We start from the raw sequence: 56,565 nt of genomic DNA on the forward strand, positions 1-56,565 counted from the left end.
GGTCAGCACGCCGCAGCCGCCGAACACCAGAAGCGTCAGGAACACGAAAACCGGAACCGACGAACCCAGGATCGTCTCCATCTCAGTGCCCCCCTTCCAGATAGGCGGACCGCACCTCCGGGTCGGCCAGCAGCTGCGCCCCGGTCCCCGTCATCGTGATCTTCCCCGTCACCATCACATAGGCCCGGTGCGCCAGCTTCAGCGCGTGGAAGGCGTTCTGCTCGACCATGAACACCGTCATCTTCTGTTCCCGGTTGATCTCCTGGATCACCTGGAAGATCTGCTTCACGATCAGCGGCGCCAGACCCAGGCTCGGCTCGTCCAGCAGCAGCAGGCGCGGCTGGCTCATCAGCGCGCGGCCGATCGCCAGCATCTGCTGCTCGCCGCCCGACATCGTGCCGGCGCGCTGGTTGATGCGCTCCTTCAGGCGCGGGAACAGGGTCAGAACCCGCTCCAGTTCGCGGTCGAAGCTGCCGGGCTGGGCGACGATCGAGCCCATCTGCAAATTCTCCAGCACCGTCATCCGCGGGAAGATGCGCCGGCCTTCGGGAGACTGGGCGATGCCGCGCCGCACGATCTCGTGCGTCGGCAGGTCGGTGATGTCCTCGCCCTCGAAGAACACCCGGCCCTGGCGCGCGCGCGGGCTGCCGCAGATCGTCATCAGCAGCGTCGACTTGCCCGCCCCGTTCGCGCCGATCAGCGAGACGATCTCGCCGGCGCCGATCTCGATGTCGATGCCCTTCAGCGCCTCGATGGCACCGTAGAACGTATGGACGCCCGATACCTTCAACATGGCTCAGGCCCCCTTCTGCGCGTTTTGCGGCATATGCAGGTCGGCGGCAACCTCCGGCGGCAGCGCTTCGTCCTCGTCCTCGCCGAGATAGGCGCGGATCACCGCCGGGTCGTTCTTCACATGCTCCGGATCGCCGTCGGAAATCTTCCGGCCATAGTCCAGCACCACCACATGGTCGGAAATGCGCATCACCACGCTCATGTCATGCTCGATCAGCAGAACGCCGGTCCGATGGCCCTGCGGGGTCTGCACATCGCGGATGAAGGTCAGGATCTCGGCCAGCTCGCCCGACTCGCGCGGGTTCAGGCCGGCCGCCGGCTCGTCCAGGCACAGCAGCACCGGCTCGGTGCACATCGCCCGCGCGATCTCCAGGCGGCGCTGGGCGCCATAGGGCAGGTTGCCGGCCTCCCAGTCGGCGAACTCGGTCAGGCGAACCCGGTCCAGCCAGTATTTCGCCAGCTCCACCGCCTCATGCTCGGCCTTGCGGAAGCCGGGAAGCCCCAGCAGCCCGGCGATGGCGAAGCCCGACGCCCGCATCAGCTTGTTGTGCTGGGCGACGATCAGATTCTCCAGAACGCTCATGCCGCTGAACAGCCGGATGTTCTGGAAGGTGCGCGCCACCCCGGCCAGCTGGGCGATGCGGTAGCCCGGCATCCGCTCCAGCAGGAACTCCTTGCCCGCCGGGTGGCGCAGCGTCAGCCGGCCCACCGTGGGGGTGTAGAAGCCGGTGACGCAGTTGAACAGCGTCGTCTTGCCGGCGCCGTTCGGGCCGATCAGCGCGGTGATCTCGCCCGCCCGCGCCTCGAAGGACACGTCGTTGTTCGCCACCAGACCGCCGAAGCGCATGGTCAGGTGTTCGACGCTGAGAAGCGGCTTTTCAGTGCTCATCGGTGCGGCGCTCATTTCGCGGCTCCCGTCGCGGCCGGGTTCTTGCCGCCATGCAGGAGGATGGTCGGGTCGCGGTGGGCCAGCAGGCCGCGCGGACGCCACAGCATGATCACCACCATGCCGGCGCCGAAGGCCAGCATGCGGTAGTCGGCCAGCTCGCGGAACGCTTCGGGCAGGCCGATCACCAGCAGGGTGGCGACCACCACGCCGATCTGGCTGCCCATGCCGCCCAGCACCACGATGGCCAGGATGATCGCCGACTCGATGAAGGTGAAGCTCTCCGGGCTGATGAAGCCCTGGCGCGTGGCGAAGAAGGAGCCGGCGAAGCCGCCGAACATCGCGGCGATGGCGAAGGCCGCCAGCTTCATATTGGTGCGGTTGATGCCGAGCGAGGCGCAGGCGATGTCGTCCTCGCGCAGCGCTTCCCAGGCCCGGCCCAGCGGCAGCTTGCGCACACGCAACGTGAACAGGTTCACCACCAGCGCCAAGGCCAGGATGAGGTAATAGAGGAAGACGATGCGGTGCAGCGGCGAGTATTCCAGCCCGAACAGCTCGTGGAAGGCGGCCATGCCGTCGGCCGGGCTGCGCGAGAACTCGGCGATGCCGAAGAAGCTCGGCCGCGGAATGCCGGAGATGCCGTTCGGGCCGCCGGTGAACTGGTACCAGTTGACCAGGATGATGCGGATGATCTCGCCAAAGCCCAGCGTCACGATGGCGAAATAGTCGCCGCGCAGACGCAGCACCGGGAAGCCCAGCAGCACGCCCGAGCAGGCGGCCAGCACGCCCGCCAGCGGCAGGCAGACCCAGAAGCTGAGCCCGAAGTAATGGGCGAGCAGCGCGTAGGAATAGGCGCCGACGGCGTAGAAGGCGACATAGCCGAGGTCGAGCAGGCCGGCGAGGCCCACCACGATGTTCAGGCCCCAGCCCAGCATGATGTAGGTCAGCAGCAGGATGCCGATGTCCAGCAGCATGCGGTCGGCCAGCGGCGTCATCGGCAGGATGGCGGCGAAGACCACGGCGACCGGGCCGATGTAGCGGCTGGCGTGCTGCACCTTGGCGGCGATGCGGTCCATCCGCTTGTCGCGGTCGGCCTGGCTCAGCTTGGAGCGGTGGGAGGTGACGGTGAACAGGGCGCGGAGGGCAATCACGCCGCCGCCCAGCACCAGCACCAGCCGCAGCACCTGGGTCGGCATCGGCAGCACCAGCCCGACGCCGGCGCAGAGCAGCGCCAGGATCAGCACCGGCACCGCCATGCCCTGGCGGATCAGCCCGAGCCCGAGGCGGCCGAGGAAGACCAGGACGATGGAGGCGATCACCTCCTCCGGCCGGGCTTCGATCTCCAGGCCGGTGGGGCGGTCGACGGTGCGCAGGCCGACCAGCGGCACGGTCAGCAGCAGGGCGACGAAGGCGGCGAGGGCGGCGTCCTTGAGGGTGGCCGGCCAGTCGACGCCGGGGCGCTTGCCGTTGATGTGGTAATGGGGGTGCGATTGCGCGTGGGAAGGGGTGGTCATGGCGCTTACACCTTCTCGATCTCGGGCCGGCCAAGCAGGCCGGTGGGCCGGAAGATCAGGACGAGGACAAGGATGGAGAAGGTGGCGACGTCCTTCCATTCGGAGCCGACATAGCCCGACCAGAAGGCCTCGATCAGGCCGATGACCACGCCGCCGAGCATGGCGCCGGGCAGCGAGCCGACCCCGCCGAGCACGGCGGCGGTGAAGCTTTTCACGCCGGCCAGGAAGCCGATGTAGAAATCGATGACGCCATAGATCAGCAGCACCATCATGCCGGCGACGGCGGCGAGCGCGGCGCCCATGACGAAGGTCAGCGAGATGACGCGGTCGACGTTGACGCCGAGCAGGCCCGCCATCTTCTTGTCCTGCTCGCAGGCGCGCTGGGCGCGGCCGAGAGAGGTGCGGTTGATCAGCGTGGTGAAGCCGATCATCAGGACCAGCGTGATGATGATGGTGGCGAGGCGGACGTAGCTGACCGAGACGGCGCCGTCCATCAGGGTGAGGTTGCCGGGCAGGATGGGCTGCAGCGGCTTGGAGCGGGCGCCCTGGAGGATCTGGATGTAGTTCTGCAGGAAGATCGACATGCCGATGGCCGAGATCAGCGGCGCCAGCCGCGGCGAGGAGCGCAGCGGCCGGTAGGCGATGCGCTCCACCGTCCAGCCATAGACGCTGGTGAACAGCATGGAGGCGAGCAGCATGATCAGCAGCGCCAACGGCACCCAGGTGATGCCGAGCGCGCCGATGGCCAGGAAGGTGATCAGCGCCACGAAGGAGCCGATCATGTAAATCTCGCCATGGGCGAAGTTGATCATCCCGATGATGCCGTACACCATCGTGTAGCCGATCGCGATCAGGCCGTAAATCGCCCCAAGCGACAAGCCGTTGATCAATTGCTGTATGAAATAATCCATCAGACAGGCTTCTCCCACTCTCCCAGGACACCGATTAGTCAGGCACGCGAGACTTGGTGCTCGAGTTTTTGAATTAAGCCGTGTGCGGCAGCGGAATTCCGATCCGGATGAACGGGGGAGAACATCCAGGACCGAGGCAGGGGACGCTTGGAACCCCGCCGCCGCACCCGGTTCCTTGCCGAAGCCCCGCCGGATGCGGGATCCGGCGGGGCTTCGGGCGAATTCGTTATCGGGGACCGCCGCGCGGCGGCATGTAGCGGGCCGGAATCGTCAGGCGGCCCCGGATCGGGCCTTCCGTCATCCGGATATGCGACGACAGCGCGGGGGTGCGGTTCTGCACCCGAGCGGCGTTCCGTCGTTCGACCATAGCCAACAGCTCCCACTTGCGCGGCACGGCCTGCGGCCGTGGCGTCCCCACCGGCATTGCTGCCGGACATCCTGTTTGTGAATCACGGCTCAGACCGGACGGAATGACCGCCCGATCCGGACCAGTCGGCGAGAGGCGCCGCGCCTTACCCTGCTCAAAACTGTTCTTTGTGTTCAGCCCCGGCACTTAGGTGCCGGTTGCGTATGCTGCCCTTTTTCTTGACACAGACAGGTAATGCAACTTGATCAGTAGGCGCAACACTCTCTTTCCGATGGGCGAAAAAAACAACAATCGTTCTGAACGCTTCGATCTGTTCCGATGAAAATTTCCCGGACCTGTGGGCGCGGGAAACTTCGTTCAGTTTCTTGTCAACAGCTGTTCACATCATCCGCCGACCAGATCGCGGGGGTCGGTGAAGGGCTGTCCCAGGGCCTCGGCCACCGCCCGATAGGTCAGCCGGCCGGCCTGGACGTTCAGCCCGGCCAGCAGGTGCGGATCCTCGGCCAGCGCCCGTTTCCAGCCCTTGCCGGCCAGCGCCTGGACGAAGGGCAGGGTGGCGTGGTTCAGCGCCTCCGTGCTGGTGCGGGCGACGGCGCCCGGCATGTTGGCGACGCAATAATGGACAACGCCGTCGACCACATAGGTCGGGTCGGAATGGGTGGTGGCGTGGCTGGTCTCGAAGCAGCCGCCCTGGTCGATGGCGACGTCCACCAGCACCGACCCGCGGCGCATGCCGGCCAACTGGTCGCGGCGAACGAGCTTCGGCGCGGCGGCCCCCGGCACCAGCACGGCGCCGACCACCAGATCGGCATCGGCGACCAGCCGGTCGAGCGCGTCGGCCGAGGCATAGACCGTTTTCAGCCGCGGCCCGAACAGGTCGTCGAGCTGGGCCAGACGCGGCATGGAGCGGTCGGCGATGGTGACGTCGGCGCCCAGCCCCATCGCCATGCGGGCGGCATTGGTGCCGACCACGCCGCCGCCGATCACCAGCACCTTGCCGGGCAGCACGCCGGGCACGCCGCCCAGCAGGATGCCGGAGCCGCCGTTGCTCTTCTGCAAGGCGACGGCGCCGACCTGGATCGCCATGCGGCCGGCGATCTCCGACATCGGCGCCAGCAGCGGCAGGCGTCCGGCGCGGTCGGTGACGGTTTCATAGGCGATGGCGGTGCAGCCGCTTTCCATCAGCAGCCGGGCCTGTTCGGGATCGGGGGCGAGGTGAAGATAGGTGAACAGCACCTGATCCGGGCGCAGCCTGCGACATTCCGCCGGCTGCGGCTCCTTGACCTTCACGATAAGCTCGGCCTTTGCGAAGACCTCCTCGGCGGAGCCGGCGATCTCGGCCCCCGCCGCGCGGTAGGCCTCGTCGGAAAAGCCGATCTCGGCACCGGCGCCGCTCTGCACCAGCAGGGAATGGCCGTCCGCCGCCAGTTCGCGGATCGAGGCCGGCGTCAAGCCGACGCGGTACTCGTGGTTCTTGATTTCCTTGGGAACGCCGATGCGCGTGACCATGCGAGAACTCCCCGATCCGAGCGACTGCTCCAGCCAATCCAACCGATCCGAACTGGTATCCCAGGAAACCATCGGTCTGGCTGATTGTCTCAGTAAAGTCACTATACGGCCGGCGGACGGAGAGAATCTCTGCAAAGCCTTGCATGAATCCCCCATAGTGTGGTGGTGCTTTCGCACGATCCGCCACGTCTTCGAATAAAATTGCATGCACGCCCTGGACGCCCTGGACCACAAGATCCTGCGCCTTCTCCGCAAGGACGGCCGGATGAGCAACGCCAAGCTGGCGGCGGAGGTCGGGCTGTCGCCATCGGCCTGCCTGCGCCGCCTGCACATGCTGGAGCATTCCGGCGTGATCCGCGGCTATACCGCCATCATCGAGACGGCGGACGAGGAGCGGTCGGTGACGGTGATCGTGCAGATCACGCTGGAACGGCAGACCGACGACTACCTCCGCCGCTTCGACGCCGCCGTCCGCCGCTGTCCGGAGGTGCGGGAATGCTATCTGCTGTCCGGCAGTTCCGACTATCTGCTGCGGGTGGTGGCGCAGGACCCGGCCGATTACGACCGCATCTACAAGGACTCGCTGTCGCGCCTGCCCGGCGTGGTGCGCATCCAGTCGAGCTTCGCCATACGCAGCGTGGTGCGGCCGGGCAGCCTGCCGGCACTGGAGGAGCAGGCGGACTGACCGTTGAGGGAACGTCTTCCTCTTACCCAAGGGGGCAGGTTCGCTCAGGAAGGGCTTGCTTCAGGGAGTGGGGGCCGCGTGCCACCGTCGTGATCGTGTAATCCTTGAATTCCGGAGCGAACCTGTCCAAGTTCGGGGAACCATGACACTGCCGCCCCGCCATATCCGTAACCTCCTGCGTGCAGGCCGCGTTCACGCAGGCTCGCCCGCCCCGGATCTGGTCGCCTGAGGCAAGGCTCCCGGACCGTCCGGGGCCAACATCATCTCCGAATCCAAGAGAGCCGCTCGAACCGCATCCATGCGGTCACGGGTTTATCACGTGCAACCGCTGCATGACCGATGAGGCGTCCACCGGGGGGCGCCGCCCGGCAGTCGGTTGTGCATGCCGAGAAAAGCGAAGGAAGACCTCGATGCGTCCCGCAGACCAGTTTCCGCCCATCGTGCTGACCGCCACCGACCATGACCGCCTCTCGGCTTTGGTGGAGGCCGTTTCCGAGAGGTTGCCCGATGTATACGCGTACCTCACGGTCGAACTGGAGCGCGCTGCGGTGATCGATGCCAGCGAACTCGTGACGACGGTGGTCACGATGGGCGCGCGCGTGGCGTTCCGGGACGAGGTAACCGGACAGGAGCGGACTGTCACCCTGGTTTATCCGGGTGATGCCGACCTCGCGGCCGGTCGGGTGTCGGTGCTGACCCCCATTGGCGCGGCCCTCATTGGCGTCGCGGAAGGACAGTCGATCACATGGTACACGCGCGATGGCGAGGCGAAGACCCTTACCGTTTTGGCCGTCGAGCCTCCCATTGCGGACAGGGGCGCCGTCGCCGCATGATCCGCGGTCGGACGAGCGACTGCATGCAAGACGCTTCACAACCGCTTCGTCGGCTGGGCGGCCATAGCCTCGCGACGTTCCTCCGGTTCGTGCCGTCCGATGGGAAACACGCCCTGCACCAAGGCCGCTGATCTTTCATGTTGCCTCTCACCCGAACAGATCCAGTTCCGGGTCCGGGGCGGTTTCCGGGTGGGTCAGGTCGGTGCAGCCGATGCCGATCAGGCGGAAGGCGCGGCCGTCCGCCTCGCGCTCCAAGAGGGCGAGGCCGGCGGCGAGGATCGCGTCGGCCGAGCGGGTCGGCTCCACCCGGCGGGAGCGGGTGAGCTGCTGGAAATCCTTGGTCTTCAGCTTCAGGACCACGCTGCGGCCAAGCAGCCCCTCGCGCTCCAGCCGGCGGGCGACCTTGTCGGCCAGCGGGCGCAGCTCCTGCGCCAGGGCGGGCAGGGTGGTGACGTCCCAGTCGAAGGTTTCCTCCGACGAGATGCTCTTGCTCGGCGACTCAGGATGCACCCGGCGGGAATCCTCGCCGCGGGCGTAGCTGTAGAGCACCCGGCCCATGGCGCCGTAGCGCTTGACCAGCCAATGCTCGTCCTTGTCCTGCAGATCGCCGACGCGGGTGATGCCGTCGGCGAACAGCTTGCGCTCCAGCGCCGGGCCGACGCCCCACAGGATGGTGACCCGCTTGGGCGCCAGGAAGGCCGCTGCCTCCGCCCGGCCCAGCGCCGAGAAGCCGCGCGGCTTGTCGAGGTCGGACGCGATCTTCGCCAGCAGCTTGTTGTAGCTGAGGCCGATGGAGGCGGTGATGCGCAGCTCGCTCTCGAACCGGCGGACGATCTCCACCAGCGCCTGGGCCGGGCTGATGCTGAGACGGTCCTCGACGCCGGCGAGGTCGAGATAGGCCTCGTCGATGCTGATCGGCTCGACCAGGGGGGTGAAGGCCTCCATGATCTCGCGGGCGCGATGGCCGACTTCCTTATACTTGGCGATGTTGGGGCGGATGATGGTGGCGTCGGGGCAGCGGTCCAGCGCCTCGCGGATCGTCATGGCGGAGCGCACGCCCGATATGCGCGCGACATAGCAGCAGGCGGCGACCACCCCGCGATGGTCGTCGCCGCCGACGATCACCGGGCGGCTCGCCAGCTCCGGCCGGTCGCGCTTCTCCACGGTGGCATAGAAGCTGTCGCAGTCGATGTGGCCGATGGACAGGCTGTGCAGCTCCGCATGGCGGAACAGCCGCCGGCTGCCGCATTTCGGGCAGCGCGTCACTTCCCCCGGCAGGGCGGCGGCGCAGTCGCGGCAGACGCTGTGCGGGGGCGCGGTCATCGTGGCGGCAGCTTAGCAAAGGGGCGCGCGAACCGCCAGCTTATGCGTACAAAGGAAGAACAGAGTGTCTTGTCAGGGGCCGATTGGAGCTGTTGAAAAGGCATGTATCTCCGGCGCAGCGATTGCTGCGGAATTATCTGGCATCCACACCAGCCCGAGCCGGGGTGGGTATTTTGGCTGGTTTGCGACACCTCGGAACCTCGAGTGACTGCTGGCGCTGGGGGACGGGCAATGTTTTGGCCGGTGCCTCCAGCGCCAGCAGTCACTTTTTGTGTACAAACTATAAGCAGTTCGCACGCAACGCGTGATAACTTGATTTTATATCGAGATTTGTGCACATTACTGAAGTCGTTCATCGCCCATGGATTCGTCATGGATTACCGTCAGCGCATGCGGGCCATCGTACTTCGCGTCATTGCAGAGGATACAAACATCGAGTTTTGGCAAAAGCTCAAGCAGAGTGCGATAGCTATATATCCGGATTCGTTCGAGACATCAGCAAATGATGTTCGGGTCATGCCTACCCGTGCCCGCTTTAGGATTCAAGATGACAGGCACACCTTCATGGATAAGGCCATGTTCGATGCTGCTACGGCATCTGGTATGCTGCCTGTCGATGAATTAAATCGCCAAAACAGGTGGAGATACACTTTTATCCGCTCTGGAAGAATAACGATGACCCAGAAGCGAATAAAAGACGAAGACGCAATGGCGACACCCTCCAGTTTCCGTCGCCTCCTTGCGCTCCCCAATGAATTAGCCCGACAAATGACACTTGGACTCCCAGGTGATGTGAATGCAATAACTCCGAGCTACCTGAACGGGGTTATCGTGCACGGCCCAATCGATCCGGCTGCTAGTAGCGAGGGATTCAAGCGACTCGGGTTCATCAAGTTCGCTGTCCCCGACAGGCACTTTACGGAGTGGGCAGCCACGTTGGGTGTTGACGAAATCATTGTCGAAATGCAGAATCAAGCAAAGCGCGCGAGCCGGGGCGGAAAATCCGACCGCCGGACGCCGACTTGGAAGCCGAACGAAAAGCGGGACGAGGACAAGAAAGAGCCATGAAGGCCGGGACGCCAGGGTTTGTCGGAAATCGCCTAACGGAGGCAAGGGAAGCGCGTGGCCTTACGGCCGCTTCCCTGGCTGAGCTTGTGGGCGTGTCGCCTCAGGCTATAGCGAACTATGAGGGCGACGTGAACTCGCCTCGCCCTGATGTCATGGCAGCCATCTCGACCCGCCTAAATTTCCCGATATCTTATTTTCTCCGCCCAGCCAATGGCTGTGAGAAGGCGCCTATCTTTTGGCGTTCTAATGCATCTGCGGTAAAGATCGGGCGACTTAAAGCCGAAAAGCGATTGATTTGGATGCGGGAAGCTGTTGAGTATCTTGGAAGGTACTTTGATTTTCCAGCCGTCGATCTTCCTGACGTTAAGGTTCCGGATGATTTCCGCGCGCTCAACTCATCGTTTATTGAGGCGGTGGCGCTGTCGTGCCGGAAGTACTTCGGACTAGGGCTAGCCCCCATTCCGGATGTTGTGGAAGAGTTGGAAGCGCATGGTGTATTCGTATCGCGCATTTCAATTGAATTTGAAGGACTGGATGCATTTTCATATTGGTCTGTTGATGAAGGACGACCTTATGTTGTTCTTGGAGCAGACAAAGCCAGTGCCGTGCGGTCTCGTTTTGATGCTGCTCATGAGTTGGCTCATTTGATTCTGCACCGTGGTGTGGACCAAAAGCGGGTGAATTCGCCCGCTGATTGGAAGCTCCTTGAGACGCAAGCTCATAGATTCGCGAGCGCCTTCCTTTTGCCTGAAGAGGCTTTTGTTCATGAATTGTGGGCGCCAAGCCTTGATGGGTTCCTTAGCATTAAGCAACGCTGGGGCGTATCCATTGCCGCGATGATAAAGCGCAGTTCCGATTTGGGTATGCTGAGCGACGAGCAAGCTCGTCGCATGTGGATAAACTACAATAGACGTGGCTGGCGCTTATCTGAACCTCTTGATGATTCCAATTCCATTCCGACTGAAATACCGCAGCTCTTGCGTCGAAGTTTTAATATGCTGATTTCTGAAAAGGTTGTTAGGCGTGAGCAGATTGCTAGCATTTTGCATCTGCCGCCCAACGACTTGGAGGAAATTCTGGCGCTGCCGAATGGTTTCTTGTCAGGCCATGATGCAGAGATTCGTGCTCTGCCGAAATTTCGGCAGAATCATGGCGGCCCTGTTCATGGCGGAGGCTCCGTTGTAGCCTTCTCTGGGCGCGGGAAGCGTTGAACCACCCGCACTATTCAAGGGCCAGCGAGAGGCTGAGCCGAGCGCCCTCCGCGACTGATGCATCGGTAGCCAAGGACATGTAAATAAGAGCGATAAGGACGGTGGATGCGAGTCGAGAAATCTTCATAGAAGAACCCCGTTAGATAAAACCAGCGTCTAACGGGATTAAACCTCCTTATTAAGCCGTTTCGAGGTTAGTCCTTTACCGCAGCACATCCCCACCCACCGCCAGCCGGCCGGCGACGACGGCGGCCTGGGTGCGGCTGACCACGTTCAGTTTGCGCAGGATGCTGGAGACGTGAACCTTCACCGTCTGCTCCGACACGTTCAACTCACCGGCGATCTGCTTGTTCAGCTTGCCGTCGACGATCATCGTCAGGATGCGCAGCTGCTGCGGCGACAGCGAGGCGAAGCGGCGGGCGGCGTCGGCCTCGTCGGCTTCCGTCGAGGCGGCGGACAGCGGCGGCGCCCAGGTCTCGCCAGACAGGATGGCGCGGATGGCGTCGGCCATCGCCGGCATCGACAGCGATTTGGGGATGTAGCCCGAAGCGCCATAGGCGAGCGCCCGGCGGATGGTGTCGGAGTCCTGCAGGGCCGACAGGATGGCGACCGGCACGGTCGGGTGGTGGGCCAGCATCAGGAACAGGCCGGCGAAGCCGTTGGTGCCGGGCATGTTGAGGTCGAGAAGCACGAGGTCGATGTCGTCCGGTTGCCGTCCCACCGCGGTCATCACCGAGTCGAGGTCCGGGCATTCGATCACCCGCACCTCCGGCATCGCCTTGCCCAGTGCGTCGCGCAAGGCGGCCTGGACCAGCGGATGGTCGTCGCCGATGACGATTGTCGTCTCTTTTACCGCCGCGCCCGCTGCGCTGTCCTCGCCCATGGCTTCCGCACTCCCCCCAATTGCGGCCGCCCGGCTTTTGTCCGGTTCCGGCCTTACCGTTCGGCCACGGCCGCCGTCTGCAGCGCCGCCCCGTTCAGGAAGCGGCGCAGCGACGCCGGCTTCACCGGTTTGTAGAGCACGCCGCAGCCGCAACGCTCCGCCTCGGCCCGCACCGCTTCGGAACGGTCGGCGGTCAGCAGCAGCCCCTTGACCGGACGGTCCCACAATTCCCGCAACCGCTCCAGAACCGCAAGCCCCGTCTGCCCACCCCCGACGTGATAATCGACGCAGACCACATCGGGAAGTGCCCCGTCGAAGGGAGCCAGCGCCGCCAGCGCCCCGCGGACGTCCGACGCCGTCGCCACCCGGCAGCCCCATTGGCCGAGCAGGGCGCGCAAGCCCGCCAGGATCGGCTCCTCGTTGTCGATGCACAGGACCAGCAGCCCGGCCGACAGGGCAGCGGGGGTGGAGACCGGGCGGTCGACCGGCGTGGCGCGGGCCTGCTCCATCGGCACCTCCACCGCGAAGCCGGTGCCGCGCCCGACGGTGGAGCGCAGGCTGACGGGGTGGCCGAGCAGCCGGGCGATGCGGTCGACGATGGCGAGGCCGAGGCCCAGACCCTTGTCGGCGGGATTGCCGCCGCCGTTCTCCCCGCCCAGCCGGCGGAACTCCTCGAACACCTCGCGGCGCTTGGCCTCGGGGATGCCGGGACCGGTGTCCCACACCTCGATGCGCAGGCGGTCGCCGTTAATGGGGTCGCGGCGGCGCCGGCAGCCGAGCAGCACCCGGCCCTTGGGGGTGTAGCGGATGGCGTTGGACAGGAAATTCTGCAAAACCCGGCGCAGAAGCTGCGGGTCGGAGCGCACCACCGCGCCGCAGCTCACCACTTTCAGAGTCAGGCCGCGCTCCTGCGCCAGGGCGGAGAACTCCACCCCCAGCCCGCCCAGCAGTTCGTCGATGGCGAAACTGCGCTTCTGCACCCGGACATTGCCGGCATCCAGCGAGGAGATGTCGAGCAGCCCGCCCAGCAGCATCTCGGTCGAGCGCAGGGAGGCGGCGGCGTTGTCGATCATGCCGCATTCGGCCGTCCGCTGGTCGGGCGTCGGCAGGGGGCCGCGCATGCTCTCCTCCAGCGCCGAGACGAACAGGCGGGCGGCGTTCAGCGGCTGCAGAAGGTCATGGCTGGCGGCGGCGAGGAAGCGGGTCTTGCTGGCGTTGGCCGCCTCGGCCTCCGCCTTGGCCTGCTGCAGGGCGTCGGTGCGCTCCCGCACGCGGTGCTCCAGGCTTTCGTTGGCCTCGCGCAGCGCCTCGGCGGCGCGGTAGCGCTCGGTCACGTCGGTGTAGGTGGAGACGTAGCCGCCTTCGGGCAGCGGGTTGGCGACGATCTCCAGCACCGTGCCGTCGGGGCGCCGCCGCTCGTAGCGGTAGGGCCATTGCTGGTTGGCGGGGTCGCGGTTGGTCAGCAGCGCCTTCATGTCGTGGGCGCTGTATTCACCGCGCCGCTCGTTGAAGCGGATCAGGTCGGCGAAGGGCACGCCCACCCGCACCATGTCGGCCGGCAGGTCGAGCAGTTCCAGATAGCGGTGGTTCCAGGCGGCGATGCGGTGGTCGGCGTCGATCACGCAGATGCCCTGACCGATGTTCTCCAGCGTCGCCTGCAGAAGCTTGCGGTTGAAGCGCAGGGCCTCCGACGCCTCGTCCAGCATCGCCATGGCGTCGCCGCGCGACAGCGAGCGGCCCTGCAGCGAGGCGGCCATCACCACCCGCGCCGACGCGGCACCGATGGCACCGGCGATCAGCGTCTCGGTAAAGCGGACGGCGTCGAGGTCGGCCGGGCCGGCCTCGCCTTTGCGGCCGGCGGAGTTGAGGAGGCCGCCTCTGGCGGCGTATGCGTCGAAGGCGGCGTTGCCGCGTTCCGCCCCGACGAAGCGGATGGCGAGCGCGCGCAGGTCGGCCAGCTTGGCGAGCGCCTGGGGGGTGTCGTCCTCGTCGCGGTCGGCGGTGGCGGTGGTGTAGAAGACGGCCTGGGTGCGCTCCACCGCGCTGGGGCGGGCCAGCAGCGATCCGGCGACGAAGGCGATCAGGTTGGCCAGCAGGCTCCACAGGCTGGCGTGGGAAATGGGGTCCAGCCCCCCGATCCCGAACAGCGCCTGCGGGCGCAGCCAGCCGATGCCCCAGGGGCCGAACTCCAGGAAATCGGCGGACACCGGGATGATGCCGCCCATCGACGGCACCAGCAGCGTGTAGACCCACAGCAGGAAGCCGGCGCTCAAGCCCGCCAGCGCCCCCACCCGGTTGGCGCGCGGCCAGTAGAGACCGCCGAAATAGGCCGGCCCGAACTGCGCCACCGCGACGAAGGACAACAGGCCGATGACGGTCAGCGGGTAATCGCGGTCGACCAGCCGGTGCATGACATAGGCCAGCAGCAGGATGCCCAGCACCGACAGCCGCCGCACCAGCAGCAGCGTGCCGACCATGTCGCGCCGGCCGACGCGGGCGGCGAAGCGCGGGCGGCTGAGCAGCAGCGGCATCACCACGTCGTTGCACAGCATGGTGCTGAGCGACACCGCCGCGACGATGACCATGCCGGTCGCCGCCGACAGGCCGCCGATGAAGGACAGCAGGCTGAAGCCGCTCGCTCCCGCCGCGATGGGCAGGGTGATCATGAAGGTGTCGGGGTTGATCCCGCCTTCCCCGAAGGTTACCAGCCCAGCCACCGCGATGGGGATCATCAGGGCGCTGAGCGCCAGCAGGTATGTGGGGTACATCCAGGCGGCGGCGCGCAGATGGCGGGGGCTGTCATTCTCCACCGTCATCACATGGTACATCTGCGGCAGGCAGAGGAAGGCGATGATCGAGATCGCCGTGTTCGACCACCATGTCGGGTCGGTGAAGTCGGGCGACAGCAGCGGGTCGGCCTGCGGCCGGGCGATCAGGTCGGTGTAACCGTCGAACATGCCCCAGACGATGAAGGCCGCCACCGCCAGGAAGACGGTCAGCTTCACCAGACTTTCGAAGGCGATGGCCAGCATCAGGCCGCGGTGATGCTCGCTGGCGTTGATGTGGCGGACGCCGAACAGGATGGTGAAGACCGCCATCGACAGCGCCACCGCGAAGGCGGTGTCGCCCCAGATCGGCGGCGGCAGGGCGGCCGGCGCCGCCAGCGAGGGCGCGGTCAGAACGTCGAAGCTGGCGGCCACCGCCTTCAGTTGCAAGGCGATGTAGGGCAGCACGCCGACAAGCGCGGTCAGCGTCACCAGCGCCGCCACCGCCTGGCTCTTTCCATAGCGGGCGCCGATGAAGTCGGCGATGGAGGTGACGTTCTGCGCCTTGGTGATGGCGATGGTCTTGGTCAGCACCGGCCGCGCCGCCAGCAGCAGGATCATCGGCGCCAGATAGATCGGCAGGAAATCGAAGCCGCTGGCCGACGCCCGCCCGACCGAGCCGTAGAAGCTCCAGCTGGTGTTGTAGATGCACAGAGTCAGCGCATAGAGGATGCCGGCCGTCCGCGGCGAGGCCGACAGCAGCCCACCCCCGGCGGTGCGGCGGTCGCCCCACCAGGCGATGGCGAACAGCACCCCCAGATAGGCCGCCGAAACGGCCAGCACCAGCCAACTCTGCACGACCGACGGACCTCTTGCCGGGGGAGAAAACCACGTGATGAGCCTATCCCAAGCCCCGGCCCGCCAACAACGGCCGGGCTCGGTGTTGCCCAAAAACTGTGCAGCGCTGAACGAAGGTAGGGGGCGCACATGGTTCGCTGTTCGAACTATTCTGCGCCCGCCGGACGCCGCCGTCCCGGTCGCCGCTGGTGCGACGGCCGGCGCTCCTGCTCCCGGCCTTGGGCAGCCGCTCAGGATCGGGGACCGCCGAAGCGGCCGTTTCCGTCTCCTCCCTCGTACGGGGACGGCCGCTTCCGCGCTTTCCATTTTTATGCTGGGGGAATGGGACAAACGGGGGTCCCTGTCGGTTTACTGCGTCGTCATCGCTGGGAAAGCGCCACGAACGGTCCAATCTATGGCAAGATGGTCCATCGTGAGGGAGACCGGCCGTCGGTGCCGGACCCGGTGCGTGGCCTGAAACGGAAGACGGACGCCCAAGAGAATGCTGATCGACGCCTATTTGGGATTCCGGGTCGGGGACGTGGTCCTGGACCGTGCGGAACTGGCGGCCGGCACCGCCACCATCAAGGAAATCCACGTCGTTCCCTGTGACTGGGCGCATGGCCTGACCGGCATCGCCGTCATGGAGAATGGCGCCGAGCGTTTCATCGTCCAGCTGAAGAAGGTGCGCCCGGCCGAGGAAGAGGTCGAGACCGAAAGCAACGTCCGGCCGCTGCGGCATCGCGCGCGCTGAACGGCTCCCGCAATCTCCGGAAACGAAAAGGCCCGCCGCCCCGGATCGGAGCGGCGGGCCTTCGTTTTTGCGGCGGCGGCCGGGAGACTGTCGATCTTGAGCTTTTATCAGCCGTCATTCCCGCGAAGGCGGGAATCCAGCCTGTTCAGCGGCTTATCCGCGGAGCTTTCTGGATCCCCGCCTTCGCGGGGATGACGGCCGATAATCGCCCACAAGGAGACAATCAGCCCCGTCAGTGGCGAAGCTGGACGCGTCCGCCGTTCCTGCGCGCGTCGTCGACGCTGGCGATAACGGGCAGGCCGCGCAGGAAGGCGGCGCCGGTGTCGGTCGCCTCGAACAGGACATGGCCCTGGCGGTCCTGGCCGCGGAAACGGGCCTCGGTCGCCATGCCGGCATTGCGGACGGCGGCCGACAGCTCGGACACGGCCCTCCAGATTCGGGCGCGGTGTTCGGCGGCGCTGGCACAGCCGGTCGCATCCGCGACGGCCAGCGTTACGGTGAAGGAATGAAGCTCGATCGCCATGGTGGCACCACGGAACTTGAAGTGCGGGATTGGAAAACCCGGATCGTTCCGGCCATCGCCGGATACGGTGCCGGCCCTAGGGATCGAGAAACTCAGTCGTAACGGGGAAGCTTCGACAGGACGATGTCGCTGATGAGGCCGCGGAGCTGGCTGACCGGGAGCTGTTCGACCGGAATGCGGACGGCGCGGGCGTAGGTCTCGCAAACGTGCCAGGCGTGGTCGGGTTCGACCAGGATGTGCCGGGCGAGATCATGTTCGTCGGCGTTCGCCCGACCGGGGAGCGCCTTTTCACAGGCCAGGACGGTTTGCACCATGTCGCTGGCCAGACTGTGCAGATTCATGGATGGCACCTTCCCATGTTCGGGAATTGTTGGGAACACGAACAGACTAGACCTTCGGACCGGTTTCCACAATGGTGCCTATGACGTTCGGCTGTGACAATTCAACGATGGTGCCACAACCGGCGTTTTCGCAATCCGCCGCGGACCGGCCGATACCGGCATCAACATAGGGCGGGGCGAATTATTCCGCCTGTGACCGTTTCGCGGGTCTGACGCGGCAAATTCCGGCCCGGACCTTCGGCAATCCCCTCTTGCGCCGGACGCGGTTTTGCCCATGGGGGGAGGAGGCGGCGATTGCCGCCGGTCAGGTCCGGATCAGGCCGTCCTGCTTCGGCGGGGCCGGGGTTGGAGCCGGTGCCGGGGGGGCGGGCGGCGAGAGCTGCCAGTTGTCGAGCGCGCGCCGCAGCGCGTCCAGCCCGGCGCCGGCGGAGGATTTCGCCTCGTCCGCCGCGCGGGTGATGGCGGCGCAGAGCGCGGCGCGGCGCTGCGGATCGTCGCGGCTTTCCTCCAGCGCGCGGCCGACATCGTCCGTGGTGTCGCCGCCCCTGGCGTCGGGCTGCGCCGTCTTCGGGTCGATGCCCAGCAGCGGCAGCAGATATTCCCGCCCCTTCTCGCGCGCCACCGCCACCGCCTTGTCGCCGAACCGCTCCGCCGCCGCCAGACCGGTGTCCCAGGCGCCGAGCGCAGCCGAGACGGTGGGGCTGCAGCGGCCGGCCGGGTCGTCCGGGGGGGAAGTCGTCTGGGCGTGCAGCGGCGCGGCGCTCAGCAGCAGGGCGGCGACAGCCGGGATGCCAAGGCGGCGGAGAGGATCGGTCGGGCGCGTCATGCGGGAGGACCTGCGGTCGGAGAGGGGGCTTCCGGAGATTTGGGGAGGCGGCCGGCGGCTTTCCATGCTGCCGCACCCGACGCGAGTCGGCGGAGGGAAAGAGCGGCATTCTGCCGCGACCTGTGGCGATTTTGCTACCGAATGACGTTTTCATGGCGTTTACATGACATCCCGCCGCTGCACCGCACCGCGAAGCGTGGTAAGAGCAGCCCGAAATCTCACCAGTCCCCTATCCAGATACAGGCGAGTCACCGTCCCATGCTGCTGCGCGCATTCCGTTCGCTGATGCCGAAGGAGGAACGCTTCGTCGACCAGTTCGTCGAGCAGGCCCGCCATATCGTGGCGGCATCCGCCGCCCTGGAAGCGGTGATGGACGCGGGACCGGACGACCGCACGCAGAAAATCGCGGCGCTGAAGCGGGTGGAGAAGGACGCCGACCGCATCGCCAAGGATGCAGGGCGCGACCTGCACCGCGCCTTCATCACGCCGTTCGACCGCTCGGACATCCTGTCGCTGATCAACGCGCTGGACGACGCCATCGACCTGATGGACGAGGTGCCGCGCCATGCCGGCCTGTACGGCGTCGAGGTGTTCGACGAGCCGATGCGCCGCTTCGTCGCCCTGATCCGCCAGCAGGCCGACGTGCTGCTGGAACTGATGCCGCTCCTGGGCGCCATCGCCCGCAACGCCGAGCGGATCGACCATCTCTGCGGCCGGCTGTCCGATCTGGAAGACGAGGCCGACGACGTGCTGCGCGACGCGCTGAAGGCGCTGATCGCGGAGAAGCCGGACATGATCGCCTTCCTCGGCCGGCGCGAGCTGTACGAGATGCTGGAGGCGGTGACCGACCGCTGCGACGACGTCGGCGACCTCGTCGCGGGCATCACGCTCGATCAGGTCTGAGGCCCGGTCTATGGAGGCCCTGCAACTCGGTCTGCCGGCGATCGTCCTCATCATTCTGGTGGCGCTCGCCTTCGACTTCATCAACGGCCTGCACGACGCGGCGAACTCCATCGCCACCGTGGTGTCGACCCGCGTGCTGTCGCCCAAGCTGGCGGTCCTGTGGGCGGCCTTCTTCAACTTCATCGCCTTCCTGTTCTTCGGCCTGCATGTCGCCACCACCATCGGCACCGGGCTGGTCGATCCGCTGGTGATGGACCCGGCGGTGATCCTGGCGGCGCTGATCGGCGCCATCGGCTGGAACCTGATCACCTGGTGGCTGGGGCTGCCGTCCTCCTCCTCGCACGCGCTGGTCGGCGGCATCGCCGGGGCCGGCATCGCCAAGGCGGGGTTCGGCGCCATCGTCGCCAGCGGCTTCACCAAGACGGCGGTCGCCATCGTGCTGTCGCCCGGCATCGGCCTGCTGCTGGCGCTGTTCCTGATGCTGGTGGCGTCCTGGGCGCTGCGCCGCGCCGCTCCCTTCACGGTCGACCGCCAGTTCCGCCATCTGCAGCTGGTGTCGGCGGCGCTCTACAGCCTGGGCCATGGCGGCAACGACGCGCAGAAGACGATGGGCATCATCGCCGTGCTGCTGTTCAGCCAGGGCATGCTGGGCGACAGCTTCCACGTTCCCTTCTGGGTCATCATCGCCTGTCAGGTGGCGATGGGGATGGGCACGATGATGGGCGGCTGGCGCATCGTCCGCACCATGGGGTCGCGCATAACCGACCTGAAGCCCTATCAGGGTTTCTGTGCCGAGACGGCGGGCGCCATCACCCTGTTCGGCGCGACGTGGCTGGGCATTCCGGTGTCGACCACCCACACCATCACCGGCGCCATCGTCGGCGTCGGCTCCGCCCGCCGCACCTCGGCGGTGCGCTGGGGGCTGGCCGGCCGAATCGTCTGGGCCTGGGTGCTGACGATTCCCGCCTCCGGCATCGTCGCCTGGCTGTCCTACCTGCTGGTCGCCGCCCTGCTGCGCCCGTAAGGGCGCCTTTTCGCGGGGAGAACGCCCGCAGAACGATGGGGTGAAAGGATAAGCCCTTCGGGATGCAGCGCGGCCTTGACCCGCAAGGGCGGGAACGGCAGGATCGGTGCGGTGGAGACAGGATACCGGTCATGCCGCATATCGAACGCACCGATCAAGGTGAGCAGTATGTGTTTCCCGGCACCGAACGCCGGACGGTCCCCGGCTTGCCCTATGCGGCGGAAGCCGACGGCCAGCTGACCCTGCATTTCTACGCCCCGCCCGAGAAGTCCGAACGCCGCCCGCGCCCGACCTCGGCGCGCGCGCTGTCGTCCACCCCCCTGCCGGTGACGGCGCTGCCGGCCAATGCGGCGATGGCCCCCGCCATGGCACAGGGCCAGACGGCGCCGGCGGCGGCCGACTCCGCGCCGCAGAGCCTGTTCGGCCGCCGGCTCGCCCATTTCCCACGGGTGTTCGACCAACCCTGAGCGGCTTCGGGCCGCTCCGACCTCAGGCGGTGCCGGTGCGGCTCCGCGTGGCGTCGAGCGTGCGGGCGACCTGACGCAGCAGGACATCGCGGTCATAGGGCTTGCCGACATGGCCGTTCATCCCGGCCTCGCGGCAGTGCCGCCGTTCCTCATCCGACGAACCGGCGGTCAGCGCCAGGATCGGCAGGTCGCCGCGCGGCGGCGGCATCGCGCGGATGGCGCGGCTCGCCTCCAGCCCATCCATGCCCGGCATCTGCACGTCCATCAGCACGAGATCGTAGTCGCCGGCCTCCACCGCCTCCACCGCCGCGGCACCGTCGGCCACAAGATCTATGGCGTAACCGCTGTCGCGGAACAGGGCGGCCAGCAGTTCGCGGTTGATCGGCAGATCCTCGGCGATCAGCAGGCGCGGCGGTCCGGGGGAGCGGTCGGCCGGAGGGGCGGCGGGCTTGGCGACGGGAGGGGCGACGGGCCGGGCGGCCGGGGGTGGGGAGGGCAGACCGGCGGCCGTCACCGGGCTTGCGGTTCCGCCTTGCCGGGCGGCGATGCGGGCGAGTTGCCGGCGCAGGTCGTCGATGGCGAAGGGCTTGGCGATCATCGCGACGTCGGGGCCGAAGGCGGACGGGGTGCCGGCGGCATGGGCGGCGAAGCCGGAGGCCAGCAGCACCGGCAGGCCGGGGCGCATGCGGGCGGCGTGCCTCGCCAGCTCCGTCCCATCCATGCCCGGCGGCATGACGACGTCGCTCAGCAGCAAGTCCAGCGGCTCATGCCCGTCCAGCACCACCAGCGCCTCGTTGGCGTTGGCCGCCGCGATCACCCGGTGCCCCCAGCCGCGCAGCAGCCCGGCCACCATGTCGCGCACCGTCGGGTCGTCGTCCACCAGCAGGACCGACAGCGGCCCGCAGGCCGGTGCCGGCGCCGGGGGCGGTGCAGGGGATAGTGCCTGCGGCGTTGCGGGGGCCACCGGCCCAGCGGCGGGAATGGCGGCCTTGGACGGCGGTATGTCGAATGGCTTGGCCGGCAGCAGGCGGCTCGCCGGCAGGCGCACCGTCACCGTGGTGCCGACGCCGAGCGTGCTGCGCAGTTCCAGGGTGCCGCCATGCAGGTCGACCAGCCGCTTGGTCAGGGGCAGGCCCAGACCGGCGCCCTCCGCCCCGCGGGTGGCGTTCCCGCCCCTGGCGAAGGGCTCCAGCACGCGGTCGATGTCCTCGGCCGGGATGCCGAGCCCGGTGTCGATGACGCGGATCACCGGCGCGCCGTCGTCCAGGGCGGCGGACAGCGTCACCGATCCGCCCGTCGGCGTGTATTTCACCCCGTTGGCGATCAGGTTCAGCAGGATCTGGCGGATGCGGCGGTCGTCGCCGCGCAGGTTGCGCACCGCCGGCGCCACCGCCGCCGACAACAGAACGCCGGCATGCTCGGCCCGCGGGGTCAGCATGCGGACGGCGAAATCGGCGGCGTCCTCCAGGTCGCAGGGGCCGTCCTCCAACGTCAGCGCCCCGGCTTCCGCCCGCGCATGGTCGAGGATCTCGTTGATCAGTTCCAGCACATGCTGGCCGGAATCGCGGACATTGGCGGCATATTGCCGGTAGGAGGGCGTGCCGACCGGTCCCTCCGCCTCGCGGGCGATCAGGTCGGAGAAACCGATCACCGCGTTCAGCGGCGTGCGCAGCTCGTGGCTCAGACCGGCCAGGAACTCGCCCTTGTCGTGGTTGGCGGCCTCGGCGGCCCGGCGTGCCGTTTCCGCAATGTCGCGGGCCTTGTCCAGCTCGGCGGCGAGCCGCGCGGTCTCGTCGCGCTCGGCGCTGGTCCGCTCCACGACGCTGCGCGCCTCGGCCAGCGCCACCTGCGCCTTGCGCTCGCGGTCGAGGTAGCGCAGGCCCCAGCCCAGCATCGCCAGGATCGCCAGCAGCCCGATGGCGGTCTCCAGCACCGTGTGCAGGGTGCGGGTGCGCCAGTCGGCCATCGCCTGGTCCCGGCCGATGCCGGTCAGCACCACCAGGCCATAGTCGCGCACCGTCCGGTAGGCGGCGATGCGTGACACCCCGTCCAGCATCGATCGCAGCAGGAACTGCCCTTCCGGCGCCTCGCGCAGCTTGGTTTGGAACAGCAGCCCGCCGGCCACCGATCTGCCGGCCGATGCCTCGGTGGCCGGGCGGCGGGCGAGGACCTCGCCGGCCGGGCCGTAGACGCCGATCAGCGGATCGAACTCGATGCCCAGCAGGGCGTAGAAATCGGTCAGCGAATCCACCCGGATGGTCGCCGACGCCGTCCCGACGAAACGCCCTTCGTCGTCATACAGGGGACGCGAGACCGGGAAGACCAGCGGCTGGCCGCCGCTGCGGATCGTCTGCGCCGCCCCGACATGCAGGCGCGTGCCGCCGCGCAAGCTCTCCAGCCCGGCCGGATCGGCGAAGTCGGCGATGCGGTTGGGAAAGCTGGCCGATTCCAGGACCGGCCGGCCGTCGGCGTCATAGATCCAGACGGCGTCGGCACCCTCGACCTGGGACGCATATTCGCGCAGCCGGGTCCAATGCTTCAGGTCGCGCACACGCTGCGGACCACCGGCCTCCGCCACCATCGCCGCGGTCTGGTCGAGCGCGATGTCGGCCGTGCGCACCGTGCGGTGGACATGGTCGTCGACCAGCCGGGCCATGTCCCGGACCATGGCGAAGCGGCGCTGCAGCGTGTCCTGGTAATCGTGGTAGATCCGGTGGCCCGCATTGCCCGCCAATGCGGCCAGCACCACGACCATCACCAGCGCGCCCCGTAGGAAGCGTCCCACGATCCCCCCTCTTGTGCCGCCGTCATATGCCGCCTTCTTGTGGCGATGCGCGATGCGGCCCGAACATTGCTTCAGGCTCAAACTATCACGAATTCGGGCGGGCCGATGCGGGATTTCACCGGGCGTGCTCTCGGGGTTTGTCCTGATGGCGGGGTGTGGCGGAAGGACCGGTCAGGCTTCCTGGACGGTTTCGATTTCCGACAGGTCGGACAGGCGGCGGGCCAGACGTTCGGTGCAGCGGACTTCGAGGATGCCGAAGCCGGCATTGGGGGCGATGGTGTGCAGGTCGCCGGCCATGCCGTTCTCGCTGGCCAGCCGCCGCACCCGCTCCACCATGGCGTCGCGTTCCGGCCGCCCCGGGCGCAGGCCCGGCAGCGGGCGGGTGAAGTGGAGCTTGTAGCGCTTGAAGATCGAAGGGGCCATCAGGTCACGGGTGCGAAGTGGGGGCGGTCAGGAGGCGCGTTGGCTCCCCGGATGCCGTCCCCCGGATCTCGCACAGGCCGGCGGTGCGATGCCAGCCCGAAAAGGCTTATTTCCTGGGTTCGACGTTCTCGGCACCGGCGCGGGTGCCGCCGAAACGGTCGGCGCCCTTGGCGTCGGGGGCCTCCGGCTTCTTGTGGTTGCCGGTGTTCTGCTCGCCCTCGGTGTGGCGGACGGTCTGTTCGGTGTGGGGCTGCTTGTTCTGCTGGCCGGTCATGCGGGAGTCTCCCTTATATAAGGTGTCATCCCTTAACCGGATCGGCCGGCATTGGTTTCGGTCGCGGTTGCGGTCGACCTCAGCTTTGCCGGGCGATCGCCCGGGCCACCGTCATCCACCGCTCCTCCTCCTCCGCCCATTCGTCCGCGTCCCGCAGTGCGCGCAAGGGGGGCCAGACGCCGAGCCGGCTGGAGCGGCGCAGCGCGAAGAAGCGGTCGAGTTCCTCCGCGGTCGGCAGCCGGTCGTCCTTGCGCTGGTTGCAGCGGCGGTGCGCCAGCACGACGTTGGCCGGATCGTCGATCCCGCCATAGGCCTGGGGGATCAGATGGTCGAAGGTGGCCTTCGCCCCGACCGGCCCGTCGCAGAAGAAGCAGCGCCCGCCCTGCTGGACGTCCATCAGCCTGGCATCGTCCGGCGTCACGGGCATGGCGCTTCCTCTTGTCAGGTCCTTACAGGTCGCGCTCGACGCTGCCCCACAGGTCGTATTCGTCGGCATGCTCGATGGTGACGTCGACCATATCGCCCGGCTTCAGGCCGGTCTCGCCGTTCAGGAAGACGTTGCCGTCGATCTCCGGCGCATCGGCGTAGGAGCGGCCGATGGCGCCGTCCTCGTCGACCTCGTCGATCAGAACGCCCAGCGTATAGCCGACCTTCTGCTGGAGCCGTTCGGCGCTGATCGCCTTCTGCGTCTCCATGAAGCGTTCCCAACGCTCCTGCTTGACCTCTTCCGGGACGGCGCCGGGCAGGTCGTTGGCGGTGGCGCCCTCCACCGGCTCGTACTTGAAGCAGCCGACGCGGTCGAGCTGGGCTTCCTTCAGCCAGTCCAGCATGAACTGGAAGTCCTCCTCCGTCTCGCCGGGGAAGCCGGTGATGAAGGTGGAGCGCAGGACCAGATGCGGGCACTCGTCGCGCCATTTGCGGATGCGGTCCAGCTGCTTTTCCTGGGCGGCCGGGCGGCGCATCGCCTTCAGCACTGTGGGCGAGGCATGCTGGAACGGGATGTCGAGATAGGGGAGGATCTTCCCCTCCGCCATCAGCGGGATGACCTCGTCCACATGCGGATAGGGGTAGACGTAATGCAGGCGGACCCACAGGTCGAAGTTCGCCAGCTCGTTGCACAGGTCGAAGAAGCGGGTGCGGACCTCGCGGTCGTACCATTTCTCCGTCTTGTACTTCACGTCGACGCCGTAGGCGCTGGTGTCCTGGGAGATGACCAGCAGTTCCTTGACGCCGGCGACCGCCAGCTTCTCCGCCTCGCGCAGGACCGAATGGATCGGCCGGCTGACCAGATCGCCGCGCAGGGACGGGATGATGCAGAAGCTGCAGCGGTTGTTGCAGCCTTCGGAAATCTTCAGGTACGCGTAGTGGCGCGGGGTCAGCCGCAGCCCTTCCGGCGGCACCAGATCGGTGAAGGGGTTGTGCGTCGGCGGCACCGCGTCATGCACCGCGCTGACGACCTGTTCATACTGGTGCGGCCCGGTGACCGCCAGCACGTCGGGGTGGATCTGCCGGATCATGTCCGATTCCACGCCCATGCAGCCGGTGACGATGACCCGCCCGTTCTCCTTGATCGCCTCGCCGATGGCGTCCAGCGACTCCTTCTTGGCGCTGTCGAGGAAGCCGCAGGTGTTGACCAGAACGACGTCCGCGCCGTCGTAGCTGGGGGAGATCTCGTACCCCTCCGCGCGCAGGCGCGTGAGGATGCGCTCAGAGTCGACGAGCGCCTTGGGGCAGCCGAGGCTGACGATGCCGACCTTCGGGGCGCCCATGGTCTGGGCGGCGGCCGGCGATGCGGACTTCGGAACGGGGGATGTGGTCATCGCGCGCGTATACCGCCGAATCGGGGATTACGCCAGTGAAACATGACGACAAAGCCCGTCGGCATGGCCGGCATGCCGATTCCGCCTGTGTTTGCCTGGGGTTCCGGCGCCACCGGTCCTTTGGTCGAAGCCAAGGCAATGCGACAATTTGCAACAAAAGGATGAAGTGTTCGATGTTCCGTTTTTTGTTCAATCACGTTAATATATGCAATGGTGTCATGATCGACGTGGCCGCCGCTTTGCAGCGATGGCCGCTGCCTTTTGATACGGCCATCGTATAGCCACTAAACTTTATAGAGTGGAAAAAATGGACTTTGCAAAAGTGCGCGGCGTTGCTGCGGGGCGGCTGGCAATGCGGAACAACGGGGCGCTGGATCGGACGTCGATCGGGGCCGGATCCATTGGAGCCGCCATGGACTTCACCGAACCGGATCATGCCGGCGGCGCCTCGCCGCAGGCCATCGCCGACGTCATGCTTCAGATCGCCCACATCGCCGACAGCCTTGGCTATACCCACGGATTGAAGCCGTCGCAGTGGACGGCGCTGCGCTATTTCGCCGGGGCCAACAACAGCCAGCGCACCGTCTCGGCCTTCGCCGACTTCCACGCCACCACCCGCGGGGCCGCCTCGCAGATGGTGGAGGTTCTGGTGGGCAAGGAGCTGCTGGTCCGCGTGCCGGTTCCGGAGGATCGCCGCGTCACCCAGCTGCATCCGACGCCGAAGGCGCTGGAACTGCTGCGCCACGACCCGCTGAACGACTTCGCCGGCGTCATCGCCGGGTTGCCGGGCGACGACCAGTACAAGCTGGCCGAGACGCTGACCAGCCTGCTGCGCGGCCTGCTGGAAAAGCGGCAGTCTGTCTGATTTCGGGCCGTCTGGTTTTGGGCCGATCTGCCTGCAGCCGTCAGGGCTTGCGGCAGGCGGCGACCGCGGCCTCCAGCCCGCGCTGATCGCGCTCGCTGAGGCGGTTGGCGACGAATCCCTCCCACACCCCGATCCGCACCAGCTCCGACTGCACGCAACGGCAATTGGCGGTGCAGGTCGCCGACGACACCCCGGCGCGCTCGCAACTCGATACGCAGGCTGCCTGGAAATCGCGTGCGGCGGGCGTTTCCACTGGCGACAGCTGTGCCGCGGCCCAGGCGATCCCGAACAGCAGCGGCTGGTGCAGCAGATAGACCGCCAGGCTGTGCCGTCCGGCAAAAGCCAGCAGCCGCCCGGCGCCGCCGGTCACCGCCACGCCCTCGCCCATCGCCGGCCACAGCCGCGCCAGCCCGATCCCGGCCAGAACGCCGCCGATCCAGGGCAGCAGCGGGACGAAATCGTTGGAGTCCGGCGCCACCGTGGTCAGCCCGATCCAGCGCAGCCACGGGCTGTCGAACAGCAGGAAGCCCTGCGTCGTTCCGATCAGCACCGCGGCAGCCGCCGCCGCCAGGGTTACGGCGGCCGGCAGGCGGACGAAGGCGAGGCCGATGACGCTCGCCACCGCGATGTGGTGCAGCACGCCGAAGAAGATCGGGCTGTCGGGGAACAGGACGTAGGACGCCGCCGATACAGCCGCCGCCCCGGCCGCCACCCGCCCCAGCCGGCGCAGGAAGCGCCCCGGATCGAGCCCGTCGCGGGTCGCCAGCACCAGCCCGATGCCGGCCAGCAGCAGGAAGCTCGACAGGATCACGGCGCGCGCCGCCAGCCACAGCGGATCGCCCAGCAGGTCGAAGCGGGCAAGCCCGAAATAGGTGGCGTCCCAACTGCCGTGATAGGCCGCCATGGCGACCAGCGCCAGCCCGCGCGCCACATCGATGGCCGGACGGCGGGAGCCCCGCGCAAGGTCCTGCTGTTCCGGCGCGATGCCGATTGCCGTCATGATGCGGTCGTCCCCACCCCGAAAATCCATCCCTCTTGCCGCCGCGCGGTGTCGTCCAGTCCGGGCGGCGTCCAGGCGGATGCCTGTGCCGCGAGCCAGCGCAGGCCGGCGGCCGACACCAGCGCGTCGCTGTCATGGTCGCTGACCATACCGGAGCGCTGCAGCGGGTGCGAGCCCAGGCGAATCAACGCCTCGTCCATTTCGGCGCCGTCGCGGATCTTGCGCTGGCCGAAGCCGGTGTGCTTCAGGAACAGGCGGGGGTAGATCTCCACCATCACGCTTTTCCCCGGCGCCGGATCCTCGAAGGGCCAGACCGCCAGTTGGCCCGGCAGGGCGGCGCGCAGGGCGCGCAGCACCCGCATGCCGGCCAGTGCGCCCTTGCCGACCTGCTTTGACCCGATCAGCTTGTAGGGGCTCTGCGGGTGACCCAGCCCGTCGGCGCGACAGGCCCATTCGGTGGCCCGATGCGGGTCCTCGTACCAGTCCGGCTGCGGCCCGCGATGCCAGAAGCCGGCGCCGTGCAGCGGGTGGCTGGCGAAGGGACCGCCGCCGAAGTCGGGCTCGTCCGCGCAGATTTCCTCCACCGCGTCCCACAGGTCGAAGACGGTTGCCTGCCGGCCGGGAAAGCCGCGCGCCGCCACCGCGAAAGGCAGGGAGAAGGCGCAGTCGATCCCGACCAGAGCCGGCTCACGAGGCAATTCGGCACGCAGCCAGTCGAACACCGCCGTCCGCGACCACCAGCCGCCGGGACCTTCGACCAGCCGGGGAGCGGCGTCGCCCGCAGCGCACTCCGCCACCGCGATGCCGGCATAGCGCTTCCCGCGGGCGCCGGACCAGTCGATGGCTATGAAGCGGCCGAAGGCGGTGGGAGAGCGGGGCATCGGGGGAGGGCAGGGGCTGGATGGCTGAAGGGCTCCACCCTTAACCGAGGCGGGCAGGGGGAACAATGCACAATCGGCCTGACGGCCGTTGTCACCGACACCGTGATGGTGTGCGGCATACACCCGTGTTAGTCTCTCCTATCTCCAGGTTTTCCACCCCTGGCGTGCTGCACCCAGATCGTATTCTTCTTATGGACGAGCACACTATGACCATCCATCAGATGATCAATCTCAGCACCACCGCCCTTCCGCACGGCAGCCCCGGACTGGACCTCTACGCCGCGGCGAAGCACCATTTCGTCTCTTTCCACGGGTTCAAGAATCTGGGCTTCGGGTATGAGTCGTGCAACGCCGCCGTCGCGGTGAAGAAGACCTCGGCCCTGCCGACATATGCCGACTTCTCCGTCTGCTTCGGCTCGTCGCGCCTGCATGCCGGCCTCGATCCGGTCTTCAACGAGATGTCCGACGACATCAACCCGAACAATCCCTTCGCATCGTCGCAGAAGGAACAGCATGCGGAACAGACCGCCATTCTGATCGGCGAGCATGAATACGCGCTGTGGACCGACGGAAACGGGCGTTGCCACGTCTACGTCGATTACAGCCCCTGCGACAATTGCGAACCCTGGCTGAGGAACCGGCCGGAAGACTGGGTCGTCTACTACCGGGTTCCCCTGAACAGTTCGAGCACGATGGTCAAGGAACGCAAGGACACGCACAAGACCCAGTTCGGGCAGTTCTTCGGCAGCAAGTTCAAATAGGCCGCCTTACAGCTCCGCCACCTCCACCACGCCCGGCACCGCCTTCAGGGCGGAGCGGCTTTGCGCAGTGATGGTGTAGCTGCCGGGCAGTTCGATCTCGATCTCCTTCAGCGGATCGACCTCCACCAGCACGTTGATGCGGCTCTTGCCGCGCGACAACCGGTCGAGCGTGGCGCGCAGATGCTCGATCGGGCCGGGATCGCGCAGCACCACGCGCAGGCCGGCGCTGACCGAGGCGACGGCCTCCTCCAGCGGCTTGATCTCCTGGCAGGTCAGCCGGACCTCCTCGCCGTTCAACTGGGCGTCCACCGTCATCAGCACCGGGCGGCCGGGCTCCAACAGGTCGCGGTTGACGGCCAGCACCTCGGAGAACAGGGTCACCTCATAGCCGCCGGTGGCGTCCGACAGCTCGACGAAGGCGAAGCGGTTGCCGGACTTGGCGGTCTTCTCCTTCTTCGAGACGACGATGCCCGCCATCTTGTAGCGGGTGGAGCCGCCCTTCGCGATTGCCGTCTGCAACTCGGCGGAGCGCACCACCTTCATGCGGCCGAGCGGGCCGGAATAGGCGTCCAGCGGGTGGGCCGACAGGTAGAAGCCGATGGCACCGAACTCGTGCTTCAGCTTTTCCAGCGGTTCCCAATCCTTCACCTTGGGAAGTTTTGGTTCCGGAAGTCCACCATCACCGCGTCCGAACAGGTTATCCATGCCTGCTGCGCGCTCAGCGGATTCAGTTTGAGCATAGCTAATTATGCTCTCAAGCGCGGCATGGACCTGGGCGCGGTTGGGGTTCAGCCCGTCGAAGGCGCCGGCGCAGGCCAGATTCTCCAGCTGGCGCTTGTTGATGGTCTTCAGATCGAGACGGCGGGCGAAGTCGAACAGGCTCTTGAACGGGCCGTTCTTGCGCCGCTCCTCCACCACTGCCCGCATGGCGGGCAGGCCGACGCCCTTGACGGCGGCGAGCGCATAGCGCACGGCCTTGGTCCCGTCGGGCAGCTGCTCCACCCCGAAGATGGAGTCGGACTTGTTGATGTCCGGTGTCAGCAGCTTGATGCGCAGCCGGGTCAGTTCCTGCCGGAAGACGTTCAGCTTGTCGGTGTTGCCGAGGTCGAGCGTCATCGACGCCGCCATGAACTCCACCGGGTGGTTCGCCTTCAGATAGGCGGTGTGATAGGCGACCAGGGCGTAGGCGGCGGCGTGGGACTTGTTGAAGCCGTAGCCGGCGAACTTCATGACCTGATCGAAGATCATGCTGGCCAGATCGGCCTTGACGCCGCGCGCCTCCGCGCCGTCGCAGAAGATCTTGCGCTGGTTGTCCATCTCCTCCTTGATCTTCTTGCCCATGGCGCGGCGCAGAAGATCGGCGCCGCCCAGCGAATAGCCGGACAGCACCTGGGCGATCTGCATGACCTGTTCCTGGTAGATCATGATCCCGAAGGTCTCCTTCAGGATGCCTTCCAGGCTGTCATGCATGTAGTCGGCTTTTTCCTCGCCGTTCTTCACCCGGATGTATTTCGGGATGTTGTCCATCGGGCCGGGACGGTAGAGCGACACCAGCGCGATGATGTCCTCCAGCCGGTTGGGCTTCAGCCGGCGCAGCACGTCGCGCATGCCCGAGCTTTCCAGCTGGAACACACCGGTCGCCTCGGCGCGGCTGAGCAGCTGGTAGCTCTTCTCGTCGTCCAGCGGAACGGTGGTCAGGTCCGGCTTCTCGGGGATCAGGTCGACCGCCGTCTTCAGCACGGTCAGCGTCTTCAATCCCAGGAAGTCGAACTTCACCAGACCGGCCTGTTCGACATATTTCATGTTGAACTGGGTGACCGGCATGTCGGAGCGCGGGTCGCGGTAGAGCGGTACCAGCTCCTGCAAGGGCCGGTCGCCGATCACCACGCCGGCGGCGTGGGTCGAGGCGTGGCGGTACAGACCCTCCAGCTTCAGCGCGATGTCGATCAGGTGGCGCACGGTGTCGTCGCCGTCGCGCGCCTGCCGCAGCATCTCCTCGCTGTCCAGCGCCTGCTGCAAGGTCACCGGGTTGGCCGGGTTGTTCGGCACCATCTTGCAGATCTTGTCGACCTGACCGTAGGGCATCTGCAGCACGCGGCCGACGTCGCGCAGCACGGCGCGCGCCTGCAGCTTACCGAAGGTGATGATCTGGGCGACGCGGTCGTAGCCGTACTTGTTCTGGACGTAGCGGATGACCTCTTCGCGGCGGTCCTGGCAGAAGTCGATGTCGAAGTCGGGCATCGACACGCGTTCTGGGTTCAGGAAGCGCTCGAACAGCAGGCCGAAGCGCAGCGGGTCGAGGTCGGTGATGGTCAGCGCCCAGGCGACGACGGAGCCGGCGCCCGACCCGCGGCCCGGCCCGACGGGGATGTCCTGGTTCTTCGCCCATTTGATGAAGTCCGACACGATCAGGAAGTAGCCGGGGAACTTCATCTTGACGATGACGTCCAGCTCGAACTCCAGCCGCTCGAAATAGGTCTTGCGGGTCTCCTCGCGCTGTTCCGGCGTCATGTCGGGGGTGAAGACGACCTTCTCCAGCCGCATCTCCAGGCCGGCGCGCGACTGGGCGCGCAGCTCGTCATCCTCGGTGCGGCCGCCTTCGCAGGCAAACGGCGGCAGGATCGGCTTGATCGGCTTCAGCAGGAAGGAGCAGCGCCGGGCGATGGCCACCGTGTTGTCCACCGCCTCCGGCAGGTCGGCGAACAGCAGCCGCATCTCCTCCGCCGACTTGAAGCGGTGGTCGGGGGTCAGGCGGCGGCGGTCCTCCTGGCTGAGATAGGCGCCCTCGGCGATGCAGAGCAGCGCGTCGTGCGCCTCGTACATGTCCTCGGTGGCGAAATAGCAGTCGTTGGTGGCGACCAGCGGCAGGCCGTGGGCATAGGCGAGGTCGATCAGCGCCGGCTCGACGGCGTTCTCCACCGTGGCGAAATGGCCGCGCCCGCCCTCGTGCCGCTGCAGCTCGACATAGAGGCGGCCGGGGAACAGGCGCTTTAGCCGTTCCAGAACGTCGAGCGCCAGATCTTTCTGCCCCTCGTGCAGCAGCCGGCCGACCGAGCCGCCGGGGCCGCCGGTCAGCGCGATCAGCCCGGCGGAGCGACCCTCCAGCGCGTCCAGCGTCACCTGCGGGCCGGCCAGCGGGTCCGACTCCAGGAAGGCCTTGGACACCAGCGCCGTCAGGTTGCGGTAGCCCTCCTCGTTCTGGCACAGCAGGACGAGCTGGTCGGGGGTGGCCGCCGCCTTGCCGGGCAGGCCGGGCTTGGTCTGGGCGGGACCGACGCGGGTGATGCCCAGCACGGTGCCGATGATCGGCTGCACGCCGGCATCCGACGCCGCCAGCGCGAATTCCAGCGCGCCGAACAGGTTGCCGCTGTCGGTGACGGCGACGGCCGGCATCTGCTGTTTCATGCAGAGCTTGACCAGCTCCTTCACCTTGATCGCACCTTCCGACAGCGAATAGGCGGAATGGACGCGCAGGTGGATGAAGTCGGCGTGGGGCATGGCAACCGGAGATTTGCTGCGAGAAGGGCCCCTGGTTCTAGCACAGGCCGGAGGCTTCCCGCGACCGTCGCGCTGGCGCATGCGAACGTGGTATGGAAGTCGCCGCATCATGACCAGGGATGGGGAGGACGCCGCGATGGACCGGCAGCACCTTGCACCCGTCGCCCGACTGCGGCCGGCCTTCAGGGACCGCCGCGCCGTCCGGGCGGCGACGCCATTCGCCCTGCTGGCCGGTTTGGCGCTGGCGCTTTCCGCCTGCGAGACCGTGCCGCCGCCGCCGTCCGCGCCTCCCCCCGTGGCCGGGCTGGAGGACGGGCCGGCCAAGCCCTTCGGATCCGGCAAGGGCTGGACCGTCACCATCCATTCGCCGCCGAGCGGCAAGCGCTTCTGCGTCGCGGAGCGCGGGATCCCGGTCGGGCAGAACGCCGCGCCGCGCCTGACCTTCCGCACCGCCTCCGTCGAATCGGGCTTCATCCTGTCGGGCTTCACCCCGTCGGACAGCGGGGCCGTGGTGAAGCCCGGCGAACGCTACGACCTGACCGTCAGCGCCGACATGGGACCGCGCCTGTCGCTGAGCGCCCGCGGCCTGCCCAACGGCAGCCTCTATGTCGCCGTGCCGACCAAGGGCTTCCTGGAGGAGATGGAGCCGCTGGCCCGCGCCCACCGCGTCAGCTTCCGCAGCAGCGGGCTGGGGGAACTCGGAACCATGCTGCTGGGGGGATCGTCCTGGGCGATCAACGCGTCGGACGAATGCCGGATCCTGCACGCGGATCCGTAAAGGTTTGCGAGTCCAGCTGAGAGGCGTTTGAAAGGTCGAACCGCTTCGCGTCGGATCTCATCATGAGCGTCTTTTTGCCGTCATTCCCGCGAAGGCGGGAATCCAGAGTCCCGAAGGCAGATTTTTCGGAACAGCCTGGATCCCCGCCTTCGCGGGGATGACGGCCGAGAGAAGCCGCTGAAAACTCAATGTCACCGAGGTTGACGCGCAGGTCAGCCACGCGGCGAGCGCGCGCGTGCGCCGATTGACCGCCGCCGCGGCGCCCGTTTAGCCTTTCCATCATGCGTGCTACCCACATCCTGCTCGCCGTGGCGGTCGCCGCCGTCTGGGGCTTCAACTTCGTCGCGATCAAGGTCGGATTGCGCGATTTCCCGCCGCTGCTGTTCTCCTGCCTGCGCTTCGCGCTGGCGGCGCTGCCGGTGGTGGTGCTGGGGTGGGGCAAGGGGCCGCCGGTGGCGTGGCGCTATGTGATCGGCATCGGCGTGATGCTGGGCGTGGTGAAGTTCCCGCTGCTGTTCCTGGGCATCGATGTCGGCATGCCGGCGGGGCTCGCCTCGCTGGTGCTGCAGGCGCAGGCCTTCTTCACCGCCATCTTCGCCGCCTTCGCGCTGGGCGACCGGCCGGGACCGCGGCAGATCGGCGGCATGCTGGTCGCCTTCGCCGGCGTCGGGCTGATCGCGCTGGAGATGCCGGCGGGCGACTCGCTGCTCGGCCTCGGCCTGACGCTGGCGGCTGCGGCGGCCTGGGGCGTGTCGAACATCGTGATGAAGCAGGCCAAGGCGCCCGACCTGTTCAGCCTGATGGTCTGGGTCAGCCTGATCCCGCCGCTGCCGCTGCTGGCGATGTCGCTGGCGCTGGAGGGGCCGGATCGCATCGTCCATGCCTTCACCACCCTGACGGTCGTCGGAGTCGGATCGCTGGTCTACATCGCGGCGGCGGCGACGCTGTTCGGCTTCGCCGCCTGGGGCTTCCTGATGCGGCATTACCCGGCCAGCCTCGTCGCCCCCTTCTCGCTGCTGGTGCCGATCTTCGGCATGAGTTCCAGCGCGCTTTTGCTGGGCGAGACCTTCACCGCGGCGAAGCTGGCCGGCGGGCTGCTGGTCTTCGCCGGGCTGGCGCTGTCGGTGCTGAAGCTTCCCTCCCCGGTGCGGGCGCGGGCCTGACGGGCTGCCCGGCCGCGAGGCGGGGGTCTGGAGACCGAAATCGTCAAGGTCCTATTAACCTTGACGAGCTTGACGCGGCGTTATGGCGTCCGGATCATTGCGGACGATCAGTGCGTCACTAAACCATAGGCTAGCTTTGATCTCTCCCGAAAGGACCGCGCAGCCGGCCAGTCGCCCGCCGGGCGGCACGCCGGTTCCGCCGTCCTACCATTGGTTGGCCCATCTGCGCGCCAGCCGGCCGTTGCGCATCCTGCTGCTGATCGGCGGGCTGTCGGTCGCCGTGCTGCTGACGGCGACGATCCACTACATCGTCAGCATGCGCGAGCGCGAACTGGCGGGGGCGGAGCGTGAGCTGTCCACCCTGAACCTGTCGCTGGCGGAACAGACGGCCAGCGCGACGCAGAGCGTCGATCTGGTGCTGACCACGATCATCGAGCAGCTGAAGGCGGACGGCATCGCCACGCCCGAGGACTATGTCCGCCGGATGGGCGGGCGCGACACCTACCAGATGCTGCGGGCGCGGATCAGCGGACTGCCGCAGTTGGACGCGGTGACGATGATCGCGGCCGACGGCCATTTGATCAACTTCTCGCGCTATTACCCGATTCCGCCGGTCAACGTGTCCGACCGGGATTATTTCGCCTATCTGCGCGACCACGACACCGACGAGCCCTTCATCAGCGAACCGGTGCGCAACCGCGGCAACGGCAGCTGGACCATCTATCTGGCCCGCCGGATCAGCGGCCCGGACGGCGGCTTCGTCGGGCTGGTGCTGGGCGCCATCGAGCTGAGCTATTTCGAACGCATCTACAAGGCGCTGCAGCCGGAGGACGACGGCAGCATCAGCCTGTGGCGGCGCGACGGCCTCCTGCTGGCCCGCCATCCGATGCTGCCGGATATCGGCCGGCCGCTGGGCCAGGGCCAGTTCCTGAAGGTGCTGGAGCATGCGAAGTCGGGCGTCTTCGTGTCCGCAAAGGGGCTGGGCGACGGCGCCCGTCTGGTGGCGACGCGGGCGCTGGCCGACTATCCGCTGGTCGTCAACGTCACCCGCAGGCTGGACGCGGTGCTGAGCGAGTGGCGCATCCAGGCATTGACCATCGGCGCTGCCGGAGCCGTCGGCATCGCCGCGCTGCTGCTGTCGCTGTGGGCGCTGGCCCGCCAGTTCAGCGCGTACGAGGCTGCGACCTGGGCGATGGACGCCGCCCGCCGCGCGGTGGAGGGGCGGGAGCAGGCCGAACACGCCCTGCGCCAAAGCCAGAAGATGGAGGCGATCGGCCAGCTGACCGGCGGCGTCGCCCATGATTTCAACAACCTTCTGCAGGCCATCGGCATCAACCTGCATGTCATCGGCAGCCGCAGCGACGACGAGCGCATCGCCGGCCCGGCGCGGCTTGCCCTGCAGGCGGTGGAGCGGGGGGCGACCCTGACCCAGCATTTGCTGGCCTTCTCGCGCCGGCAGCAGCTTCGCCCTGTCCCGGTCGACGTGGCGGCGCTGGTGGAGCGGGTCAGCCGCCTGCTCGGCCGCACGCTGGGGCAGCCGGTGCGGATCGTGACGGAGGTCGCCCCCGACCTGTGGCCGGCGATGATCGACCCGACCCAGCTGGAAATGGCTGTGCTGAACCTGGCGCTGAACGCCCGCGACGCCATGCCCGGCGGCGGCACGCTGTGGATCCTGGCCGGCAACCGGTCGGTCGGCGCTGGTCCGGTGGAGGGGATGGCGGCCGGCGACTATGTCGTGCTGCGGGTGCGCGACACCGGCACCGGCATGCCGGAACATGTGGCCGCCCGTGCCTTCGAACCCTTCTTCACCACCAAGGAGGTCGGGCGCGGCACCGGGCTGGGCCTCAGCATGGTGCATGGGCTGGCGACCCAGTCCGGCGGCGGGGTGGAACTGGACAGCCGGCAGGGGCTGGGCACCACGGTGACGCTCTATCTGCCGCGCGCCCGTCAGGAGGCGGATGCGCCCTCTGCCGGAATCGCCGCGCCCCCGGCGCCGGAGACGGCAAGGGCGGACGCGGCCGGCATCGGCGAGGGCTGCGCCGTCCTGCTGGTGGATGACGAGGAGCTGGTGCGCAGCGCCACCGCCGGCTATCTGGAACAGGCGGGCTTCGCGGTGCGCGAGGCGGCCGACGCGGCGGCGGCCCTGTCGCTGCTCGACCACGGCTTCCGGCCGGACGTGATCGTCACCGACCACATGATGCCGGGGATGACCGGGCTCGACATGGCCCGCACCCTGCGCGCCCGTCGCGACGCGACGCCGATCCTGATGGTCACCGGCTATGCCGAGGATTTGACCTCCACCGCCGCGGCGCAGGAGGTGGACCTGACCGTGCTGTCCAAGCCGATCGAACCGTCCCGGCTGGTCCGCTCCATCCGCGACATGGCGGCGGTGGAGGGCTGAGCGGATCCCCGAGGAAACAGGGTCCAAGGGAACAGGTAGGGGCGTTGCGGCGTTGGAAAGGCGATTTCCGTCCATTTCAGCCCCGGAGCAGCCATGAACGCCCAATCCACGATCCGCGACGCCTACGACAGCGTGTTCGAAGGCCACACCAACCTGGGTATGGGCGAGCGCATCGTCTCGACCGGTCTCGGCCTTGCCGTCGCGGCGGGCGGCCTGCGCAAGGGCGCCAGCATCCCCGGCGCCATCATGGGGCTGGTCGGCGCCGCCCTGGTCGCCCGCGGCATGAGCGGCCATTGCCCGGTCAAGGAACGCCTGTCCGGCCACCAGCAAGACCGGCTGGGTCATAGCGGCTCCCAGGGCGGTTCCTACGGCGAGTCGCGGGGCGTCGATCACTCGCGCATGGCGGAGACCTACTGACCGGCACCGCGCCGGATCGGATCCGTTCACCGTCTGTCGCATTCCATTCACGGGAATGCGTGACGCCATTAACCCTGATGGTGAATTGTTGGGCAGACCAGCGACGGGGTGAAGACCGGGGAAGGCGGGTGTGACATCCTGCCCTACCCGGGCTGAGGCCCCCGACCTGACGTCCCGCTCAGGAGATTCACCGCATGTGGTTCCCCGCTATCCGATCCCGTTCCGCCATCGCGGCGGTGGCCGCGCTCTGCGTCGGCTCGGCGCTCGTGCTGCCGGTGCCGGCGCTCGCCCAGAAGGCCACCTCCGCACCGGCTTCGGTCCGCTACGACATCGGCTACGACATCTTCTATCCCGTCCGCGGACAGAACGGGATGGTCGCCTCCGAACACCGGCTGGCGACCGAGATCGGCGTCGACATCCTCAAGCGCGGCGGCAATGCGGTCGATGCGGCGGTGGCCGTCGGCTTCGCCCTGGCGGTGGTGCTGCCGAACGCCGGCAATGTCGGCGGTGGCGGCTTCATGGTCGTCCATGACGCCAAGAGCGGCAAGGACGTCGCCATCGACTTCCGCGAGATGGCCCCGGCCAAGGCCTTCCGCGACATGTATCTCGACCAGCAGGGCAAGGTTGTCCCCGACCGCTCGCTCTACACCCATCTGGCGGTCGGCATCCCCGGCACCGTCGCCGGGTTGGCCCATGCGCTGGAAAAATACGGCACGATGAAGCTGGCCGACGTGATGGCCCCGGCGATCAAGCTGGCGCGCGAGGGCTACACCGTCACGCCGCAGCTGGCCGGCCTGCTGGAGGTCGAGCGCGACCATCTGGCGGCGTGGGACGCCACCAAAGCCATCTTCTTCAAGGACGGCCGCCCGCTGACCGCCGGCGAGACGCTGGCCAACCCCGACCTCGCCAACTCGCTGGAGATGATCGCCCAGCAGGGGGCGAAGGCCTTCTATGAAGGCGCCATCGCCGACAGGATCGCGGCGGAAATGGCGAAACACGGCGGCTACATCACCAAGGAGGACCTGAAGGCCTACAGGGTGGTGGAGCGCGAGCCGGTCAGCGGCACCTACCGCGGCTATACGGTCAAGTCGATGCCGCCGCCCAGCTCCGGCGGGACGCACATCATCCAGATGCTGAACATCCTGGAGCGCTGGCCGCTGAAGGACTACGGCCCCGACAGCGCCAAGGCGATCCACCTGATGGCGGAGGCGATGAAGCTCGCCTATGCCGACCGCTCCGAATATCTGGGCGATCCCGACTTCACCAAGGTGCCGGTGAAGGGCCTGACCTCGCGCAAATACGCCGACGAGCTGGCGGCGAAGATCGATCCGGAGAAGGCGACCCCGGCCAGCAGCATCAAGCCCGGCAAGCCGGCGCCCTACGAGAGCGACCAGACCACCCATTTCTCGGTGGCGGACAGCCAGGGCAACGTGGTCAGCACCACCTACACGCTGAACCTCAATTTCGGCAGCGGCATCGTCGCCGCGGGCACCGGCATCCTGCTGAACAACGAGATGGACGATTTCTCGGCCAAGCCGGGCGTGCCCAACGCCTTCGGCCTGATCGGCGGCGACGCCAACGCCATCCAGGCCTACAAGCGGCCGCTCAGCTCGATGTCGCCGACCATCGTGCTGAAGGACGGCAAGCCCTGGCTGGTCACCGGAAGCCCCGGCGGCAGCCGCATCATCACCACCACCATGGAGACGGTGATCGACCACATCGATTTCGCCATGAATCCGGCAGAGGCCGCCGCCCTGCCGCGCGTCCATCACCAGTGGACCCCCGACGAGCTGCGGGTGGAGAAGGGGCTCAGCCCCGACACCGTGCGGCTGCTGGAACAGATGGGCCACAAGGTGGTGGTGAAGCCGACGATGGGCCGCACCCAGACCATCCAGCTGCGCGACGACGGGCTGTACGGCTATTCCGACCCGCGCAACCCCGACGGCATGACGATCGGATATTGAGGGAGAAGAGTGACGGGGGCCCGGCTGAAAGGCCGGGCTCCACATTCCCGTATACAAAGAAAAAGCAGCGTGCTTTGGTAACCTGCGATCCGCCTTGCCGGGCGGTGCAGGGCCGGGAGCCCCGTGCCTGTTCGGATAAGGCAACGGAACAGTTGGCTTAAGGCGGGCCGGTCGGTTAGCCTTTGCAGGAGTGAACCGGAGCATTTGCCGTGGATAAGGCCTTGGTCGAGAAGAACCGCGAGTGGACCTATCAGCGTGAAGGAAAGCAGCCCGTCACCATCCGGGTCGCAGATTTCGAGCGCGAGGGGAAGCGCATCGTCGCCTTCCTGGAACAGACCGACATCGCCAAGGCGGCCGGGTCGCCCCAGCCCGCCGTGAATGACTGGCCTCGCATCGCCGAGGCCTATGCGCAGGAACAGGGCGTGTCGCTGAGCGACATCTATTGGTACGAGCTGCACCCGCGCCGCTTCGCCAATGGCCGGCCCAACGTGTCGGAATACCGCCCCGGCATGGCCGAATGGCGCTTCGAGACCAGCATCCCGCTCGCCCGCGCCATCGTGGAGCAGCTGGGCTTCGACCCCGACAACCTGCCGCTCGACATCTGATCGTCCTGCTTAGCGCCCTGGACGGGACCCCGCGCGCGCAGCCCCTGTGATGCGCCGCGGGACCGGTGTATGATGCCCGCCGGAGCCATGCGATCGGCTGGGCGATCGGCTGGGCGATCGGCGGGACAGCAGTCCCGCGTCGTGGCGGGAGACGGATGATGAAGACGGTGCGGAGGGCGGTCGCCCTGGGTGCTGTGATGCTGGCGGCCGTGGCCGCCGCCGCGGTGGTGTCGGTTCCGGGAACGGCGCAGGCGCGCACGTCGGTGTCGGTCGGCATCGGCGTCGGGCCGATTTTCCCCGGCTACGGCTATTACCGCCCCTACCATTATTATGCCCCGCCGCCACCGGTGGTGCAGTATTACGCGCCGCCGCCGGTCGTCTATGCACCCCCGCCGCCGGTCCAATATTATGCGCCGCCGCCTGCCGCGGTCGGCGTCGATCCGGCCGGCCCGGTCTATTATTCGCGCAGCGGTCAGCAATGCCGCGAATACCAGAGCCGCGCCATGGTCGGCGGCCGGTCGCAGCCGGTCTACGGCACCGCCTGTCTCCAGCCCGACGGCACCTGGCGCATCGTCAACTGACGGCGCGCCGCTCGGCTCATGCGTCGAGCGGGACCGGATGCGGCAGTTCGTCGGCGTTCTCGTGGTGGATCCGGCAGACCTCGTCCCAGCGCGACAGGAAGGCGTCGAGCAGGGACGGGTCGAAATGCAGGCCGCGGTTCTGGACCATATAGGCGCGCGCCTCGTCCAGCGTCCATGACCGCTTGTAGGGGCGGGTGGAGGTCAGGGCGTCGAACACGTCGGCGATGGCGACGATGCGGCCGGACAGCGGGATCCCGGTTCCGGCCAGCCCGTTGGGATAGCCGCTGCCGTCGAACTTCTCGTGATGGCCGAGCGCGATTTCCGCCGCCAGCCGCAGGAGCGGGATGTCGCTGTTGGCCAGGATGCGGTGGCCGATGGCTGAATGCTGGCGCATCACCGTCATCTCTTCCGGGCTCAGGCGCCCCGGCTTCAGCAGGATCATGTCGGGAATGCCGATCTTGCCGATGTCGTGCATCGGCGCCGCCTTCATCAATTCCTGGGCATAGGCGGCGCCGCAGCCGGCCGCTTCGGCGATCAGCCGCGAATAGAGCGCCATCCGCTCGATATGGGCGCCGGTTTCGGGATCGCGGTATTCGGAGGCGCGCGACAGGCGGGTGACCAGTTCCTCCCCCTGGCGCTGGAGGGCGGCGGTCACCCGCTCCACCTCGGTGGCCAGCAGGGCGGCGCGGTCGCGCAGCAGGGCGCGGCTCTGGCGCAGGGCCAGCAGGTTGCGCAGCCGGGCCTGCACCTCCGGCACGACCACCGGCTTGGTCAGGAAATCGTTGCAGCCCTCGTCCAGCGCCCGCACGCGGATGTCGACCGCCGTGTTGGCGGTGACCATCACCACCGGGACGGTGTCCAGCCGCGCATCGTCGCGGATGTGGCGCAGCAGTTCCATGCCGTCCATGTCCGGCATCATCTGGTCCAGAAGGATCAGGTCGGGCTCGTTCCCGCGCAGCCACTCGACGGCGTCGAGCGGGCTTTCCATCGTGACCGGTTCGGCATCGTCCAGCCGGCGGACGATGGCGGCCATGATGAACAGATTGGTGCGGTCGTCGTCGACGATGAGGATGTTCATCCTGCGGCTCCCGCCTCTCGTTCTGCCGCCTTGCGGGCGGCGATCAGGCGTCCGGCTTCGGCGAGCAGGGCCTTCAGGTCGACCGGCTTTTCGAAGGCCGCCTCGGCGCCCAGCAGCCGGGCCATCCCAGGCAGTTCCATCCGCAGGCGCAGGCTGCCGCCGGTCACCGCGATCAGGGGCGGACGCGATGCCTGCTCCTTCAGCCGCAGGATCACCTCGTACCCGTCGGCCTCCGGCATGATGATGTCGGTCACCACCAGATCGACCGGGTGGCCGGCCATGATGGCCAGCGCGGCATTGCCGTTCTCCGCCTCCAGCACGGCGTAGCCGGCGCGCTGGAAGGCGGTGCGCACCATCTCACGGAAATCGGGATCGTCGTCGACCAGCAGGACGGAACCGGCGGGGGCGGCGGGATCGGTTGCGGGCGTGGATTTGGGGGCGGATTTGGGCCGCAGCTCGTAAAGGGTCATGTCCATGGTCGCCGCTTCCGTCTTCCGCCATACACCGGTGGGTTGCACCGGATAGAATTCGCTAAGCCACAGCATAGACGTCTACCGATGCGCGCACCTGCTGTGTCTGGGATAGCGCGGGCGGGAAATGGGATAGTGGGGATATTATCCCGCGTCCCGAAAAAAGCCGTCCAGGACGCTCCGGCGCAATTATGACCGACGTGAAATATGGCAAAGCCACGAAAACTTAAGATTTCGGACGGCATAACAGGGAATATTGATACCTTGGGATGAGTGTGGGCCGAAGGTGGCGGAGGCTGGTTGATGAAGATCTTGGTGGCGGACGACCATCCCCTGTTCCGGGACGCGCTGGAGCTGTCGATCCGTCAGGCATGGCCGGATGCGGAGATCGGCTGCATCGGTTCGTTATTGGAATTGCCGGCCCAGGGCGATCCGGACGACGGCGCCCCCGCGGCGGTCTTCCGGTACGACCTCATCGTCCTCGACTGGCGCATGCCGGGGGCGGAGGGGAGCGATCCGATCAGCGTGCTGCGCCGTTCGGGGGTCCAGGGGCCGGTCGCCGTGGTGACCGGGGCGGAGGATGCGCTGACCGCGCTGGAGGTTCTGCGCTGCGGCGCCGAGGCCTTCCTGCCGAAGACCACGCCGCGCCGCATCCTGGCCCAGGCCCTGCGTCTGGTGGCGGAGGGCGGCAGCTTCGTGCCGAAATGCGTGGCACTCGACCTGATGCAGATGACCGACCTGTCGCTCGACATCGACGAGGCGGAGGAGGAGGAGGGGCCGCCTGCGGAGGAGGGGGCGCCGTCGTCCCCCCTGACCGACCGGGAGCAGCAGGTGCTGTCGATGCTCGCCACCGGCGCCACCAACAAGGAGATCGGGCGGCATCTCAGCCTTCAGGAGGTCACGGTCAAGCTGCACACCCGCCGCATCCTGCGCAAGCTGGGGGCGCGCAACCGCACCGACGCGGTACGCCGCGCCCAGCAGGCCGGCCTGCTGTCGCGCAGCCTGAACGAAGCGTCGCCCTGATCCCGCCACCAAGCTCCACCGAATGGATGGGTGCATGATCGCATGGGGGACCCCATAGGGGTGGTCCCAGCATCATGGTCCCGCCCTTTGTGGTATGGTTACCCCGTTCTCGCTTCCCTGGCCCGCCAGTCCGCCTTAGTCCGGCGCCGCCGGGGCAGGTGCAACCGCAAGGCTGCCACAACCCGAGTCGCTGCAACCCGAGTCGCCGATGAGCCCATCCGACCATTCCCTGTCCGGGCCGCGCGCGGGCCGAACCGTTCCAGCCGGCGCTTCCGGCAGCGGCGTGGCGGTGCCCGCGATCGCCGCGCTGGCCGGGGCGACGGTGCTTCTTCTGTCCGGGCTCGAACCCTTGCGCGAGGCGTTGCCCTGGCTGCTTCCCCTGATGGCGGCCGGCAGCGGTGCGGCGGGCGGGCTGGCGCTTCTGTCGATCCGGAGCGCGCGTCGCCGTCCCGCCGGAGACGACCGGGCGGACGTGCCGGCGGCGGATACCTCAGCCGTGACTGCGGCTCATGTCGCCGCGCTTGAAGGGGCACTGCGGGAGTGCGGCCGGCAGGCCGGCGAGCGGCTGCGCAGCCAGCAGATCGCGGCGATGGATGCCCGCGCCGACCTTGCCGGCGCCATCGTCCACGACATGAACAACGCGCTGGGCGCAATTGCCGGCTATGCCGACTTCCTCGTCTGCGACCTGCCGGAAGGCTCGCCGCAGGCCGACTATGCGGGGCGGGCCGTCGCCGCCGTCGACCGCGCCCGCTCCGGCCTCCGCCGGCTGGTGGCGGAAGCCAGGACGGAGCCGGTTCCTCTGAAGCCGGAACGGGCCGCGACGGTCCTGGACGAGGCCGCGGCGCTTCTGCGCTCGGTGCCGGCGGCGCCGGGCAGCTTTTCCATCCGTCATGACGCCGGTACGCCCGACCCCATCTGCAACGCCGGCCTGCTGGCGCGGGCGCTGGCCGGACTGGCGGCGGAGATCCTCGCCGCCACCGGCAGGGGCGGCGATGCCCGGCTCTGCCTGCGCGCCTTCTTTCCGGCGGACGCCCACAATCCGACCGGCGATCCGGACGCCATTGCCGCCGCGGCCGGCTGGACCGTCCGCCCGCTGCTGACGCCGCTGCCGGGTCCGCACGTGCTGTTCGAACTGAGGGTCGACGGCCCGCCGCTGGCGGACGAGGCGCTGGCGGGGCTGGCCGATCCCCTGCTGGCCGCCCGCGCCTGCTACCGCCGGGGCCAGACGGCCGGGACGGAGGACGCCCATTGGCCGGCGGCCCTGCAGACGGCGCGGCGCCACGACGGCGGCCTTAGCCTGCTGACCCACCCGGTGGAAGGCACGGCGGTGCGGCTCCAGATCCCCGCCGCATCGCCGGCGGCGTCCGTCCCGCGCGCGGCCAAGGCCCCGGCGCGGCATCAAGTCGCCCCGGCATACAAGATCCTGGTGGTGGATGGCGATCCGGCGTCCGGCGACCGGTTCCAGACCGGGCTGGAGCGGCAGGGGTTCGAGGTTTCGGTCTGCGAGGATCTGCGCGAAGCGCTGGAGGTCGTCACCGACGAGCCGGGTTTCTTCGATGCGGTGGTGATCGGGCCGGGACTGGGCGCGCTTCCGGCCGGCCAGGCGCTGGCCGGCCGCCTGAAGGCGCTGCGGGCGGACCTTCCCTGCGTCCTCTACGCCGCCTCGGGACCCGCCTCCGCAGGGGTGGGCGTCGAGGCCGGTGGGCCGGCCGACCTGCTGCTGCCGCTGCCGGTCGATCTGCCGCGGCTGGCGCGCGGGGTGGCGGCGCTTGCCGCAGGCAATCCGCGGCAGGCGGACTATGGAGGCGATCCGCGGCACGCGGACGGTGCGGGAGAGCGGCGCTGATGGGCGGGCGCCTTCATCTGCAGGGCTTCATCGCCGCCATCTGGACGGCGACCCTGGTGATCGCCGCCGGGCTGTGGGCGGCGGCCCTGGCGCTCGCCCATTACGACGATGCCGAGGCGATGGCACGGGCCGAGCGCGACAGCGGCAACCTCACCCGCGTCGTCGCCGAGCAAACGACCCGGACCATCGCCGAAGCCGACCAGATCCTGCAGTTCCTGATCGACGACTTCCACGAGCATGGCGACAGCTGGACCCCCGGCCTGACCCGCATGCTGCGGCAGGCGGTGGAGCGGTCGGGCATCCTGGTGCAGCTGGCGGTGATCGACGGGCATGGCGACCTCACCCACACCAGCGTGGAGGATGCGCCGGCCCGCGTCCGTCTGGCCGACCGCGAGCATTTCCGCGTCCACGTCAACAACCCGCATGCCGGGCTGTACATCGGCAAGCCGGTGTTCGGCCGGGCATCCGGCAAATGGTCGATCCAACTGACGCGGCGCGTCGACAACGACGACGGCAGCTTCGCCGGGGTGCTGGTCGCGTCGATCGACCCCTTCTATTTCAGCCGTTCGCTGGAGGAGCTGGACGTCGGTCCCAACGGGGCGGTGGCGATCGTCGGCACCGACGGCATCCTGCGCGCCCGGTCGCAGATGAGCGACCGCATCGTCGGCCGCGACGTCGGCGAATCGCCGGTTCTGCTGATGGCGCGCCGGCAGCCCACCGGGTTCCTGCGCGTTTCCAGCGTGATCGACGGCATTCCGCGCCTGCAGTCCTTCCGGACCCTGGCGACCTATCCGTTGATCGTCATCGCCGCCTTCGACGAGGCGTCCTTCCTGGCCGACACCAGAACGCGGCAGCGGCTCTATCTGCTGGCGGCGGCGGCCTGCAGCGTCATTCTGGTCGGGATGGCTCTGCTGGCGACGCGGCAGACGGCGCGGCTCGCCGCATTGGCCCGCCGGCTGGCCTTGAGCGAGGAACGCTTCCGCGATCAGGCGGAGACCGCCTCCGACTGGTTCTGGGAGATGGACGCCGACCTGCGCTTCTCGCATCTGGCCGGGCCGCTGGTGCCGCATGTCGCCAACGGCACGCTGCCCATCGGCCGGCGGCGGGAGGATGTCGCCCTGCGCGAGCCGGGGGACGGGCCCAAATGGGAGCGGCACCGCCAGCTGATGGAGCGGCGGGAGCCGTTCCGGAACTTCCGCTACCGGGTGATGACGGCGGCCGGCCTGCGCTATTTCAGCGTCAGCGGCCGCCCGGTCTTCGACGAGGGCGGCCATTTCCGCGGCTATCGCGGCTCCGCCACCGACGTCACCGAGCGGGAGCAGGCCGCCAACCGGCTGGCTTCCAGCGAGGCGCGCTATCGCGCCATGTTCGAAGCGGTCGGCCAGCCGATCGTCACCATCGACGAGCATGGCACCATCGACGCCTTCAACCGCGCGGCGGAGCGGCTGTTCGGCTACAGCGCCGCCGACGTGGTGGGCGGGCCGATGACCCGGCTGATGCCGAGCGCCGTCGGCGCGGTGCATGACGGGCTGCTGGCGACATACCGCGGAAGCGACGCCGCGGTCCCGCGGTCGGAGGTGCGGGAGCTGACCGGCCGCCGCAAGGACGGCAGCGAGTTCCCGCTGGAGGTGACGCTGGCCGGCTGGCGCGAGGGCGACCGCCGCTATGTCACCGGCGCGCTCCGCGACGTCACCGCCCAGCGCGAGATCGAGGCCAGCCTGCGCCGCGCCAAGGAGGCGGCCGATCAGGCCAACCGCGCCAAGGGCGAGTTCCTGGCGACGATGAGCCACGAGATCCGCACGCCGATGAACGGCGTCCTCGGCGCGCTGGCCCTGGTGGAGGGGCCGAACCTGGACGACGACCAGCGCCAGCTGCTGGAGGTCGCCAACCGGTCGGGCAACGCGCTGCTGCAGATCATCGACGACATCCTCGACCTGTCCAAGCTGGAGGCCGGCAAGGCGGAGGTCGAGCCGGTCGATTTCGAACTGCGCGCGGTGCTGGGCGACAGCATCGACCTGCTGGAGCCGGCCGCCTGCGGGCGCGGCCTGATCCTGACGCGGGAGGTGGCGCCCGCCGTGCCCGACCGCGTGCGCGCCGACCTGCGCCGCATCCGGCAGGTGCTGGTCAATCTGGTCGGCAACGCGCTGAAGTTCACCCACCGCGGCGGCGTCGCCGTGCGGGTCGGGCCGGAGGGCGAGCCGGCTGCGGACGGCAGCTTCTTCCTGCGGTTCGAGGTGGCCGACACCGGAATCGGCATCCCGGAGGACGTGCAGCCGACCCTGTTCCGCCGCTTCACCCAGGCCGACAGCTCCACCACCCGGCGCTTCGGCGGCACCGGGCTGGGGCTGGCGATCAGCCGCGAGCTGGTGATGCTGATGGGCGGGCGCATCGGCGTGACCAGCGCCGAGGGCAAGGGCAGCACCTTCTGGTTCACCGTCCGTTGCGAACCCGCCGCCGACCCGTCGGCCGGCGTGCTCTCCGTGCCCTGCGCGCCGGAACCGGTGCCGGCCGGCGCTTCGGAAACTCCGGCGGCGGCGGGCCTGCATGTGCTGGTGGCCGAGGACAACGAGATCAACCGCGACATCGTCGTCACCATGCTGCGCCGCGCCGGCCATCGCGTGACCGCGGTGGAGGACGGGCTGCAGGCGGTGCGGCTGGTGGAGGAGGGCGGCTTCGACCTCGTCCTGATGGACGTGCAGATGCCGGTGATGGACGGCGTCACCGCCACCCGGCACATCCGCGCCATGCCGGGGGAGACGGGCCGCCTGCCGATCGTCGCGCTGACCGGCAACGTCATGCCCGGCCACCGCGCCGAATATCTCGCGGCCGGCATGACCGCCTATCTGACGAAGCCCATCGTGTCGGCCGACCTGTACGAGGTGCTGAGGACGGCCGCCGCGCCGCGGGCGGCGGAGGTTGGGGCGGACGTTGTGCCGGAAGACGGGGCCGGGGATGGGGCGAACGCCGGCCGGTCCGCCATGACCCGTCCCGTCCCGCCACCCGCTCTGTCGCCTGCCGCCAGTGACCCGGAGCATTGGCGCACGGCGCCGCTGCTGGATGCCCAACAGGCCGACTCGTTGCGTTCGGTGATCGGCGACGAAGCCTGGGACCAGACGGTGACCGCCTTCCGGCGGACGGTGGACGACAGCGTTGCCGCGATTCGCGATGGGGCCCGGCGGGAAGGGATTGGGCGGGATGGCGCGCCACTGGTCCGCATGGCCCATACCCTGAAGGGAACCGCGGCAAACATCGGCGCCGTGCGGCTCAGCCGTCTGGCCTCGCTGCTCGAACAGCGGGTGCAGAGCCCCGGCGGCTGCGCCGACGGCGATCCGCTGGCCGAAGCGCTCGGTCCCGTCGCCGACGCCACGCTGGAGGCGCTGTCGTCCTATATCCGGCCGGCAGCCGGCAGCAAAGCCGAACATGCGACGGTATGAGGAAATGAAACATCCCGGCGAGGATTGCTTTGTTTCAGGCTGTGGATGAAGTAATTTCTCAAGGAAAACAGCGACCTGCAGTCGCAGATCTTTAGTATCATCAGTGATACCGGTGACGAAATGGATTTAAAGGTCTAGAGTGCGTGGTGATCGGCTGTCTCCGATCGTTCGTACTCTTAACCAGTGAAGTCCTTACCATGATCGCTGCCGGCAACATTCTCCACGTCATCTCGATCCGGGCGAAGGTCGTGGCGGTCGCAGTGTTCGTCTTCGCCGCGGTCGGCCTGTCCTCGGTCCTCACCATGCGCGACATGGGGCGGCAGACCGACCACCTGTCCGACGTCCGGCGCGAGACGCACGAGGTCGTCGGCGGCGTCATTCCCCTGGTGTCGCTGGTGGGGGAGATCCGGTTCGACGTGGTGCAGACCCAGCAGTGGCTGACCGACGTGTCGGCCACCCGCGGGCTGGACGGGATGAATGACGGGCCGGAAAAGGCTGCGGACTACGCCCGCCGCTTCGCGGAGCACACCGCCAAGGCGGCCGAACTGGCGCGGGCGCTGAACCTGCCGCAGGTGGTGGCGGAGATCGAGCGCACCCAGAAGGCCTTCGGCCCCTATTACGAGATGGGCCGGCGCATGGCGCAGGCCTATGTCGACGGCGGCCCGGCGGCCGGCAACCCGATCATGAGCCAGTTCGACAAGGTCGCCGACACCATGGGCGACAGCCTGGAGGCGCTGGGCGCCAGCGTGGTCGCGGTCAGCTCGGACCGGCTGAAGGACCTGACCGGGGATATCGAGGCGGTGCGCGAATCGGCGGACGGGCTGCGCATGACCCTGATCGGTGCCGGGTTGGCCATCCTGCTGATGGCCGCGGCCTGCGTGGTGTTTCTGGAGGCGGCGATGATCCGCCCGATGGAGCGGCTGCGCCGCGCCATGGTGGCGCTGGCCGGCGGCAACCTGGAGGTCGAGGTCGGGCTGACCGAGCGCCGGGACGAGATCGGCCACATGGCCGACACCGTCCGGGTGTTCCAGGAGGGGGCGCAGGAGAATGCGCGCCTGCGCGCCGCCCAGGAGGAGACCCGCCGCCGCGCCGAGGAGGAGCGGCGCCAGGCGCTGGAGTCGATGGCGGAGAAGGTGGAGCGCGAGACCCGCGTCGCCGTCGATCATGTGGCCGAACGCACCAGCCGGATGAGCAGCAATGCCGGCGCCATGGCGGAATCGGCGGTGCAGGTCAGCGACAACGCCCAGAACGTCGCCGCCGCCGCCCAGCAGGCGCTGAGCAATGCCGAGACCGTCGCCGCCGCGACGGAGGAACTGTCGGCGGCCATCGGCGACATCGGCATGCAGGTGTCGGCCGCCACGCGGGTGACCGGCCGCGCGGTGGAGCGGGCCGGGCTGGCGCGGTCCACCATCGAACGGCTGTCGGCCTCGGTCGAGCGGATCGGCGCGGTCGCCCGGCTGATCGCCGACATCGCCAGCCAGACCAACCTGCTGGCGCTGAACGCCACCATCGAGGCGGCGCGGGCCGGCGAGGCCGGGCGCGGTTTCGCCGTGGTGGCGAACGAGGTGAAGAATCTCGCCAGCCAGACCGCGCGGTCGACCGAGGAGATCGGCTCGCTGATCGCCGAGGTGGAATCGGTGACGGCATCGGCCGTCGGCGCCGTCGGCGAGGTGTCGGAAACCATCGACGAGGTGGCCGGCATCTCGTCCTCCATCGCCGCCGCGGTCGAGGAGCAGGCGGCGGCGACCCAGGAGATCGCCCGCTCCGTCAGCCAGACCAGCGACGCGGCGAAGGAGGTGTCGGTGCGCATCGGCCGCGTCTCCGCCGAGGCCGACGCGACCCAGAGCCGCGCCGGAGAGGTGCGGACGGTCGCCGACGACGTGGCCGGCGGCATCGACGCCCTGCGCAATGTGCTGATCCGCGTCGTCCGTACCGCCACCGCCGACGTTGACCGCCGCCAGCGCCCGCGCTTCGCCCTGTCGGTCGGCTGCGTGCTGGAGGGGGCCGGCGCCGCCCCGGCACGCGCCACCATCGCCAACCTGTCGGCGGGCGGCGCCATGCTGACCGGCGTGCCGGAGCAGTTGATCGGCGGCGTGGTCGGCCGGACGCTGAGCTTGCGCATCGACGGGGTGGCCCGCCCGCTGACCGCCCGCATCAAGTCCAGCGAGCATGACCGGCTGCACGTGAAGTTCGACCTGTCCGACGCCGATCAGGAGGCGTTCGACCGCGAGGTGGAGCGCCTGACGCGCGGCCTGACGCCGATGGCGGCTGTGGCGTAGGCGGGAAGGCAGGGCGGCCCGCACACACACCGCTTCACCGGGACGAGCCGGCCCCAGCCATGCCCGCCGCTCATTTCGCACCTGCGGAAATGACGGCCTGCGGCGGATTGCCTCAGCGGGGGTCGGGCAAATATCCTGACCCTGTCCCGGTCGCTTTCCGTCCCTCCCTGCCGCCGGGACTTTCCCGTCCTCATCCAGCGCGACAGCGGAGTAACGACCATGGCTTCTGCCGGCCATAACGGCGACCTGCGTGCCGGGGCTCAGCTGGCTCCGGCCCATCCCGGGCTGGTGCTGCTGGCGCTCGCCATGGGCGGTTTCGCCATCGGAACGACCGAATTCGCGACGATGAGCCTGCTGCCCTATTTCGCCCAGGGCCTGGGCATCGACGAGCCGACCGCCGGCCACGTCATCAGCGCCTATGCGCTGGGGGTGGTGGTTGGCGCGCCGATCATCGCGGTGCTGGCGGCAAGGCTGGCGCGGCGGACGCTGCTGATCGGGCTGATGGCGGTGTTCGCCGCCGCCAATGTGGCCAGCGCCTTCTCGCCCTCCTACGGCTGGATGCTGGTCTTCCGCTTCCTGAGCGGGCTGCCGCACGGCGCCTATTTCGGCGTCGCGGCCCTGGTCGCCGCCTCGCTGGTGCCGCCGCAGCGCCGGGCGCAGGCGGTGGCGCGGACCATGCTGGGGCTGACGGTGGCGACCATCGTCGGCGTGCCGATGGCCAACTGGATCGGGCAGGCGCTGGGCTGGCGCTGGGGCTTCGGCGTCGTCGGGCTGCTCGCCCTGCTGACGGTGCTGCTGGTCTGGATCTTCGCGCCGAACGACCGGCCGCACCCGGAGTCGAGCCCGCTGCGCGAGCTGGGGGCGCTGAAGCGGCGGCAGGTCTGGCTGACGCTGGGCATCGGCGCCATCGGATTCGGCGGCATGTTCGCGGTCTACACCTATGTCGCCTCGACCCTGATGGAGGTGACGCAGGTGTCGCCGGCGGTGGTGCCGGTGGTGCTGGCGGTGTTCGGCGCCGGCATGACCGTCGGCACGCTGGTCAGCGCCTGGGCCGCCGACCGCGCCCTGATGCCGACCGTCGCCTTCATCCTGCTGTGGAGCGCCGGGTCGCTGGCGCTCTATCCCTTTGCCGCCGGCAATGTCTGGCTGGTGTCGGCGGTCGTCTTCATGATCGGCTGCGGCGGCGGGCTCGGCACGCCCCTGCAGGCCCGGCTGATGGATGTGGCGGAGGATGCGCAGACGCTGGCCGCCGCGCTGAACCACAGCGCCTTCAACGCCGCCAACGCGCTGGGCCCCTGGCTGGGCGGCATGGCGATCGCCGCCGGGCTGGGCTGGACATCCACCGGCTGGGTCGGTGCCGCGCTGGCGCTGGGCGGTCTGGCGGTGTGGGCGGTGGCGATGCTGGACGCCCGGATGACCGCCAATACCGAACTTGCGGCCGAAGCCTGCGCCGGCGACTGAGCGGCCTTTCAGCGTCCCGACAGATCCCAGGCGATGCGCGCCGGATGTTCGCCGAGGTCGAGGGAGCCGATGACGATCTCCCCCCGGCCGGACAGCGGCGCCACGTCGCCCAGCTTCAGCAGCCTCTGTTCGCCGTCCTGCGGCACCAGACGGGTGCCGTTGCGGCTGAGATCCTCCAGCGTGAAGGCGCCGTCGCGCAGCCGCACCACCGCATGGCGGCGCGAGGCGGAGGCATGGTCCAGCACGATCCCGCAATCGGCGGAACGGCCGATCACGACGTCTTCGCCCGCATCGCGCAGAGCCACCGTCCGGCCCTGGTAGCTGAGCGTCAGGCGGGCGGCCGGCATCGGCGGCGCCTGCATGTCGACGGTCATGTCCGTCGGCCGGGCCGTCGGTGGGGCTGCCAGGCGCTGGCCCGCGACCACGCCGCTGCCGGTCACCGACACGCGCCGGTCGTCGGGGATGGCGGCGATCTTGGCGATCAGCCCGTCCGCAAGGGCCCGCGGGATGCCGGCGGCGCGCAGGCGGCGGCCCAGCCCTTCGCGCACCTCCCCGATGGAGGCGCCGGGGGCCGCCAGTTCCGCCGCGGACTTCACCCGGTTGAACTCGTCGGCGACGCGCTGGATGACGACGCTGATCTTCTTGTGGCCGTAGGGGCTGGCGCCGAGGTCGAGCAGATAGCCGAGCCGCCCCGCTGCCGTGTTGAAGCGCCCGGCCAGCCGCGTCATCGTCTCTTCGAAGGGCAGGTCGCTGCCGCCGGTCGCCCAGACGGTCTTGCCGCGGCGGGTCAGCGATTCCGCCATCGCCGGGCCGCCCATGTAGCCGTCGAAGGCGATCATGCCGTCGACGATGGCGGAGAAGGCGCGGGCGTCGCTGGCCGCCCCGGTGCGGGTCAGCGGGGTCAGCCCGTCCAGCCCGCCGCGGATGCGATTCAACAGCGCCTCGCGCGTGCGGGCGAAGCCGAGCCCGGTCCCGTCGGAGGCCAGCGCGTTGGACAGGGCCAGCAGCGGTTCGCTGTGGGGCAGCCGGTCGTCCAGATCGCCGCGCAACGCCGCCAGCAGCGCCAGGATGGCGGAGGCGAGATCGGGCGAATAGCCGATCAGGGCGCGGATCGGCTCCCGCCCGTCGGTGATCTCCGCCGCGAATTCATCGACCAGCCGCGTGCTCTCGCCATCGTCCTCATTGTGCAGGCGCAGGACGGCGGTCAGCTTGGCCCCCCATTCGCGGTGCGGTTCCAGCAGGGTGCCGAAGGCGTGGGTGACGATGCGGTCGCGCTCCTCCGCCGGGCGGTCGACGGCGGCCAGCAGCAGGCCGGAAACCCCGCCGCGCATCAGCGCCTGGTCGAAGGGGGCCAGTGTGTCCGATTTCTGGGCGAGGTCCTTCAGCGCCGCGAACAGGCGGCTGAGCTGGTCGTAGCGCTCATGCGGCTTCACCCCCAGCATCGGCGCCTGGAGGGTGGCGAGCCGGCTGATCGAGGGGTTGAACAGCAGCGCCTCGCGCTCGAAGTAGCGCAACGGATAGTAGCGGTGGAGCTGCTCCGACGGAATGACGCCCTGGTCGTCCCAGTAACCGCGCAGCAACCGCAGCAGGGTCATCCGGCTGTCGAAGGAGAAGACCTGCAGCACGTCGGTGCAGAGGTTGGCGCTGTCGATCGGCGAAATGTTCGTCAGCTTGGCGCCGCCGGAGGAGGTCTTCTGGAAGATCGTCTCCTCCCGGCCGGTACCGGTGACCTTCACCACGCGCACCACCGGGAATTTGGCGAGGCGCAACAGGAAGTTGGCGCGTTCCGTCGCCGACTTTTCGTCGTCGAAGACACCGTCGATGTTGGGCTTGCCGCCCTGTTCGACCACCACCTCGAAGCGCGCTTCGCGCCGTTTGGACATCGCCATAGCGTCCCCCCTGGACCATGCCCCCGTCCGGCATGGTGTCCGGCTACGTCCCCACCCGCTATTTCCAGCGATTTTTCACCAAAATACTTTATGAACCTTAACATCAGAAGCGGAAAGACCCGAACCTTGACCGCAAACCGACAATCGGACCGCAATCCGTCCTGTCCCACATCCCGGCCATCGCTGGGCCGCCGCCCGTTCCTTAGCCTGTTCGGGGGCGCGCTCGGGGCGCTGGCCCTGCCGGGTGGCGGGGCCTGGGCGGCAGGGCAGTCGAAAACCACCAATGGTTTAGAAAGTGGTTCGGTCGGGTATTTCCTGTTCGATCCCGACAGCGGCCGGGCGCTGGAGGAGCGGGCGGCGGACACCCCCTTCATCCCGGCGTCGGTGGCCAAGCTGCCGACGGTGGCGGCGGCGCTGGCGCTGCTGGGGCCGGACCACCGTTTCGCCACCCGCCTGCTGGGGACCGGGCCGCTGGAGGGCGGGGTGCTGCGCGGCGACCTGATCCTGCAGGGCGGCGGCGATCCGGCCCTGGCGACCGAAGGGCTGCTGCAGCTGCTGGGCGCGCTTGGCGCTACCGGTCTGCGGCAGGTGGAGGGGCGGTTCCTGTACGACACCACGCTGGTGCCCGAACTGGCGGAGATCGATTCCGGACAGCCCTGGGCCGCGCCCTACAACACCGGCGTCGGGGCGCTGTCGCTGAACTACAACCGCGCCCTGCTGAGCTGGCGGCGCGGCGGCACTCCCGCCGGGCCGGACGCGCTGACGGTGGCCGATGCCGGGAGGCTGCCGCTGGACAGCGTCGCGGTCCGGCCGATGGCGGCGGGCGGCGGCTTTCCGCTGCTGCCGGACGGGGTGGACCGCTGGCTGATGGCGCCGCCCACCTCCGGCGAGGCGGGGGCCGCCTGGGTGCCGGTGGCGCGGCCGGGACTGGCCGCCGCCACACTGTTCCGCCGGCTGGCCGCCGATGCCGGGATCGCCCTGGCGGCGCCCGTGGCCGGAAGGGCGGCAGGTGGGGCGGCGGCCTTGGCGGTGCACGACAGCCTGCCGCTGGCGGAGCTGGCGCGCGGCCTGTTGCGCCACTCCAACAACCTGTCGGCCGAGGTGATCGGACTGGCCGCGTCGGGCCGGCTGGATGCGTCGGCCACCACCCTGGAGCGGTCGGCGGGGCTGCTGCAGCGCTGGCTGACGCGGCAGCCCGCCGGGGCGGTGAACTGGAGAGGGCTGCGACTGGCCAACCATTCCGGGCTGGGCACCGGGTCGCGCGCCACCCCGCGGCAGATGGCGGCGCTGCTGCGGGCCGGCGGACCTGCGCTGTGGGATCTGCTGCCGGGTGAGGAGGACGGCAAGGCGCTGCCCCCCGGCGTCCATGCCAAATCGGGCACGCTGGCCTATGTCAAGGGGCTGGCCGGGCTGCTGACGGCGGCCAGCGGCCGGAGGCTGGGCTTCGTCCTGTTCATCGCCGATCCCGCGCGCCGGGCGGCGATGGATGCCGCGCTCGACCGCCGGGTGACCGCGACGCCGGCCCCGGCGCGCGCCTGGGCCGCCGATGCCCGCCGGTTGCAGGGCGAGATTCTGGAGCGATGGATTTCCACCTATTGACTGACATAAGTCATAGGAGGAATGATGAGGCGTTCGATAAAATGCAGATCAAAGTCGAAGCGGCTTTAATCGGCCTGTTACGGATTGATTGCCGGCCCGGACGATCCATATCCGTGCAAACCCTGCAGAGAGAACATCAGACCCGATGATGACAGACCGTTCCTGCACCTCTACCGCGCGCAACGTCCTGCGCCGCCGGCTGGAACGTCAGGACGTCGCCGCCAACCGCTATCACGACCGGCGGCTGGGGGCGGAGGTCGTCAACATCGTCGTCGGCGGCTGCGTCGTCACCGACGACCCGAACGTCGTCATCACCACCACGCTGGGGTCCTGCGTCGCCGCCTGTTTGTATGACCCGGTGGCGGAGATCGGCGGCATGAACCATTTCCTGCTGCCCGACGCCGGGAGCGACACGCTGTCGCTGTCGTCGCGCTACGGCGCCACGGCGATGGAGCATCTGATCAACCGGCTGCTGACCGTCACCGGCCGGCGCGACCGGCTGCGCGCCAAGCTGTTCGGCGGCGCCAACGTCAACCTGACCACGCTGCGCAGCGCCAACATCGGTCAGCGCAACGTCGAATTCGTGATGGAGTATCTGGCGACGGAGGGCATCCCCACCGTCAGCTGGGACGTCGGCGGCGCCAGCCCGCGCGCCGTGCGCTTCTTCCCCACCACCGGGCGCAGCCAGCGCCGGCTGATCGGCGACGAGACGCTGCACGACATCGCCCGCAACGAATCGTCCTACATCGAGCATCTGCGCAAGTCGCGGATCGAAGGCGACGTCGAGCTGTTCTGATAAGCTCGACCGGCGGCGTTTCGCCAGCGATGGGCTGCGCCGCCGACACCCG

Annotated in this window: 47 protein-coding genes (1 of these 47 running past the window's edge); 24 read left to right on the top strand and 23 right to left on the bottom strand. The window is 68.4% G+C overall.

Features of this window, described 5'->3' with window-relative positions; translation table 11 throughout:
* From PWS46_RS25900 to ald, 6 genes are all read right to left on the bottom strand, one after another.
* Positions 1-81, bottom strand: partial view of a DUF6867 family protein gene (locus PWS46_RS25900; RefSeq protein WP_434623819.1) — the 5' portion only. Its footprint begins 273 nt before the window's first position; only the first 81 of its 354 coding nucleotides appear in the window; the start codon lies at positions 79-81; the stop codon falls past the left edge of the window.
* A 1-nt stretch (position 82) separates the two neighbouring features.
* Positions 83-793, bottom strand: coding sequence for an ABC transporter ATP-binding protein (locus PWS46_RS25905; protein WP_042696422.1), 711 nt, complete (start codon positions 791-793; stop codon positions 83-85).
* Between the two features lie 3 nt (positions 794-796).
* Positions 797-1,681, bottom strand: coding sequence for an ABC transporter ATP-binding protein (locus PWS46_RS25910; protein ID WP_434623822.1), 885 nt, complete (start codon positions 1,679-1,681; stop codon positions 797-799).
* An 11-nt stretch (positions 1,682-1,692) separates the two neighbouring features.
* The gene (gene livM / locus PWS46_RS25915) at positions 1,693-3,192 is read right to left on the bottom strand and encodes a high-affinity branched-chain amino acid ABC transporter permease LivM (RefSeq protein ID WP_434623823.1); all 1,500 of its coding nucleotides are present in this window, start codon (positions 3,190-3,192) and stop codon (positions 1,693-1,695) included.
* A gap of 5 nt (positions 3,193-3,197) precedes the next feature.
* On the bottom strand, positions 3,198-4,103 hold the full coding sequence (locus PWS46_RS25920) for an ABC transporter permease subunit (protein ID WP_174757092.1): 906 nt from the start codon (positions 4,101-4,103) through the stop codon (positions 3,198-3,200).
* A gap of 751 nt (positions 4,104-4,854) precedes the next feature.
* The gene (ald, locus tag PWS46_RS25925; protein ID WP_434623825.1) at positions 4,855-5,979 is read right to left on the bottom strand and encodes an alanine dehydrogenase; all 1,125 of its coding nucleotides are present in this window, start codon (positions 5,977-5,979) and stop codon (positions 4,855-4,857) included.
* Positions 5,980-6,184: 205 nt separating this feature from the next.
* On the opposite strand from ald, the gene PWS46_RS25930 reads away from it, so the two are divergent.
* Both PWS46_RS25930 and rnk read left to right on the top strand, forming a co-directional pair.
* Positions 6,185-6,664 (top strand): Lrp/AsnC family transcriptional regulator, encoded by a 480-nt coding sequence (locus tag PWS46_RS25930; RefSeq protein ID WP_085092045.1) that lies wholly within the window; start codon positions 6,185-6,187, stop codon positions 6,662-6,664.
* 410 nt (positions 6,665-7,074) lie between these two features.
* Positions 7,075-7,497: a nucleoside diphosphate kinase regulator gene (gene rnk / locus PWS46_RS25935; protein WP_434623827.1), complete on the top strand. Its 423-nt coding sequence runs from the start codon at positions 7,075-7,077 to the stop codon at positions 7,495-7,497.
* Between the two features lie 147 nt (positions 7,498-7,644).
* Here the strand turns inward: rnk and PWS46_RS25940 are convergent, their stop codons facing one another.
* Positions 7,645-8,820 carry a DNA polymerase IV gene (locus PWS46_RS25940; RefSeq protein WP_434623829.1) on the bottom strand — a complete coding sequence of 392 codons (1,176 nt, stop codon included), beginning with the start codon at positions 8,818-8,820 and terminating at the stop codon, positions 7,645-7,647.
* A 372-nt stretch (positions 8,821-9,192) separates the two neighbouring features.
* Between PWS46_RS25940 and PWS46_RS25945 the strand changes: the two genes are divergently transcribed.
* A complete protein-coding gene (locus tag PWS46_RS25945; RefSeq protein WP_434623830.1) occupies positions 9,193-9,888 on the top strand; it encodes a hypothetical protein in 696 nt (231 codons plus the stop codon).
* Positions 9,885-11,099, top strand: coding sequence for a helix-turn-helix domain-containing protein (locus tag PWS46_RS25950; protein WP_434623832.1), 1,215 nt, complete (start codon positions 9,885-9,887; stop codon positions 11,097-11,099). Before PWS46_RS25945 ends, PWS46_RS25950 begins: the two co-directional genes overlap by 4 nt.
* Before the next feature lie 202 nt (positions 11,100-11,301).
* Here PWS46_RS25950 and PWS46_RS25955 read toward each other — a convergent pair whose 3' ends face one another.
* Positions 11,302-11,982, bottom strand: a complete 681-nt coding sequence (locus PWS46_RS25955; protein WP_085092047.1) for a LuxR C-terminal-related transcriptional regulator — start codon at positions 11,980-11,982, stop codon at positions 11,302-11,304.
* A 53-nt stretch (positions 11,983-12,035) separates the two neighbouring features.
* A complete protein-coding gene (locus tag PWS46_RS25960; protein ID WP_434623835.1) occupies positions 12,036-15,605 on the bottom strand; it encodes a hybrid sensor histidine kinase/response regulator in 3,570 nt (1,189 codons plus the stop codon).
* Between the two features lie 481 nt (positions 15,606-16,086).
* Here PWS46_RS25960 and PWS46_RS25965 point away from each other — a divergent pair, with 481 nt between their 5' ends.
* Positions 16,087-16,338, top strand: a complete 252-nt coding sequence (locus PWS46_RS25965) for a hypothetical protein (RefSeq protein WP_109076207.1) — start codon at positions 16,087-16,089, stop codon at positions 16,336-16,338.
* Between the two features lie 232 nt (positions 16,339-16,570).
* Here the strand turns inward: PWS46_RS25965 and PWS46_RS25970 are convergent, their stop codons facing one another.
* From PWS46_RS25970 to PWS46_RS25980, 3 genes are all read right to left on the bottom strand, one after another.
* Positions 16,571-16,861, bottom strand: coding sequence for a hypothetical protein (locus tag PWS46_RS25970; protein WP_109076206.1), 291 nt, complete (start codon positions 16,859-16,861; stop codon positions 16,571-16,573).
* 92 nt (positions 16,862-16,953) lie between these two features.
* The gene (locus tag PWS46_RS25975) at positions 16,954-17,202 is read right to left on the bottom strand and encodes a hypothetical protein (RefSeq protein ID WP_149201067.1); all 249 of its coding nucleotides are present in this window, start codon (positions 17,200-17,202) and stop codon (positions 16,954-16,956) included.
* A gap of 304 nt (positions 17,203-17,506) precedes the next feature.
* Positions 17,507-18,028, bottom strand: a complete 522-nt coding sequence (locus PWS46_RS25980; protein ID WP_434623837.1) for a hypothetical protein — start codon at positions 18,026-18,028, stop codon at positions 17,507-17,509.
* 258 nt (positions 18,029-18,286) lie between these two features.
* On the opposite strand from PWS46_RS25980, the gene PWS46_RS25985 reads away from it, so the two are divergent.
* From PWS46_RS25985 to PWS46_RS25995, 3 genes are all read left to right on the top strand, one after another.
* The gene (locus tag PWS46_RS25985) at positions 18,287-18,931 is read left to right on the top strand and encodes a DUF47 domain-containing protein (protein ID WP_434623839.1); all 645 of its coding nucleotides are present in this window, start codon (positions 18,287-18,289) and stop codon (positions 18,929-18,931) included.
* Positions 18,932-18,941: 10 nt separating this feature from the next.
* Positions 18,942-19,955 (top strand): inorganic phosphate transporter, encoded by a 1,014-nt coding sequence (locus PWS46_RS25990; RefSeq protein ID WP_434623841.1) that lies wholly within the window; start codon positions 18,942-18,944, stop codon positions 19,953-19,955.
* Positions 19,956-20,086: 131 nt separating this feature from the next.
* Positions 20,087-20,422 (top strand): hypothetical protein, encoded by a 336-nt coding sequence (locus PWS46_RS25995; protein WP_434623843.1) that lies wholly within the window; start codon positions 20,087-20,089, stop codon positions 20,420-20,422.
* 22 nt (positions 20,423-20,444) lie between these two features.
* Here the strand turns inward: PWS46_RS25995 and PWS46_RS26000 are convergent, their stop codons facing one another.
* The 5 genes from PWS46_RS26000 to rimO form a co-directional block, all read right to left on the bottom strand.
* The gene (locus tag PWS46_RS26000) at positions 20,445-23,207 is read right to left on the bottom strand and encodes a response regulator (RefSeq protein ID WP_434623845.1); all 2,763 of its coding nucleotides are present in this window, start codon (positions 23,205-23,207) and stop codon (positions 20,445-20,447) included.
* A gap of 171 nt (positions 23,208-23,378) precedes the next feature.
* On the bottom strand, positions 23,379-23,630 hold the full coding sequence (locus tag PWS46_RS26005; RefSeq protein WP_042690341.1) for a hypothetical protein: 252 nt from the start codon (positions 23,628-23,630) through the stop codon (positions 23,379-23,381).
* Positions 23,631-23,736: 106 nt separating this feature from the next.
* Positions 23,737-23,904, bottom strand: coding sequence for a hypothetical protein (locus PWS46_RS26010; protein ID WP_434623847.1), 168 nt, complete (start codon positions 23,902-23,904; stop codon positions 23,737-23,739).
* Positions 23,905-23,983: 79 nt separating this feature from the next.
* A complete protein-coding gene (locus tag PWS46_RS26015; RefSeq protein WP_434623849.1) occupies positions 23,984-24,331 on the bottom strand; it encodes an HNH endonuclease in 348 nt (115 codons plus the stop codon).
* Between the two features lie 22 nt (positions 24,332-24,353).
* Positions 24,354-25,673 carry a 30S ribosomal protein S12 methylthiotransferase RimO gene (gene rimO, locus PWS46_RS26020; protein WP_434624416.1) on the bottom strand — a complete coding sequence of 440 codons (1,320 nt, stop codon included), beginning with the start codon at positions 25,671-25,673 and terminating at the stop codon, positions 24,354-24,356.
* 463 nt (positions 25,674-26,136) lie between these two features.
* On the opposite strand from rimO, the gene PWS46_RS26025 reads away from it, so the two are divergent.
* Positions 26,137-26,589, top strand: a complete 453-nt coding sequence (locus PWS46_RS26025; protein WP_434623851.1) for a MarR family winged helix-turn-helix transcriptional regulator — start codon at positions 26,137-26,139, stop codon at positions 26,587-26,589.
* A gap of 40 nt (positions 26,590-26,629) precedes the next feature.
* On the opposite strand, the gene PWS46_RS26030 is transcribed toward PWS46_RS26025, so the two are convergent.
* Complete coding sequence (locus PWS46_RS26030; protein ID WP_434623853.1) at positions 26,630-27,589, bottom strand: DUF1624 domain-containing protein; 960 nt, start codon at positions 27,587-27,589, stop codon at positions 26,630-26,632.
* The gene (locus tag PWS46_RS26035) at positions 27,586-28,470 is read right to left on the bottom strand and encodes a hypothetical protein (RefSeq protein WP_434623855.1); all 885 of its coding nucleotides are present in this window, start codon (positions 28,468-28,470) and stop codon (positions 27,586-27,588) included. The genes PWS46_RS26030 and PWS46_RS26035 overlap by 4 nt, the downstream gene beginning before the upstream one ends.
* Positions 28,471-28,676: 206 nt before the next feature.
* Here PWS46_RS26035 and PWS46_RS26040 point away from each other — a divergent pair, with 206 nt between their 5' ends.
* Positions 28,677-29,231, top strand: coding sequence for a hypothetical protein (locus PWS46_RS26040; protein ID WP_434623857.1), 555 nt, complete (start codon positions 28,677-28,679; stop codon positions 29,229-29,231).
* A gap of 6 nt (positions 29,232-29,237) precedes the next feature.
* Here PWS46_RS26040 and dnaE read toward each other — a convergent pair whose 3' ends face one another.
* Positions 29,238-32,729, bottom strand: a complete 3,492-nt coding sequence (dnaE, locus tag PWS46_RS26045; protein WP_434623859.1) for a DNA polymerase III subunit alpha — start codon at positions 32,727-32,729, stop codon at positions 29,238-29,240.
* Between the two features lie 109 nt (positions 32,730-32,838).
* Here dnaE and PWS46_RS26050 point away from each other — a divergent pair, with 109 nt between their 5' ends.
* The 7 genes from PWS46_RS26050 (at position 32,839) to PWS46_RS26080 (ending at position 40,638) form a co-directional block, all read left to right on the top strand.
* The gene (locus PWS46_RS26050) at positions 32,839-33,507 is read left to right on the top strand and encodes a hypothetical protein (RefSeq protein ID WP_434623861.1); all 669 of its coding nucleotides are present in this window, start codon (positions 32,839-32,841) and stop codon (positions 33,505-33,507) included.
* Between the two features lie 281 nt (positions 33,508-33,788).
* Positions 33,789-34,670, top strand: a complete 882-nt coding sequence (locus PWS46_RS26055) for an EamA family transporter (protein ID WP_434623863.1) — start codon at positions 33,789-33,791, stop codon at positions 34,668-34,670.
* 136 nt (positions 34,671-34,806) lie between these two features.
* Positions 34,807-37,071 (top strand): response regulator, encoded by a 2,265-nt coding sequence (locus PWS46_RS26060; protein WP_434623865.1) that lies wholly within the window; start codon positions 34,807-34,809, stop codon positions 37,069-37,071.
* A 93-nt stretch (positions 37,072-37,164) separates the two neighbouring features.
* Positions 37,165-37,488: a YgaP family membrane protein gene (locus PWS46_RS26065; RefSeq protein ID WP_434623867.1), complete on the top strand. Its 324-nt coding sequence runs from the start codon at positions 37,165-37,167 to the stop codon at positions 37,486-37,488.
* A gap of 194 nt (positions 37,489-37,682) precedes the next feature.
* Positions 37,683-39,452 carry a gamma-glutamyltransferase gene (gene ggt / locus PWS46_RS26070; RefSeq protein WP_434623869.1) on the top strand — a complete coding sequence of 590 codons (1,770 nt, stop codon included), beginning with the start codon at positions 37,683-37,685 and terminating at the stop codon, positions 39,450-39,452.
* A gap of 209 nt (positions 39,453-39,661) precedes the next feature.
* Positions 39,662-40,057, top strand: coding sequence for a hypothetical protein (locus tag PWS46_RS26075; protein WP_085092067.1), 396 nt, complete (start codon positions 39,662-39,664; stop codon positions 40,055-40,057).
* A gap of 155 nt (positions 40,058-40,212) precedes the next feature.
* Positions 40,213-40,638, top strand: a complete 426-nt coding sequence (locus PWS46_RS26080) for a hypothetical protein (RefSeq protein WP_434623871.1) — start codon at positions 40,213-40,215, stop codon at positions 40,636-40,638.
* Positions 40,639-40,654: 16 nt separating this feature from the next.
* Here the strand turns inward: PWS46_RS26080 and PWS46_RS26085 are convergent, their stop codons facing one another.
* Positions 40,655-41,716, bottom strand: a complete 1,062-nt coding sequence (locus tag PWS46_RS26085) for an HD domain-containing phosphohydrolase (protein WP_434623873.1) — start codon at positions 41,714-41,716, stop codon at positions 40,655-40,657.
* Positions 41,713-42,192, bottom strand: a complete 480-nt coding sequence (locus PWS46_RS26090; protein WP_434623875.1) for a response regulator — start codon at positions 42,190-42,192, stop codon at positions 41,713-41,715. The genes PWS46_RS26085 and PWS46_RS26090 overlap by 4 nt, the downstream gene beginning before the upstream one ends.
* A 297-nt stretch (positions 42,193-42,489) precedes the next feature.
* Between PWS46_RS26090 and PWS46_RS26095 the strand changes: the two genes are divergently transcribed.
* The 5 genes from PWS46_RS26095 (at position 42,490) to PWS46_RS26115 (ending at position 52,229) form a co-directional block, all read left to right on the top strand.
* The gene (locus PWS46_RS26095) at positions 42,490-43,209 is read left to right on the top strand and encodes a LuxR C-terminal-related transcriptional regulator (RefSeq protein ID WP_434623877.1); all 720 of its coding nucleotides are present in this window, start codon (positions 42,490-42,492) and stop codon (positions 43,207-43,209) included.
* Positions 43,210-43,417: 208 nt separating this feature from the next.
* Complete coding sequence (locus PWS46_RS26100; RefSeq protein WP_434623879.1) at positions 43,418-45,055, top strand: hypothetical protein; 1,638 nt, start codon at positions 43,418-43,420, stop codon at positions 45,053-45,055.
* Positions 45,055-48,489: a PAS domain S-box protein gene (locus PWS46_RS26105; protein WP_434623881.1), complete on the top strand. Its 3,435-nt coding sequence runs from the start codon at positions 45,055-45,057 to the stop codon at positions 48,487-48,489. The genes PWS46_RS26100 and PWS46_RS26105 overlap by 1 nt, the downstream gene beginning before the upstream one ends.
* A gap of 197 nt (positions 48,490-48,686) precedes the next feature.
* The gene (locus PWS46_RS26110; RefSeq protein WP_434623883.1) at positions 48,687-50,768 is read left to right on the top strand and encodes a methyl-accepting chemotaxis protein; all 2,082 of its coding nucleotides are present in this window, start codon (positions 48,687-48,689) and stop codon (positions 50,766-50,768) included.
* A gap of 219 nt (positions 50,769-50,987) precedes the next feature.
* The gene (locus tag PWS46_RS26115) at positions 50,988-52,229 is read left to right on the top strand and encodes an MFS transporter (RefSeq protein WP_434623885.1); all 1,242 of its coding nucleotides are present in this window, start codon (positions 50,988-50,990) and stop codon (positions 52,227-52,229) included.
* Positions 52,230-52,237: 8 nt separating this feature from the next.
* On the opposite strand, the gene PWS46_RS26120 is transcribed toward PWS46_RS26115, so the two are convergent.
* Positions 52,238-54,112 (bottom strand): FHA domain-containing protein, encoded by a 1,875-nt coding sequence (locus PWS46_RS26120; protein WP_434623887.1) that lies wholly within the window; start codon positions 54,110-54,112, stop codon positions 52,238-52,240.
* Between the two features lie 132 nt (positions 54,113-54,244).
* Between PWS46_RS26120 and PWS46_RS26125 the strand changes: the two genes are divergently transcribed.
* The gene (locus PWS46_RS26125) at positions 54,245-55,717 is read left to right on the top strand and encodes a D-alanyl-D-alanine carboxypeptidase/D-alanyl-D-alanine-endopeptidase (protein WP_434623889.1); all 1,473 of its coding nucleotides are present in this window, start codon (positions 54,245-54,247) and stop codon (positions 55,715-55,717) included.
* Between the two features lie 145 nt (positions 55,718-55,862).
* The gene (locus PWS46_RS26130) at positions 55,863-56,513 is read left to right on the top strand and encodes a chemotaxis protein (RefSeq protein ID WP_434623891.1); all 651 of its coding nucleotides are present in this window, start codon (positions 55,863-55,865) and stop codon (positions 56,511-56,513) included.
* The last annotated feature ends 52 nt before the right edge of the window (positions 56,514-56,565 follow it).

Source organism: Azospirillum sp. B2RO_4 (assembly GCF_051124815.1).
GTDB lineage: Bacteria > Pseudomonadota > Alphaproteobacteria > Azospirillales > Azospirillaceae > Azospirillum.

What these genes read in the sequence shown, in the direction of transcription:
- PWS46_RS26040 (WP_434623857.1), top strand. Translation starts at nt 28,677, where the DNA reads ATGACCATCCATCAGATGATCAATCTCAGCACCACCGCCCTTCCGCAC.
- dnaE (WP_434623859.1), bottom strand. Translation starts at nt 32,729, where the DNA reads ATGCCCCACGCCGACTTCATCCACCTGCGCGTCCATTCCGCCTATTCG.
- PWS46_RS26025 (WP_434623851.1), top strand. Translation starts at nt 26,137, where the DNA reads ATGGACTTCACCGAACCGGATCATGCCGGCGGCGCCTCGCCGCAGGCC.
- PWS46_RS25955 (WP_085092047.1), bottom strand. Translation starts at nt 11,982, where the DNA reads ATGGGCGAGGACAGCGCAGCGGGCGCGGCGGTAAAAGAGACGACAATC.
- PWS46_RS26120 (WP_434623887.1), bottom strand. Translation starts at nt 54,112, where the DNA reads ATGTCCAAACGGCGCGAAGCGCGCTTCGAGGTGGTGGTCGAACAGGGC.
- PWS46_RS25910 (WP_434623822.1), bottom strand. Translation starts at nt 1,681, where the DNA reads ATGAGCACTGAAAAGCCGCTTCTCAGCGTCGAACACCTGACCATGCGC.
- PWS46_RS25975 (WP_149201067.1), bottom strand. Translation starts at nt 17,202, where the DNA reads ATGAATCTGCACAGTCTGGCCAGCGACATGGTGCAAACCGTCCTGGCC.
- PWS46_RS26110 (WP_434623883.1), top strand. Translation starts at nt 48,687, where the DNA reads ATGATCGCTGCCGGCAACATTCTCCACGTCATCTCGATCCGGGCGAAG.
- PWS46_RS26100 (WP_434623879.1), top strand. Translation starts at nt 43,418, where the DNA reads ATGAGCCCATCCGACCATTCCCTGTCCGGGCCGCGCGCGGGCCGAACC.
- PWS46_RS26095 (WP_434623877.1), top strand. Translation starts at nt 42,490, where the DNA reads ATGAAGATCTTGGTGGCGGACGACCATCCCCTGTTCCGGGACGCGCTG.
- PWS46_RS26010 (WP_434623847.1), bottom strand. Translation starts at nt 23,904, where the DNA reads ATGACCGGCCAGCAGAACAAGCAGCCCCACACCGAACAGACCGTCCGC.
- rnk (WP_434623827.1), top strand. Translation starts at nt 7,075, where the DNA reads ATGCGTCCCGCAGACCAGTTTCCGCCCATCGTGCTGACCGCCACCGAC.
- PWS46_RS26015 (WP_434623849.1), bottom strand. Translation starts at nt 24,331, where the DNA reads ATGCCCGTGACGCCGGACGATGCCAGGCTGATGGACGTCCAGCAGGGC.
- PWS46_RS25945 (WP_434623830.1), top strand. Translation starts at nt 9,193, where the DNA reads ATGGATTACCGTCAGCGCATGCGGGCCATCGTACTTCGCGTCATTGCA.
- PWS46_RS25995 (WP_434623843.1), top strand. Translation starts at nt 20,087, where the DNA reads ATGCCGCATATCGAACGCACCGATCAAGGTGAGCAGTATGTGTTTCCC.
- PWS46_RS25905 (WP_042696422.1), bottom strand. Translation starts at nt 793, where the DNA reads ATGTTGAAGGTATCGGGCGTCCATACGTTCTACGGTGCCATCGAGGCG.
- PWS46_RS25980 (WP_434623837.1), bottom strand. Translation starts at nt 18,028, where the DNA reads ATGACGCGCCCGACCGATCCTCTCCGCCGCCTTGGCATCCCGGCTGTC.
- PWS46_RS26055 (WP_434623863.1), top strand. Translation starts at nt 33,789, where the DNA reads ATGCGTGCTACCCACATCCTGCTCGCCGTGGCGGTCGCCGCCGTCTGG.
- PWS46_RS26130 (WP_434623891.1), top strand. Translation starts at nt 55,863, where the DNA reads ATGATGACAGACCGTTCCTGCACCTCTACCGCGCGCAACGTCCTGCGC.
- rimO (WP_434624416.1), bottom strand. Translation starts at nt 25,673, where the DNA reads ATGGGCGCCCCGAAGGTCGGCATCGTCAGCCTCGGCTGCCCCAAGGCG.
- PWS46_RS25970 (WP_109076206.1), bottom strand. Translation starts at nt 16,861, where the DNA reads ATGGCGATCGAGCTTCATTCCTTCACCGTAACGCTGGCCGTCGCGGAT.
- PWS46_RS26035 (WP_434623855.1), bottom strand. Translation starts at nt 28,470, where the DNA reads ATGCCCCGCTCTCCCACCGCCTTCGGCCGCTTCATAGCCATCGACTGG.
- PWS46_RS26080 (WP_434623871.1), top strand. Translation starts at nt 40,213, where the DNA reads ATGATGAAGACGGTGCGGAGGGCGGTCGCCCTGGGTGCTGTGATGCTG.
- PWS46_RS26030 (WP_434623853.1), bottom strand. Translation starts at nt 27,589, where the DNA reads ATGACGGCAATCGGCATCGCGCCGGAACAGCAGGACCTTGCGCGGGGC.
- PWS46_RS25965 (WP_109076207.1), top strand. Translation starts at nt 16,087, where the DNA reads ATGCTGATCGACGCCTATTTGGGATTCCGGGTCGGGGACGTGGTCCTG.
- PWS46_RS26050 (WP_434623861.1), top strand. Translation starts at nt 32,839, where the DNA reads ATGACCAGGGATGGGGAGGACGCCGCGATGGACCGGCAGCACCTTGCA.
- PWS46_RS25950 (WP_434623832.1), top strand. Translation starts at nt 9,885, where the DNA reads ATGAAGGCCGGGACGCCAGGGTTTGTCGGAAATCGCCTAACGGAGGCA.
- livM (WP_434623823.1), bottom strand. Translation starts at nt 3,192, where the DNA reads ATGACCACCCCTTCCCACGCGCAATCGCACCCCCATTACCACATCAAC.
- PWS46_RS25930 (WP_085092045.1), top strand. Translation starts at nt 6,185, where the DNA reads ATGCACGCCCTGGACGCCCTGGACCACAAGATCCTGCGCCTTCTCCGC.
- ggt (WP_434623869.1), top strand. Translation starts at nt 37,683, where the DNA reads ATGTGGTTCCCCGCTATCCGATCCCGTTCCGCCATCGCGGCGGTGGCC.
- PWS46_RS26065 (WP_434623867.1), top strand. Translation starts at nt 37,165, where the DNA reads ATGAACGCCCAATCCACGATCCGCGACGCCTACGACAGCGTGTTCGAA.
- ald (WP_434623825.1), bottom strand. Translation starts at nt 5,979, where the DNA reads ATGGTCACGCGCATCGGCGTTCCCAAGGAAATCAAGAACCACGAGTAC.
- PWS46_RS25920 (WP_174757092.1), bottom strand. Translation starts at nt 4,103, where the DNA reads ATGGATTATTTCATACAGCAATTGATCAACGGCTTGTCGCTTGGGGCG.
- PWS46_RS26105 (WP_434623881.1), top strand. Translation starts at nt 45,055, where the DNA reads ATGGGCGGGCGCCTTCATCTGCAGGGCTTCATCGCCGCCATCTGGACG.
- PWS46_RS26115 (WP_434623885.1), top strand. Translation starts at nt 50,988, where the DNA reads ATGGCTTCTGCCGGCCATAACGGCGACCTGCGTGCCGGGGCTCAGCTG.
- PWS46_RS26085 (WP_434623873.1), bottom strand. Translation starts at nt 41,716, where the DNA reads ATGAACATCCTCATCGTCGACGACGACCGCACCAATCTGTTCATCATG.
- PWS46_RS25990 (WP_434623841.1), top strand. Translation starts at nt 18,942, where the DNA reads ATGGAGGCCCTGCAACTCGGTCTGCCGGCGATCGTCCTCATCATTCTG.
- PWS46_RS26005 (WP_042690341.1), bottom strand. Translation starts at nt 23,630, where the DNA reads ATGGCCCCTTCGATCTTCAAGCGCTACAAGCTCCACTTCACCCGCCCG.
- PWS46_RS26090 (WP_434623875.1), bottom strand. Translation starts at nt 42,192, where the DNA reads ATGGACATGACCCTTTACGAGCTGCGGCCCAAATCCGCCCCCAAATCC.
- PWS46_RS25940 (WP_434623829.1), bottom strand. Translation starts at nt 8,820, where the DNA reads ATGACCGCGCCCCCGCACAGCGTCTGCCGCGACTGCGCCGCCGCCCTG.
- PWS46_RS25985 (WP_434623839.1), top strand. Translation starts at nt 18,287, where the DNA reads ATGCTGCTGCGCGCATTCCGTTCGCTGATGCCGAAGGAGGAACGCTTC.